Genomic DNA, 57,378 nt, shown 5'->3' with positions numbered 1-57,378 from the left:
GGTCGAATCAGTCGCGACGCACCAGCAGGACCCCACATTCGCAGTGGTGGGTCCAGGGAAACTGGTCGAAGAGCGCGAAGCGCCGAATCTCGTGGGTGCGGGTCAGCGTCTCGAGATTCTCGGCCAGGGTCTCGGGGTTGCATGAAATATAGACGATACGCGCATAGTCGCTGAGCTGCTGGCAGCTCTCCTCGTCGAGGCCGGCCCGCGGCGGGTCCACCAGCACCGTGGAGAAGGCGTAGTCGTCGAGGGCCATCTCGCTCACCCGGCGACCGCCCTTCTCGCCTTTCAGGGCCTGGGAGAACTCCTCGGCGGACATGCGCCCCACCTCGGCGTTGTCGATGCCGTTGGCCTCGAGGTTGATCCGCGCACTGGCCACCGAGGTCCGCGAGATCTCTGTGGCCAGCACCCGTCGGAAGTTGCCGGCAAGCGCCACGGTGAAGTTGCCGTTGCCGCAGTAGAGCTCCACCAGGTCGCCGTCCTGGCTGCCCTGGGTGACGTCCCGCGCCCAGGACAGCATCGAGCGGCAGATCTCGGCGTTGGGCTGGGTGAAGCTGTTCTCCACCTGCTGGTAGACCAGTGACTCGCCGTCCACCGCCAGGCGCTCCCAGACGTGGTCGCGCTCCAGCACCAGGCGCTGCTTGCGGGCGCGGCCGATGATCATGATGCCCAGCGCCTGCTGCAGGGCACGCGCCTCGGCCTCCCAGGCCTCATCGAGACGACGATGGTAGATCAGCGTCACCAGCGCCTCGCCGGTCAGGGTGGTGAGGAACTCGACCTGGAACAGGCGGCGGCGCAGCAGGTCGTTGTCGCGGATCGCGTCGAGCAGGCGAGGCATGAGGTCGTTGATCTGCCGGCCGGCCACCGGATAGTCATCCAGGCGAACCACCGTCTTCTTCTTGGGATCCTCGGGATCGACCTCGAACATGGCGTAGAAGAGATCGTCGCCCTCGTGCCAGAGACGGAACTCGCAGCGCTGGCGGTAGTGGCTCGGCGGCGAGGGAAAGACTTCCAGCGACGGCGGCGCGAAGCGCGCGAAGTCGCGGATGATGCGCTCGCGCTTGGCCTCGAGCTGCTGGTCATAGCGGGCGGGGTCGACGACGGGAATGGCCACGGCGGCTCCTGTGGTAAAGGTCAGTGATGAATAGGGGGGGAGAATACGGCGAACGCGGGTCATTCAACCCGGATGCAGCGACCGCGGCGGAGCAAAGCCGAAGGCGGCAAGCCCTCTGCCCAGACGCTCGTCGGGGGCCGTGACGAAGCTCGGCCCGGCGGCTTGGCAGCGATCGGGGGCCGTCACCACCTGGGCCACGCGGCGCGCGATGGCCTCCCCGGAGTCGATCCAGGCCACCTCGCGAGGGGCCGCCTCGGCAAGCCAGCGGCGCAGCAGCGGGAAGTGGGTGCAGCCCAGCACGACGGTATCCAGGGCCGGCTCAGCGGCCGACGACACGTCCCAGAGCGGCGCGAGGGCTCGCCCGATCGCCGCGCGGTCCGGCACCTGCCCGACCACCAGGCGCTCCGCCTCGCCCACCAGGGCATCGGCGGCAACCCGGGTGACGCGGCAGTCGGCCGCGAAGTCCTGGATCAGCCGCAGGGTATAGGGGCGTGACACGGTGGCGCTGGTCGCCAGCAGGCCGATATGGCGCGTCCGGCTCACGGCGGCGGCCGGCTTGATGGCCGGCACCGTGCCGATCACGGGCACAGTCAGGCACTTGCGCAGGGCATCCAGCGCCAGGGTACTGGCCGTGTTGCAGGCCACCACCAGCGCCCGAGCGCCGCTGGCCGCCACCGCCGCCTGGCAGACGGCCTGGATTCGCTGCACCAGCCAGGCATCCTCGCGTCGCCCGTAGGGCAGCATGGCGTTATCGCAGGCGTAGGCCAGGGCGACACCGGGCAGCCGGTGGCGCAGCGCCTGCACCACCGACAGGCCGCCCACGCCTGAATCGAAGACCAGGATCGGGGCCACCATCAACCGAGCGTCCCTGCCAGGGGCGACGTCAGCGACGAAAGGAACAGCGATGGGACGTGCGCGAGACAAAGAGGCATGGTTGGGGAGTGACCGCGGGCGATGCCGGCCATTCTACCCCAGAGTCGTGGCCGAGCCGAAATGGCGAGGCTTCCTTGCACGAGACAAAGCCATTCTATCCGCAGCCGCACTATCTATCGCCGCACCATCTATCGCCGTACAACCTAATAGCCGTACAACCTAATAGCCGTACAACCTAATAGCCGTACAACCTAATAGCCGTACAGGTGAGTGGTCGGGAGAACGACAACGGGGCCCCGGCCATGGAGGCCCCGAGTAGATGGTTGGACTCAGGTCTGAGGGACGGGGGCGTCGCGCAGCTCGTGATAGAGCTCGGGATAGGCCTCTTCCAGGCGCGCGACATGATCCTGGGCACCCTCCGGCAGAGCGTCTTCCAGTGCCTTCAAGTCCTCGTCGCTGAAGTTCTCGCGAATCAGCGGGAAGAGCTGTTCACGCTCTTCCCTGAGGTAGGCGCGGTGGCTCTCCAGGTAGGACTTGAGGTCCTCGGCGAACCGATCCATCGGCACGACCGAATCCATGAGAATCATGTCGAGGTCGTTGGAGAGACGGTTCAGCCGGGCCTTCAGCGAGCGATAGTCCTTGGCGAGCTGCTCGGTGACCTCGGCGGTCGACGGATCCAGCTCCTTGAGCCGCTCGCTGCAGACCTTTTCGAGGGGCCGGGTGAAACCTTCCTGATAGTCGAGGATGTAGTCCACGACCTCTCTGACCAGCTGGAAGTTGGGGCGCTCCCCCTGGGCCAAGGTCTTCTGCTTGAGCTGCAGAACGTGCAACATGCGCGCCATGTTGGCATGATCCTGACGCAACTGGTTCAGCTTGGGCATGTCGGCGATCTCCTCCAGGGCGATATGGGACACAAGCGGTGGATCAGGGGGCGACGGTGCTGACAATGATGGTTCGGACCTCCACCAGCATTGGATTCGCCACGGCACGTCAGGTTCACCGGGCGATAGCGTGCACCAACGAGACGACCCGCCTCAGGCTAGTCTCCCGGGGCGAATCTTGCCTGTCATCCAAGGTCGTATTGCCTGCGACGACACATCCACTCTAGCAGCCACGCGCCAAGGAGTCAGACATGGATCTCTTCCAGCGCCACGCCCCAGACGATGCGGCCCCCCTGGCCTTTCGCATGCGTCCGCGCCGCCTCGAGGACTACGTGGGCCAGCAGGCGCTGGTGGGTCCCGGCAAGCCGTTGGCGCGCATGGCCGAAAGCGGGGTGGTGCGCTCGATGATCCTCTGGGGGCCTCCCGGCACCGGCAAGACCACCCTGGCCGAGATCCTCGCCGAGGTCTCCGGCGCCCACCTGGAACACCTCTCGGCGGTGATGGCCGGGGTCAAGGAGATCCGCGCCGCGGTCGATCGCGCCCGCGACTTCCAGGCCAGGGAGCGCCCCACCCTGCTGTTTCTCGACGAGATCCACCGTCTCAACAAGAGCCAGCAGGACGCCCTGTTGCCCCATGTGGAATCGGGGCTGCTGACGCTGATCGGCGCCACCACCGAGAACCCCTCCTTCGAGGTCAACTCGGCGCTGCTCTCCCGGGCCCGGGTCCACGTCCTCAAGTCGCTCACCGAGGCCGAGCTCGTGGAGGTCATGCAGCGGGCACTGAATGATGAGGTGCGTGGCCTGGGCGCCCGGCGGATCCAGGTGGACGAGGAGGTGCTGGCGATGCTGGGCCGCGCCGCCGCCGGCGATGCCCGCCGGGCGCTGGGCCTGCTGGAGACCGCCTGCGACTTCACGCTGGCCGAGGGAGACGACGAACGCCTGCCCCGGGAGGCGCTGGAGGATGTGATCGGCCACACCGCCAGCGCCTTCGACAAGCAGGGCGATCATTACTACGACCTGCTCTCGGCGATCCACAAGTCGATCCGCTCCTCGCGCCCCGACGCCGCCCTGCTCTACATCGCCCGCTTCATGCAGGGCGGCGGCGACCCGCTGGACGTGATCCGTCGCCTGACGGCGATCGCCTCGGAGGACGTCGGCAACGCCGACCCGCGCGCCCTGCCGCTCGTCATGGCGGCCTGGGATGCCTACCTGCGCCTGGGCGACTACGAGGGCCAGCGCGCCATCGCCCATGCCGCCATCCATCTGGCGGTGGCCCCGAAGAGCAACGCCATCGACCGCGCCTGGAAGCAGGCCAAGGAGCTTGCGGCCTCGCAGCCGCGGCTCGAAGTACCCACCTACCTGCGCAACGCCCCGACCAAGCTGATGGAGTCGCTGGGCCACGGCGAGGGCTATCGCTACGCGCACAGTGAGCCCGACGGCTATCCGGCCGGCAGCGCCCACGACTGTTGGCCCGACGAGGTGCCCCACCGCCCGCTCTATCAGCCCACCCCCCACGGCCAGGAGAAGCGCTACGCCCAGATGATGGCCTGGCGGGCGCAGCGGGACGGCGAGGCGGACGGCGGCGCATAGCGCCAGGCGGCCAGGCAGGATGACCTGACACCAAAAAGAACCCCCGCCGGATCTGACATCCGACGGGGGCACTCATTCATTTCCTCAACGCTGGCACCCGCCACCGAACCACTTGGCGGCTTGGCGCTTTAGGCTCGGCGCGCTACTGCGTCGAGCGGATCACATCGGTGCCCGCAGGGATATCGAAGGTGAAGCGGCCGGGGTCCATCCCTTCGTTCATGCGTACGTTATCGAAGCCGATGGCGGTGCGCTGCCCGGTGCTGTCGGTCATCTGCAGCATGGCCAGCGCCTCGCCGCGGAAGGTCATCTTCAGCTCCTCGAACAGGGTGTCGGGATCCTTCGGCACCAGGATGAAGGTCTCGCTGGCCCCCTGCTGCTGACGGGTGACCTCGTAGCTGTCGGTCAGCTCGTCGGCGCTGCCGGAGAGCAGCAGGGCCGGGGTGTGGGTCACGCGCTGATCGAGCGGCTGCACCGTGGCCTGCTCGAGGTCGGGATCGTAGAGGATGACCTCCTCGCCACCGGAGACCACCAGCTGCTCGTAGGGCGCTTCCACCTCCCAGCGGAACTTGCCGGGACGCGACAGCCACATGCGGCCGCTCGCCTCCTGCAGGCGCTGGCCGCTGCCGTCGAGGATCTGCTGTTCGAAGTCGGCCGCGTAGGTCCGCAGCGGCTCGAGAATCGCCGCCAGGCGATCGGCGCCTTCGCTGGCCAGGGCCGACATCGGCACGGCCAGCGTCATGGTCAGCGCGGCGAGGGTCTTCTTCATGCTCATCGTCTCTGTCTCCCTGGACGGGTCCATCATGGCATCCTGACACTCGGACCGGACAAGCCCCGACGGGTTGCACGCCCGTCGCAGGCTTTCATCATTGCTGCATGATTGCGGCGCATCAGTCGCTCACCGGGGGCGGCGCCAGCACCTCGCGGGCGCCGTTGGTGCCCATGGTGGAGACCACGCCGGCCATCTCCATCGATTCGACCAGGCGCGCCGCCCGGTTATAGCCGATCTTGAAGCGCCGCTGGACGGCCGAGATGGAGGCCCGCCGCGACTCCGTCACGAACTGCACCGCCTCGTCGTAGAGCGCGTCCTGCTCGGCATCGCCGTCGCCACCACCGCCCTCGGCCTCGAGCCCGGCCAGGGCCTCGGCGGAGACGCCGCCGGAGAGGATCTCGTCGATGTACTCCGGCTCCCCGCGACGCTTCCAGTCCTCGACTACCCGATGTACCTCGTCGTCGTCGACGAAGGCGCCGTGCACGCGGGTCGGCATACCGGAGCCGGCGGGCAGATAGAGCATGTCACCGTGACCCAGCAGGTTCTCGGCGCCGCCCTGATCGAGGATGGTGCGCGAATCGACCCGCGAGGAGACCTGGAAGGCCATGCGGGTGGGGATGTTGGCCTTGATCAGACCGGTCACCACGTCCACCGAGGGGCGCTGGGTGGCAAGAATCAGGTGGATGCCGGCGGCACGGGCCTTCTGCGCCAGGCGCGCGATCAGCTCCTCGACCTTCTTGCCGACGATCATGAACATGTCGGCGAACTCGTCGATCACCACCACGATGTAGGGCAGCTTCTCGAGCACCGGCGGGGCCTGGTGCATCTCCCAGGGCTGCGGCTCCCACAGCGGGTCGGCCACCTGGGCGCCGGCCCGCTCGGCCTCGTCGAGCTTGGCGTTGAAGCCGGCGATGTTGCGCACGCCCATGGCGGCCATCAGCTTGTAGCGCCGCTCCATCTCGGCGACGCACCAGCGCAGGGCGTTGGCCGCCTCCTTCATGTCGGTGACCACCGGCGCCAGCAGGTGCGGGATGCCGTCGTAGACCGACAGCTCCAGCATCTTGGGGTCGACCATGATCATGCGCACCTCGTCGGGCGTCGCCTTGAGCAGCATGGAGATCAGCATGGCGTTGACGCCCACCGACTTGCCCGAGCCGGTGGTGCCGGCCACCAGCAGGTGGGGCATCTTGCCGAGGTTGGCCACCACCGGGCCGCCGCCGATGTCCTGACCGAGCGCCAGGGTCAGCGCCGAGGCCTCGTGCTGGTAGCGGTCGGAATCGATCACCTCGCGCAGGCGGATCATCGCCCGGTGCGGGTTGGGGATCTCGATGCCCACGGTGGGCCGACCCGGGATCACCTCGACCACCCGCACGCTCTTCACCATCAGCGAGCGCGCCAGGTCCTTGGCCAGGTTGCTGATCTTGGAGACCTTCACCCCGGCCGCCGGCTTGATCTCGAAGCGCGTGATCACCGGCCCCGGCCAGGTGTCGACCACCTCGGCCCGGACGCCGTACTCGCGCAGCCGCGTCTCGAGCAGCTCGGCCATCTCGGCCAGCTGCTGCTCGGAATAGTTGCGCTGCTGAGGCTCCGGCGGCGTCAGCAGGCGCATGCTCGGCAGCTCGCCATCGGGCTCCGGCAGGTCGTCGAACATCGGTCGCTGACTCTGCAGGTGCTCCACGGTCCACAGCGCCGGTCCGTCCGGTTCGTCGGCGGCCTCGCGCGCCTGCTCGGCGCTCGCCACCCGGGGCGCGTCGTCATCCGTGACAGGCATAACGTCGTCCACGACCGGCTCATCCTCCTCCTCGGCGGGATCGGGAGGCGCCACGCCAGGATCACGCCGCTCCGGCGTCCCGGCGGAATCGTGCACATCCTCGCGGCCTGCGCGAGAGGTGTCGCGTGTCGCCTCGGGGGCTTCACGAACCCTATGCGAGGAGAGGTACGGCTCCGAGGCCTCCTCGTCGAACTCAGCGTCATCGCCCTGCCAGTCGGCGAGCCGTGGCTCGTGTCGCCGGGAGTCGCGGGCAGGCGAGTGCGGCGAGGCTCCCGAGGAGGCGCGCGCCACGGGCGGCGCGTCGAGGTCGTCGGCGTCCTCCTGGGTATCGCTGCGCGAGGCGTCATGAGCGTCGACGGACGAGTCGAGCGGGCCATCCAGGCGCTCATCATCACGATGCGCCCGCAGGGCCGGCCCCTGCCAGGCCGGCATCACCTCATCGTCATCGGGCAGCACCGGCTCGGGAATCGTCTCCGGCCGGCGCCGCTCGCCTGGCGCCTCGGCGTCATGGCCTCGCGTATCGAGGCGTTCATCACGCGTCCGAGGCGCGGCGGGCGAGCGCGTCGCCTCGGCAGTGGGCTCGGCTCGCGGCGCACGGGCACGCTCGGGCGCGTCGACCTCGGTGGAGACGCGCGCGGGCGGCGCCTCGCGGCGCGGTGCCTCGGGAGGGGTGACGTCGACCCGCGGCTCCTGCGCCATGCGCGCCGTGTAGGCGGCCTCGGGGCGCTTGGCCGAGGGCGTACGCGCGGGCACATCCCAGGGGATATCGGTCTCACCGTCATCGCCGAAGCCGGGGTCGGTCGCCAGGGTCGGCGCGTCATCGCGGCGCCGGCCGCCGCCCAGCCGCCGCCACCAGGAAGGCCGCTCGTCGACCTCTTCGGAGCTTGCGGACGGCGCCTCGGCGGCCCTGGTCTCGCGCTCCTGCTGGTCGAGGTCGCGGCGTTCGACGCGTCGCTCCCGTGCCAGCCCGAACCGGTCGACCACCCAGCGCCACCCCAGCAGGCTTCGACGTCCCAGCTCGTCCATCACCGTCAACCAGGAGAGGCCGGTGAACAGGGGAAAGCCACAGAGCATGGCCGCCACGGAGAGCAGGCCGGTGCCGCCCGCGCCCACCAGGGGCAGCAGCGCACCGACCAGTCCCTCACCGAGGATGCCGCCCGTCGAGTAGGGCAAGGGACCATCGGGACGATAGAAGTGCAGTGCTCCCAGGGTGGTCGTGCCCAGCAACAGCAGCACCAGCCCCCCGCAGCGCACCGCCAGGGCGGTGGGATCCCACTCGAAGCGCACCTGCCGCGAGCGGATCAGCCACCAGGCGGCGAACCCCAGCATGCCGGGCCACCACAGGGCGCTGACGCCGAACAGCGAGTAGAGCACATCGGCGAGCCAGGCGCCGATGGCGCCCATCCAGTTGGCGACCTCGGTCTCCGGGCCGCTGCTCGACCAGCCGGGGTCGTCCCCACGGAAGCTGTAGAGCGCCAGCAGCAGGAACACGCAGGCGGCCAGCAGGATGATCACCACACCCTCGCGGGTCGCCCCCTGCAGCCGCAGGCCGACGCGCTTGGCCGTTTCCCTGGCATTCTCCGCCGTCGCCCGACGCGACGAGGACCTTTTCTTGACACTCAAGCGGCCACCTCCCTTGCGCCCACATGGCGTATTGCGGATGTCATGGGCATCAATCATACCGAGCAAGCGCTCACCATCACAGGGGCCGGCATGCCTTGAGCCCTGCCCCACGGCGCGGCAGACTGGGCGAGCCGCTAACGAGGAAGAGGCCCATGCTGCCCTGGCTACCCGCCCACGCCGTCCATTTCCCCCCCGTCGAGTCCGCGCTGCGCGATCCCGACGGCCTGCTGGCCGCGGGCGGCGCGCTGACCCCGGCCTGGCTGCTGGCCGCCTATCGCCACGGCATCTTCCCCTGGTTCGGCGACGATCAGCCAATCCTCTGGTGGAGCCCGGACCCCCGAATGGTACTGGTGCCCGGCGAGGTCCGCGTGCGAAGAAGCCTCGCCAAGCGGCTGCGCAACGCCGGATTCACGGTTACCGCCGACCGCGCCTTCGAGGCGGTGATGGCGGCCTGCGCGGCCCCGCGCGACGGCCAACCGGGCACCTGGATCACCGACGAGATGCGCACGGCCTATGGCCAACTGCACGCGCTGGGGGCGGCCCACTCCGTGGAGGTATGGCGCGACGATGCCCTGGTCGGCGGCCTCTACGGTATCGCGCTGGGACCGGTGTTCTTCGGCGAATCGATGTTCTCCCGCGTACCCGACGCCTCCAAGGTCGCCCTGGTGCAGCTGGCCCGGGCCATGGCCGCCGGCGACGGCCGGCTGATCGACTGTCAGATGCACACCGGCCACCTGGCGAGCCTCGGCGCCCGGGATATCGCCCGCCGCGAGTTCATCGACTATCTTGATCAGTGGCTGGGTGAACCCGCGCATGGCGGCCGGGAAGCAGCCGTGAGCATGCCGGCACCCACCTGGTCCTTCGCCACGATCGGCACCGCAGGATGACCGGGCCGGGGATTCCCGGGAGTATGATGCAGAGGAGATGGCAGCCTTGAGCAGCAACGCCCCCCGACAGCCGGTCAGGGACCTGCGCTTCTTCCTGACCGTGCCCCACGCCTGCAGCTACCTGGCGGGCCGTGAGGCGACCACGCTGTTTCTCGACCCCCAGGAGGCGCCGGGCCAGGGCGTCTACGACGCCCTGGCGCTGCTCGGCTTTCGTCGCAGCGGCCGTCACCTCTATCGTCCGCACTGCGATGCCTGCAACGCCTGCATCTCCGTGCGCATCCCGGTAGAAGAGTTCTCACCGAGCCGAACCCAGCGCAAGCTGATGAACCGCAATGCCGATCTCAGCCTGCACGTGCGCCCCGCCCTCTTCGATGCCGAGCACTATGCGCTCTATGCGCACTACGTCAGGACCCGCCACGCCGATGGCGACATGTACCCGCCGAGCCACGAGCAGTACCGCACCTTCCTGACCCTCGACCAGCCCTATGCCCGGCTGCTGGAGTTTCGCCTCGACGGGCGACTGGTGGCCGTCTCGGCCTTCGATCAGCTCGAGCACGGCCTCTCGGCCATCTACACCTTCTTCGATCCCGCACCCGAGCTGGAGCGCCGCTCCCTGGGCACCCTGGCCGTGCTGTGGCTGGTGCGTCGCGCCCTCGATCAGGGGCTCCCGCATGTCTATCTCGGCTACTGGATCCGCGAGTGTCGCAAGATGACCTACAAGCAGGCCTTCCAGCCGCTGGAGATGCTCGACGGTCGCCACTGGCGACGCCTGATCACGACGCGATAGGCACAGGCGAGCCAGGGTTCCTTTGCCATGACGGGCGGCATGCGGCACAATATCGCGCTATCCTGTCGGCACGGGTGGCCCAGCCGTGACATCGCGCCGCCTGTTTTTTGTCATCATCAGCGAGGAACCGCCTATATGGCACGTGAAGACCATATCGAAATGGAAGGCGTCGTCGTCGATACCCTTCCCAACACTACGTTCCGCGTCGAACTCGAGAACGGCCACGTGGTGACCGCCCATATCTCCGGCAAGATGCGCAAGCACTATATCCGCATCCTTACCGGCGACAAGGTCAAGGTCGAACTGACCCCCTACGACCTGTCCAAGGGCCGCATCGTCTACCGCGCCCGCTGAGCGTCGATCGGGCCATCAGGCCCGGACGCCGCTCGAGTGTCGGCCGCCTTCGCGTCCGCCACCTCCTCCCGCATCACGCCCGAGCGAACAACGCCCCGTCCGAAGACAGGGCGCTGTGATGGATTAGCCGACCGAGTTCCCGTCAGGGCGCGTCGGCCAGCTCCGACTCCGTGGCCAGGTGCAGCTCGCCGGCTTCCACGCTGACGTGCACCACGCCGCCGTGTTCGGCGAGCTCGCCGAACAGGATCAGCTCGGCTAGCGGCTTCTTGAGCTGCTCCTGAATCAGGCGAGCCATCGGGCGTGCCCCCATGTCGGGGTCGTAGCCCTTCTCGGCCAGCCACTCCCGCGCCGCATCGTCCACGTCCAGCTGAACCCGCTTTTCGTCGAGTTGCGCCTGCAGCTCCACCAGGAACTTGTCCACCACGTTGCGCACCACCGAAGTGGGCAGGGCGTGGAACTGGATGATGCCGTCCAGGCGGTTGCGGAACTCCGGCGAGAAGGTCTTGCGGATCACCTCCATCGCATCGGTGGAATGGTCCTGGCTCTGGAAGCCGATGGAGCGCCGCGTGGCCTGCTCGACCCCGGCATTGGAGGTCATGATCAGGATCACGTGACGGAAGTCCGCCTCGCGACCGTTGTTGTCGGTCAGGCGACCGTGATCCATGACCTGCAGCAGCAGGTTGAAGACCTCGGGGTGCGCCTTCTCGATCTCGTCGAGCAGCAGCACGCAGTGAGGCTGCTTGGTGATCGCCTCGGTGAGCAGCCCGCCCTGGTCATAGCCGACGTAGCCGGGAGGCGCACCGATCAGCCGCGACACGGTGTGGCGCTCCATGTACTCGGACATGTCGAAGCGCACCAGCTCGATGCCCATGATGTGCGAGAGCTGGCGGGCCACCTCGGTCTTGCCCACCCCGGTCGGACCGGCGAACAGGAAGCTGCCCACCGGCTTGTCCGGGGACTTGAGGCCGGCCCGCGACAGCTTGATCGCCGCGGCGAGACTGTCGATGGCTTCGTCCTGGCCGAACACCAGCATCTTGAGATCGCGATCGATATTGGCCAGCAGCTTGCGATCGGAGCTCGAGACGCTTTTCGGCGGAATCCGCGCGATGGAGGCCACCACCGCCTCGACCTGATCCACGTCGATGGTGTCGACGCGCACCTCCGGCGGCAGCAGGCGCTGATGGGCGCCGGCCTCGTCGATCACGTCGATGGCCTTGTCGGGCAGGTGACGGTCGTTGATGTAGCGATCCGACAGCCGTGACGCGCTCTCCAGGGCCGCATCGGTGTACTTCAGCTGGTGATGCTCCTCGAAGCGCGAGCGCAGGCCCTTGAGAATCCGGGTGGTGTCCTCCACCGAGGGCGCCATCACGTCGACCTTCTGGAAGCGCCGAGCCAGGGCGCGGTCCTTCTCGAAGATGCCGCGATACTCCTGGAAGGTGGTGGAGCCGATGCAGCGCAGCTCGCCCGAGGAGAGCAGCGGCTTGAGCAGGTTGGAGGCATCCATCACTCCGCCGGAGGCGGCGCCCGCGCCGATCACCGTGTGGATCTCGTCGATGAACAGGATGGCGTTGGGCTGCTTGCGCAGCTCAGCCAGCAGGTTCTTCAGGCGCTTCTCGAAGTCGCCGCGGTACTTGGTGCCGGCCAGCAGCGCGCCCATGTCCAGCGAATAGACCACGGCGTCGCTGATCACCTCGGGCACGTCCTCCTCGACGACGCGCTTGGCCAGCCCCTCGGCGATGGCGGTCTTGCCGACCCCGGCCTCGCCCACCAGCAGCGGGTTGTTCTTGCGGCGCCGCGCCAGGATCTGCACCACGCGCTCGAGTTCATGGTCACGACCGATCAGCGGATCGATCTTGCCCATCCTCGCCTGTTCGTTGAGGTTGGTGGCGTAGCTGGTCAAGGGGTTGGAGCCTGTCTCGTTCCCGCCCTCCTCGGCATCCTCGGCCTCGGGCGAGGGCGAAGACGGGCTCTGGCCGTGGCCGGCCACCTTGGAGATGCCGTGGGCGATGTAGTTGACGGCATCGACCCGCGCCACGTTCTGCTGCTTGAGGAAGTAGACCGCCTGGCTCTCCTGTTCGGAGAAGATCGCCACCAGCACGTTGGCGCCGGTAACCTCGCTCTTGCCGGACGACTGGACATGGAAGACCGCGCGCTGCAACACACGCTGGAAACCCAGGGTCGGCTGCGTCTCGCGGTCGGACTGATCCTCTGGAATCAGCGGCGTGGTGGAATTGATGAAATCCTGCAGGTCGGACCGCAGCTTATCGAGATTGGCCCCGCAGGCGCGCAGCACATCCGCCGCCGAGGCATTGTCGAGAAGCGCCAGCAGCAGGTGCTCCACGGTCATGAACTCGTGGCGCTTGGAGCGAGCCACGGTGAAGGCCGTGTTCAGGGTCAGTTCAAGTTCTTTACTCAGCATGGCAGTCCCCTTCTCGCCGCTCAGGGCTTCGCGTCGGATCGTTCATGGTCCGGCATCATCAACATTCGGGTACAAACGGTGGCGTTGCAAGTCCCGCCTCAACGCTGACCGTCGTACTCCCTCCTCGACCATGCCGCTCAGTCCGCCGCCTCGATGTCGCACAGCAGCGGATGCTGACACTCTCTTGCATATTGATTGACCTGATGGCTTTTGGTTTCCGCGATGTCGTGAGTAAAGACGCCACAGGTCGCCTTGCCGCGGGTGTGAACGGTCAACATGACCTGCACCGCCGTCTCGCTGTCCATATGAAAGAAGGTCTGCAGCACCTCGACCACGAACTCCATGGGCGTGAAGTCGTCGTTGTGCAGCACCACCTTGTACATGGAAGGGCGTGCAACCTCCGGGTCGGCGTGCTGCACCGCCAGGTCGCCATCCCCTTCCTCGGCCCCTCCGGGACCACGGGGGCCGGGCGTTTCCGGGCCCGGCGGTCGCGTCATGCCTCCCGTCGGGAAGGCCTGCCACGTTCGCCATATCACCTCATCGTCTCTACTGAACATAAGAGCCACTATCCATCTCGACAAGCCGCGCGCCGCCGATCATCTCAACCGTGATTGGACGCCGCCGCGCCGGCAGGGTTCATCGCCATCATTGGTTATCGGGCTATCCGAACGCAAAGGGCCCCCGTTCGCCTGACGGCGGACGGGGGCCCCGTGTTCAGCGTCGCGACTTACATCTTACATGTTGTCGGCGACGGCCTGGCCGAACTCGGAGCACTTAAGCAGCTTGGCATCGTCCATCTGGCGATGGAAGTCATAGGTGACCTCGCCCTTGGAGATGGCCTTCTCCATGCCCTTGAGCACCAGGTCGGCGGCCTCGGTCCAGCCCATGTGACGCAGCATCATCTCGGCGGAGAGGATCAGCGAGCCCGGGTTGACCTTGTCCTGGCCGGCGTACTTCGGTGCGGTGCCGTGGGTGGCCTCGAACATGGCCACGGCGTCGGAGAGGTTAGCGCCCGGCGCGATGCCGATGCCGCCCACTTCCGCCGCCAGGGCGTCGGAGATGTAGTCGCCGTTCAGGTTCAGGGTGGCGATGACGTCGTACTCGGCCGGACGCAGCAGGATCTGCTGCAGCATCGCGTCGGCGATGACGTCCTTGATGACGATCTCCTTGCCGTTGTTCGGGTTCTTCATGGTCATCCACGGACCGCCGTCGAGGAGTTCGGCACCGAACTCCTCCTTGGCGAGCTCGTAGCCCCAGTCCTTGAAGGCCCCCTCGGTGAACTTCATGATATTGCCCTTGTGCACCAGGGTCAGCGACTCACGGTCGTTGTCGATGGTGTATTGCAGGGCCTGACGCACCAGACGCTTGGTGCCCTCGACGGAGACCGGCTTGACGCCGATGCCGCAGTTCTCGGGGAAACGGATGTTCTGGACCCCCATCTCCTCGCGCAGGAACTTGATGACCTTGTCGGCTTCCGGGCTGCCGGCCTTCCACTCGATACCGGCGTAGATGTCCTCGGAGTTCTCGCGGAAGATCACCATGTCCACGTCGGCCGGCTTCTTGACCGGGCTCGGCACGCCCTCGAACCAGCGCACGGGACGCTGGCAGACGTAGAGGTCGAGCTTCTGGCGCAGCGCGACGTTCAGGGAGCGGATACCACCGCCCACCGGCGTGGTCAGCGGGCCCTTGATGGAGACGACAAAATCCTTGACGGCTTCCAGGGTCTCTTCCGGCAGCCAGGTGTCGGGATCGTAGACCTGAGTGGCCTTCTCGCCGGCATAGACCTCCATCCAGTGGATCTTGCGCTCGCCGTTATAGGCATGCTGCACGGCAGCGTCGATGGCGATCTTCATGGCCGGCGTCACGTCGATACCGATGCCGTCACCCTCGATGAACGGAATGATCGGCTCGTTCGGCACGTTCAGGGTGTTGTCGGCGTTGACCGTGATCTTGTTGCCGCCTTCGGGGACGACGATTTTCTGGAACCCCATGGAGAACTCCCCTGTCTGGTCTGTTCGATAATGGACGCAGCATATCATCGGCCCTCGCCCCGGATTAAGCTACGGTACTTTTGTCGACAATCTTGTTACACTCGTTTCCCGCTCGCCGGGGCGCTCTGCGCGCACCCGCTCCACGCCCACGAAGTGACCAGAGAGATCAACGTCCCATGTCCCAGACGCCGAAGATTATCTACACGTTCACCGACGAAGCGCCTGCGCTGGCGACCCACTCGCTGCTGCCGATCATCGACGCCTTCACCGACGCTGCCGGTATCGACGTGGAAACTCGCGACATCTCCCTGGCGGCACGGATTCTCTCGCTGTTTCCCGACTACCTGGCCGAGGATCAGCGCGTCGAGGATCACCTGGCCGAACTGGGCGCCCTGGCCAAGACGCCGGAAGCCAACATCATCAAGCTGCCCAACATCAGCGCCTCCATGCCGCAGCTTCACGAGGCGATCAAGGAGCTGCAGGGACAGGGCTATCCGCTGCCGGACTACCCGTACGAGCCGAAGAACGACGAAGAGCGAGACATCCAGGCGCGCTACGGCAAGGTCAAGGGGAGTGCCGTCAACCCGGTGCTGCGTGAAGGCAACTCCGATCGCCGTGCGCCGAAGGCCGTCAAGGCCTATGCCCGCAAGTACCCGCATCACATGGGCGAGTGGAGCCAGGCCTCGCGCAGCCACGTCTCCCACATGCACGGCGGCGACTTCTACCACGGCGAGAAGTCGATGACCCTGGATCGCCCGCGCAAGGTGAAGATGGAGCTGATCAACGACAGCGGCCAGGCGCACGTGCTCAAGCCCGAGATCTCGCTGCAGGAAGGCGAGGTCATCGACAGCATGTTCATGAGCAAGAAGGCGCTGCTCGAGTTCTACGAGCGGGAGATCGAGGATGCGCGCCAGACCGGCGTGATGTTCTCCCTGCACGTCAAGGCGACGATGATGAAGGTCTCGCACCCCATCGTGTTCGGCCACTGCGTGAAGATCTTCTACAAGGACGCCTTCGAGAAGCACGGCGAGCTGTTCGAGGAGCTGGGCGTCGACGTCAACAACGGCATCGCGAACCTCTACGAGAAGATCGACACTCTGCCCGAGACCCAGCGCGAGGAGGTCATCCGCGACCTGCACGCCTGTCACGACCAGCGGCCGGAACTGGCGATGGTCGACTCGGCCCGCGGCATCACCAACTTCCACTCGCCCAGCGATGTGATCGTGGACGCCTCGATGCCGGCCATGATTCGTGCCGGCGGCAAGATGTACGGCGCCGACGGCCGCCTCAAGGACGTCAAGGCGGTAATGCCGGAGTCGACCTTCGCGCGCATCTATCAGGAGATGATCAACTTCTGCAAGTGGAATGGCGCTTTCGACCCGGCCACCATGGGCACCGTGCCCAACGTCGGCCTGATGGCCCAGAAGGCCGAGGAGTACGGCTCTCACGACAAGACCTTCGAGGCCCCGGAGAACGGTGTCGCCAACATCACCGACCTGGAGACCGGCGAAGTGCTGCTCTCCCAGACCGTCGAAGAGGGCGATATCTGGCGGATGTGCCAGGTCAAGGATGCGCCGATCCGCGACTGGGTGAAGCTCGCCGTGGAGCGCTGCCGCGACTCCGGCATGCCGGCCGTGTTCTGGCTCGACCCCTACCGTCCGCACGAGAATGAGCTGATCAAGAAGGTCAGGACCTACCTCGCCGAGCACGACACCGAGGGTCTCGACATCCAGATCATGTCCCAGGTCAGGGCCATGCGCTACACCCTCGAGCGCGTCGTGCGCGGCCTCGACACCATCTCGGTGACCGGCAACATCCTGCGCGACTACCTCACCGACCTGTTCCCGATCCTGGAGCTGGGCACCAGCGCCAAGATGCTCTCCATCGTGCCGCTGATGGCCGGCGGCGGCATGTTCGAGACCGGCGCCGGCGGCTCGGCGCCCAAGCACGTGCAGCAGCTCCTCGAGGAGAACCACCTGCGCTGGGACAGCCTCGGCGAGTTCCTCGCCATGGGCGCCTCCCTGGAGCATCTCGCCAAGCAGTTCGGCAATCCGCGTGCGACCCTGCTGGCCGAGGCGCTGGACAAGGCCACCGGCGAGTTCCTCGAGCACAACAAGTCGCCCTCCCGCAAGGCGGGCGAGCTGGACAACCGCGGCAGCCACTTCTATCTGGCCCTCTACTGGGCCCAGGCCCTGGCGGCCCAGGACGAGGACGCGGACCTCAAGGCACTCTTCGCCCGCCTGGCCGAGACGCTGACGGCCAACGAGGCGACCATCCTCGAGGAGCTCAACGGCGTGCAGGGACAACCCGTGGACATCAAGGGCTACTACCATGCCGACGCCGAGCTGGCGCGTGCCGTCATGCGCCCGAGCAAGACCCTGAACGAGGCCCTGGCGCTGGTCGCCCAGGACTGAAGGTAGCACCCCGAGGCAACCCGCCGCCCCTTGCGGGCGGCCCCTCCGGCTCCCCTCCGCCCCTTGGCGGAGGGGAGCCGTTGCGTTGTAGCATCAGACATTGCTCAGCGTCAGGCGCTCGGTATAGTGGAAAGAGACGATGAACCTTTACCTGTTGAACAAGCCCTACCGCATGCTCTCCCAGTTCACCGACCGCCGTGTCGATGGAGAGGAGCGTCGCGCCACCCTGGCCGATGTCATCTCGGTGCCGGACATCTACGCCGCCGGGCGACTGGACTTCGATTCTGAGGGGCTCTTGCTGCTCAGCGACGATGGCGCACTGATCCACCGCATCAGCGACCCCCGGCACAAGCAGCCCAAGACCTACCGCGTGCAGGTGGAGGGCACCCCCGACGATGCCGCCCTGAAGGCGCTGCGCGACGGTGTCACCCTCAAGGATGGCCGGACTCGGCCGGCGAAGGTCAGGCAGCTCGCCTCGAGCGAGCTGCCCGAGCGCACCCCGCCCCTGGATCCCAGACGCCATCCCGTCACCACTTGGCTGGAGCTGACCATCACCGAGGGACGCAACCGCCAGGTACGGCGCATGACCGCCCACGTCGGCCACCCGACCCTGCGCCTGGTGCGCGTGGCCATCGGCCCCTGGCGGCTCGACGGCCTGGCGCCCGGAGAGTGGCGCCGCGAGACCCTGCATGCCCCCAAACCGCCGGCCCAGCGCCGCCGCCCGCCGAGGAGACGCCCATGAGCCGCTGGCACCCCTTCATCACCGTAGCCACCGTGGTGGAGCGCGCCGGCCGTTTCCTCATCGTCGAGGAGGACCGCGGCGGGCCCGAGACCCTGTTCAACCAGCCCGCCGGCCACCTGGAACCCGACGAGCGCATTCGCGACGCCGCCCTGCGTGAGCTGCGCGAGGAGACCGCCTGGCAGGTCGGCATCACCGACTACCTCGGCATGTACGTCTACCACACGCCCGACGGCCTGACCTTTCACAGCCACGGCTTCTTCGGCATGGCGCTGGCACACCTCGGCAACGAGCTGGACCCGGCCATCCATGCGGTGCACTGGCTGACCCTGGAGGAGCTCGAGGCGCTGGAGCGCGAGGGCCGCCTGAGAAGCCCCCTGGTGATGCGGCGCATCCGCGATGCGCTGGCGAGCCGCTTCTACCCCATGGACGTGATCCACGAGCGATAAGCGGCGAGCTACAAGCGCCGAATACGAGAGATAAAGTGCTGAGCTAAAAATGCCGAGACCCGAGCGGCGCCGGGGATAGGTCGAAGCGGGGGTCCTTTTCCATGGAAGGAAAAGGTAGCGCACAGGGAGGTATTCACAGCGCCCCAGCGATGGTCCGGCACACCGGGAGCTGTCGCCGGGAAAGCCGCGAAGTGCAAGCAACGAACCGTCATCCAGATCGCCTCTCGGCGCCTGACGCCCACATCATGTATAATCCCAGCCCATTTTGACACTCAATCCGAGAGCGCCCATGACCGCCACCACAGGCAAGGTGATCGTCGGCATGTCCGGCGGCGTCGACTCCTCCGTGTCCGCCCTGCTGCTGCTCGAGCAGGGGTACGAGGTCGAAGGCCTGTTCATGAAGAACTGGGACGAGGACGACGGCACGGAGTACTGCACCGCCAAGGAGGACCTGGCGGATGCCGAGGCCGTCTGCCAGAAGCTCGGCATCCCGCTGCACACCGCCAACTTCGCCGCCGAGTACTGGGACAACGTCTTCGAGCACTTCCTGGCCGAGTACCAGGCGGGCCGCACCCCGAACCCGGACATCCTCTGCAACCGCGAGATCAAGTTCAAGGTGTTCCTCGAGTACGCCGAGATGCTCGGTGCCGAGAAGATCGCCACCGGTCACTATGTCCGCGAGGCGGTGCGTGACGGTCATCCGCGCCTGCTCAAGGGGCTCGATCCCAACAAGGACCAGAGCTACTTCCTGCACGCCGTGCCGGAGGCCGCCATCGCCCGCACCCTCTTCCCGGTGGGCGAGCTCGAGAAGCCCGAGGTGCGCGCCATCGCCGAGCGCCACGGCCTGGTCACCGCGCGCAAGAAGGACTCGACCGGCATCTGCTTCATCGGCGAGCGCCGCTTCAGCGATTTCCTCAAGCAGTACCTGCCCGCCCAGCCGGGGGTGATCGAGACGCCCGAGGGCGAGGTGATCGGCGAGCACATGGGGCTGATGTACTACACCCTGGGCCAGCGCCAGGGGCTTGGCATCGGCGGGCTCACCGATCACCCGGACGCCCCCTGGTACGTGGCCGCCAAGGATCTCACGCGCAACGTGCTCGTCGCCGTGCAGGGCAAGCACCACCCGCTGCTCTATACCGACAGCCTGGCCACCGAGGCCATGGACTGGGTGGCCGGCGAGCCGCCCGCCGCCGAGGGTCGCCTTACCGCCAAGACCCGCTACCGCCAGGCCGACGTGCCCTGCACGTTCCACACGCGAGAGGATGGCGGCGTCGAGGTGCGCTTCGACGACCCCCAGCGCGCCGTGACGCCGGGGCAGTCGCTGGTCCTCTACGACGGCGATATCTGCCTCGGCGGCGGCGTGATCCGCACCACCTGGAACGCCACGGAGCCCGGCCAATGACCGCCTCGACCCCGATCCACCGCGCCCCGGAGACACCGGCCGCCCGCCAGGCCCTGGCGCTGGCCGGGGTCTTCCAGGCCGCCAGCCAGGTCGACGAGCTCGCCCGCACCGGGCAGACCGACCAGCGCGCGTGGGAGACCCTGATCCGCGCCACCCTGGACACCAACCCAGAGAGCTTCGAGGCGATCTACGGCGGCCACCCCAACAACCTGCGCCAGGGCCTCGAGGTGCTCGAGGGCGTGGTAGGCCGCAAGCAGGTCAATCCGGTAGTGCTGCGCTACGGTTTCTCGCTGCTGATGCTGATGAACCAGCTGCGCTCCAACGACGCCATGATGGACGATCTGGGGACGCGCCTGACGCGCATCCAGGGTCAGGCCGAGCACTTCGACGCCACCCATGAGAACGTCATCTCGAGTCTCGGCGAGGCCTACCAGCAGACGCTCTCGACGCTCAAGACGCGCATCGTCGTTCAGGGCGACCCCTCGCTGCTGCAGAGCCGCATGATGCCGGAGCGCGTGCGCGCCATCCTGCTCGCCGGCATCCGCTTCGCCCTGCTCTGGCATCAGCAGGGGGGCCGGCGCTGGAAGCTGGTCTTCCAACGCGGCGCCCTGAAGAAAGCCCTGGACCAGCTGGGCTGATCCGCCTTTTCATTACCCCCGTGACCACCCCTTGATCGGAATCCGACCCATGCAAGCCGCTCCCCTGCCCCTCTCCGCCCTCACCGCTCTCTCTCCCGTCGATGGCCGCTACGAGTCCAAGGCCGCCGCCCTGCGCGAGCACTTCAGCGAGTTCGGCCTGATCCGCGCCCGGGTCATCGTCGAGATCCGCTGGCTCGAGTGCCTCGCCGAGCACCCGCAGATCACCGAGGTGCCAAGGCTCTCCGCCGAGGCCACCGCGCACCTCGAAGCCCTGCTGCGCGACTTCTCCCTGGCCGATGCCGAGCGCATCAAGGAGATCGAGCGCACCACCAACCACGACGTCAAGGCGGTGGAGTACTTCATCAAGGAGAAGATCGCCGATCAGCCGGAGCTGCATGCGGTCACCGAGTTCGTGCACTTCGCCTGCACCAGCGAGGACATCAACAACCTCTCCCACGGCGTGATGCTGACCGACGGCCTGAAGGCGCTGCTGCCGATGATGCACCAGGTCGCCGACGAGGTCGCCCGCCTGGCCCAGGAGCACGCCGCCCAGCCGATGCTCTCGCGCACCCACGGCCAGACCGCAAGCCCCACCACGCTCGGCAAGGAGATGGCCAACGTCGCCTATCGCCTGCGTCGCCAGCTCAAGCAGATCGAGGCGGTCGAGATCTTCGGCAAGATCAACGGCGCGGTGGGCAACTACAACGCCCACCTCACCACCTACCCCGAGGTGGACTGGGAGGCCAATGCCCAGAGCTTCGTCGAGGGCCTGGGCCTGACCTTCAACCCCTACACCACCCAGATCGAGCCCCACGACTACATCGCCGAGCTGTTCGACGCGGTCTGTCGCTTCAACACCATCCTCATCGACTTCGACCGTGACGTCTGGGGCTACATCTCGCTGGGCTACTTCAAGCAGCGCACCGTGGCCGGCGAGATCGGTTCCTCGACCATGCCGCACAAGGTCAACCCGATCGACTTCGAGAACTCCGAGGGCAACCTGGGGCTTGCCAACGCGATCCTCGGCCACCTCGCCCAGAAGCTGCCAATCTCCCGCTGGCAGCGCGACCTCACCGACTCCACGGTGCTGCGCAACCTCGGCGTGGGCCTGGCCTACGGCATGATCGCCTACCAGGCCTCGCTGAAGGGCATCTCCAAGCTCGAGGCCAACCCGGTGCGCCTGGCCGAGGACCTCGACAACAGCTGGGAAGTGCTCGCCGAGCCGATCCAGACCGTGATGCGCCGCTACGGCATCGAGAAGCCCTACGAGAAGCTCAAGGAGCTGACCCGCGGCAAGCGCATCGACCAGACCGGCTTCGCCGCCTTCATCGACACCCTCGAACTGCCCGCCGAGGTCAAGAGCGAGCTCAAGGCGCTCAGCCCGGCCAGCTACATCGGCAACGCCGAGGCCCAGGCGCGCAGGCTGTAAGCGCCAAGCGCCATAAGGATAAGCGGCGCCGGGGACAGGCCTGAAGAGGGTCCGATTCCAGGGAGGGAATCGGTAGCGTACAGGGAAGTATTCACAGCGCCCTCGCACAGGCCTGTCGCCGGAACAGCCGCGTCGACGCCGAGCCAGACAGCGACATGCTAGTATCCCGACAGGCGCCCGACGGCGCCTGTCGCCGTTTCACCCCTTCGCGAGCGCGAGACCATGTCACCAGACGAATCCCTCACCCTGCTCGGCGGCCTCTCTGCCGACGACTTCCTGCGCGACCACTGGCAGCGCAAGCCGCTGCTGATCCGCGGCGCCTTCCCCGACTTCCAGTGCCCCCTCGCCCCGGATGAACTCGCCGGCCTAGCCTGCGAGGAGGGCATCGAGGCCCGCCTGGTCGAGGAGCATGGCCGCGATGCAAAGGGGAATGAACGCCCCTGGCAGGTCAGCCACGGCCCCTTCGATGAGGCCACCTTCGCCCGGCTGCCGGAGCGCGACTGGACCCTGCTGGTGCAGGCTGTGGACCACTACGTGCCCGAGGTCGCCGCGCTGCTCGAGCACTTCACCTTCCTGCCGCGCTGGCGCCTCGACGACGTCATGGTCAGCTACGCGCCGCCCGGCGGCAGCGTCGGCCCCCACGTCGATCAGTACGACGTCTTCCTGCTCCAGGGCCAGGGCACCCGGCGCTGGCAGCTCGGCGGCCAGGTCCCCGACGAGGCGCCGATACTCCAGGGCATCGACCTGCGCATCCTCGAGCACTTCGAGGTCGAGGCTGACCAGGACTGGGTCCTGGAGCCGGGCGACATGCTCTACCTGCCCCCCGCCTGGGCCCACCACGGCGTCAGCCAGTCCGACGACTGCCTGACGCTCTCGGTCGGCTTCCGTGCCCCCTCGGCGGACGAGGCCATCACCTCCTACGCCGACTACCTCGGCGAGCAGCTGCCGGCCTCGAAGCGCTATGGCGACACCGGCATGGCGCCTCCGGCGGATCCCGCCGAGCTCGACGATGCCGCCGTGGCCCGCATGCGCCAGCTGATCCTCGACACCCTTGACGACCCGGCCCAGCTGGCCCAGTGGTTCGGCCGGGTGATGACCCAACCCAAGTACGCCGACCAGTTGGTGCCCACCGACACGCCGACCGAGCCCGAAGCGCTTGTTGCCGCACTACAGGAGGGCGAGCAGCTGGTGCGCAGCCCCGGCTCGCGCTTCGCCTGGCGGGCCCTCGATGAGACGCGGGCGACGCTGTTCGCCGACGGCGATGGCGTCGTGTGCGCCCTGCCACTGGCCCGCACGCTGGCCTCCGAGGCGCCCCTGGACGCGGCGCTGCTGGCCTTCGACGAGGCGCCCGCGCTGCTCGCCGCCCTGCGCGACGCCGGGAGCCTCGCCTGGACCGATGAGTTCGAGGAGTAGGCGAGTGCGGATCACGACCCTGACAGGCCCTTTGCCAGGCCACCTGACACGCCATCTGGAGAGCGAGACGCGCCATGACTGACCGGCCCCTGGAGATTCGCGAGGGCGACTGGGCGGTACTCGGCCATGAGGCCACCGAGATCCGTCGCGTCGTCTTCATCGAGGAGCAATGCGTTCCCGTCGAGGAGGAGTGGGACGGGCGCGACAGCGCCTGTCGCCACTTCCTGGCCGTGCAGGACGGCCGCCCGATAGGCACCGCGCGGCTGCTGCCGGATGCCCACATCGGCCGGGTGGCGGTGCTCGCCGAGGCGCGCGGCCGCGGCATCGGGGTGGCCCTGATGCGGGCCGCCATCGAGGCCGCTCGTCGCGACGGCCACCTTCGGGTGGAGCTCGCCGCCCAGACCCATGCCCTGGCCTTCTACGAGCGGCTGGGCTTCGAGGCCGTCGGCGGCGAGTTCATGGACGCCGGCATTGCGCACCGCAACATGCACCTCCCGCTTCAGGAGTGAGCCGAGCCCCGCCCTGCCCTCCTCGGCATTCGACTACACAAAAGGCGGCGCCCGCCGCCTTCCTGTAGTCGAGTTACAACGCCCTCTGCACCCAAGGGGGAATGGTGAACGCCCGTCATGCGGGGCCATAGTGGAACCCATGGCGAGGGCAGAAGGGGTGGTAGCTCACCCGCCCCAGCGGCGCTGAACACCGCCCCTCCACTCCTCGCCAGGGTTCGACCAAGGCCGTAGAGACAACCTCTCGGCAGTGATGGAACCTGAACACACTTCGCAGGTGCAGCATAAGGCTTTCCGGATTACAGGCTTGGCCGAATGATGCAGTTGGCGACTTTGGCGACGCGCAGCGACGGATGGCTGCGATCGCGAGATTCCACTCCTGACCTGAAGGATGGCCCCATGACGACATTCAAAGACGAACTCAAGGCACTGGCTCAACTGCGTGAAGCCCAGAAAGGCAAGTGGGACAACGTCAACCCTGAGCACGCCGCCCGCATGCGGGTACAGAACCGCTTTCAGACCGGCCTGGACATCGCCCGCTACACTGCGAAGATCATGCGCGAGGACATGGCCGCCTACGACGCCGACAGCTCCCAGTACACCCAGTCGCTGGGCTGCTGGCACGGCTTCATCGGTCAGCAGAAGCTGATCTCCATCAAGAAGCACTTCAACACCACCAAGCGCTCCTACCTCTACCTTTCCGGCTGGATGGTCGCCGCGCTGCGCTCCGAGTTCGGCCCGCTGCCCGACCAGTCCATGCACGAGAAGACCAGCGTGCCGTCGCTGATCGAGGAGCTCTACACCTTCCTGCGCCAGGCGGACACCTGGGAGCTGAACCACCTGTTCCGCGACCTGGAAGAGGCGAACAAGGCCGGTGACCAGAAGAAGGCCGACGAGCTGATCGCCAAGATCGACGACCACGAGACCCACATCGTGCCGATCATCGCTGACATCGATGCCGGCTTCGGCAACGCCGAGGCGACCTACCTGCTGGCCAAGAAGATGATCGAGGCGGGCGCCTGCTGCATCCAGCTCGAGAACCAGGTCTCCGACGAGAAGCAGTGCGGCCACCAGGACGGCAAGGTCACCGTGCCCCACGAGGACTTCATCGCCAAGATCAACGCCGTGCGCTACGCCTTCCTGGAGCTCGGCGTCGAGGACGGCGTGATCGTCGCCCGCACCGACTCCCTGGGCGCCGGCCTGACCCAGAAGATCGCCGTGACCAACGAGCCGGGCGACCTGGGCGACCAGTACAACAGCTACCTGGACGGCGACGAGATCGCTAGCGCCTCCGACATCGACAACGGCGACGTGGTGATCAAGCAGGACGGCAAGCTGGTCAAGGTCAAGCGCCTGGCCTCCGGCCTCTACCAGTTCAAGCCGGGCACCGGCGAGGACCGCGTGGTGCTCGACTGCATCACCAGCCTGCAGAACGGCGCCGACCTGCTGTGGATCGAGACCGAGAAGCCCCACGTCGGCCAGATCGCCGGCATGGTCAACCGCATCCGCGAGGTCTGCCCGGACGCCAAGCTGGTCTACAACAACTCGCCGTCCTTCAACTGGACCCTGAACTTCCGCCAGCAGGTCTTCGACGCCTGGGAGCAGGAAGGCAAGGACGTCGCCGCCTACGAGCGCGCCGACCTGATGAACGCCAAGTACGACGAGACCGAGCTTGGGCAGCTGGCCGACGAGTGGACCCGCAACTTCCAGCGCGACAGCGCCCGCGAGGCGGGGATCTTCCACCACCTGATCACCCTGCCGACCTACCACACCGCGGCCCTGTCCACCGACAACCTGGCCAAGGGCTACTTCGGCGACGAGGGCATGCTGGCCTACGTGGCAGGCGTGCAGCGCAAGGAGATCCGCGAGGGCATCGCCACCGTCAGGCACCAGGACATGGCCGGCTCCAACATCGGCGACGACCACAAGGAGTTCTTCCACGGCGAGGCGGCCCTCAAGGCCGGCGGCAAGGACAACACCATGAACCAGTTCGGCTGATGCCGCGGCCCGATCGCCTAGGGGTAATCCGCCTGGGCGATCGCCGCCCCTCATCGCAGAACCCGGGGAGGCCTTCATGGCCTCCCTTTTTCATGCGAAGGGTTTTTTGCGGATGGTTTTCTGCTGATTGTTTCCCTACTGCTCGCCTCGGCCCGGCGCTAGACTTCCCATCATCACGGCCAGAACGCTGGCCAAGCCCCCTCGCGATGGGTAGACTCATTAGCGAACACTGTCCATTAACCTTTGGCCGTCCCTGCATGGCCGAGTGTTCCTCAAGGACATCAAGGAGATCTCCTCATGAAGCGCCTTCTTCCCATACTCGCCGTGGGCGTCCTGACGCTGGCCGGTTGCGCCAACACCTCGCCCTACTCCGGCAACGTCTACAGTGGCAACCAGGCCAAGGCGGCCCAGTCCGTCACCTTCGGCACCATCACCGCCCTGCGCCAGGTCCAGATCCAGGCCGACAGCCGTGCCGGCGGGCTGATCGGCACCGGCGGCGGCGCGGTGATCGGTGGCCTGCTGGGCAACCAGGTCGGCGGCGGCTCGGGCCGCACCCTCGCCACGGCGGCCGGGGTGATCGCCGGCAGCGTCGCCGGCTCCCGGCTCGAGGAGTCCAGCAACCTGATCCCGGCCTGGGAGATCGAGATCCGCCAGGACAATGCTCAGAGCGTGGTCATCGTCCAGAAGGCCGACCAGAACTTCCAGGTGGGCCAGCGCGTGCGCATCATCGGCAGCGGATCCAGCGCCAGCGTCGCCCCCTACTGAGGGCGATGATGTCGAAGGCGGCCTGACCGGCATCAACCTGACCGGCAAAACAAAAAAGCCCGCGGAGCGATCCGCGGGCTTTTTTCAATGCGCTGGCACTGGAGGGCTGGAGGGCGCGTCAGCGGGGGCGCCTCGCCCCTCGCGGCAGGCTCCCTCTGGTCTCAGTGCTGGACCTTGTTCATGGCCCAGCCGGCCAGCTTGGCGCCGATCAGTGCCAGCACGCCGATGACGATCAGGGTGAGCAGCAGGTCGACCGGCTGCACCACGGCGGTGGCAACCAGCACCGCCAGCGCCGGACACCAGACCCAGCGGTCGTCCTCGCTGCGCAGCACGGCGGGCAGCAGCCCATCGAGCCCGCGGTTGATCGAGGCGTCCCAGCGCTTGAGCAAGAGCGTCAGGATGACGGCGAAGGCGATCAGCCAGATCAGGATCGGGGTCATGGCATTCTCCAGGAAAGGGGCGAAGGAAAAGGGGGCAGAAATCTTGATCTGCAAGGGTATCCCTGCCCGATAGACCACGCAACACTCCGAAGGTCCCTCACCGGCGGATCGGCCGGCGCGTCAGGGTGAATGCCGCTCAGGCTCGCCCTGCGCATCCTGAATTTCCTCAATGCCCCTGACAGCCGCTTGACCGGCGCGTTACCATAGTTGGCCACATGCACTCACCGAAAGGTTCTTCAATGCAGATTGCGCAGAATTCCGTTGTCGCGTTCCACTACACCCTGACCAACGACGCAGGTGAAGTGCTGGACAGCTCGGAAGGCCGCGAGCCGCTGACCTACCTCCACGGCGCCGGCAACATCATCCCGGGCCTCGAGAAGCAACTGGAAGGTCGCGCGGCTGGCGACAAGCTCCAGGCACAGGTGGCCCCGGAGGAAGGCTATGGCGAGATTCAGCCCCAGCTGGTGCAGGAAGTGCCGCGCGATGCCTTCCAGGGCGTCGAGAGCGTCGAGCCCGGCATGCAGTTCCAGGCTCAGACTCAGGGCGGCCCGCTGATGGTCACCGTGACCCAGATCGAAGGCGACACCGTCACCGTCGACGGCAACCACCCGCTCGCCGGCCAGTCCCTGAACTTCGACGTGGAAATCGCCGAAGTCCGCGAGGCCAGCGAGGAAGAGGTTGAGCACGGCCACGTGCACGGTGAGGGCGGTCACGAGCACTGATCGCATCGCCAAGAGCATGCTCATCGCCTGACGGCGAAGCCGGCATGACACGACGCGAAGGGGCAGCCATTGGCTGCCCCTTCGTCGTTTCGGGTCGACCGGATACGGGTCGACCGGATGCGGTTCGCCCGGATGCGATGCACGCATGGCCGGCCGGTCCCGCTCTCGCGGCCTCAGCGAGCGGCCTCCTGCCGGACCCGCACCGCCTTCCCATCCTCCCTCTCGAAGGCCCGCAGGGTGCGGTGGCCGCCCCATAACCGGGTGGCGGTGGTGATCAGGCAGGCCACGGCGAACAGCGTGGCGAGCAGCGCGAAGTGGTCGGGAAACAGGCAGAACACCACGAAGGCCAGCACCGTCTCGGTGCCCTCGGTCAGCCCGTGCAGGTAGTAGAACGCCTTCTGCTGGAAGCGCGGCCGCTCCAGGCCGTGACGCGTAGCCATAATGGCGAAGGCCAGAAAAGAGGTGCCCGTGCCGATGAAGGCGAACAGCAGAAAGGCCGCCGCCAGGGCATGGGCGGCCGGATCGGCCAGCGCGAAGCCGAGCACCACCGCCCCGTAGAAGACGAAATCCAGGCCGATGTCGAGAAAGCCGCCGGCATCGCTGCCCTGGCCGGAAAGCCGGGCCAGCGCCCCATCGAGCCCGTCGCCCAGCCGATTGAGCAGGATCGCGGCCAGCGCCGGCAGGTACGCCTCCAGGGCAAGCAGGGGCAGCGCCAGCATGCCGACCAGGAAGGCCGCCACCGTCACCTGGTCGGGGCGCACTCCCCATCTCGCGAGGCCCCGCGCCAGGCGCGTCAGCGGCGCCTGGGTAAGGGGCATGGTCCAGCGATCGAGCATTATTGTCCCCCTTTCCCCGTCGCTCGGTCGGCCTCTTGACCGGCGGCCTGCCCGGCCGATGGCTCGACCGCGGCCTCGGCGGCTGCCTCACCGGCTGTCTCATCCCCCCGACCGCGTCGCCAGGCGAAGTAGCGCGACAGCCAGCCCAGCACGCGCTCCGGCTTGTGGGCATTCTTCCACACCCCCGCCGTCGCCTTGACCGCCTCGCTGTGGGTCGGATAGGGATGGATGGTGCCGAGCAGCTTGTTGAGCCCGATGCCATGGGTCATGGCCAGGGTGAACTCGGCCAGCATCTCGCCCGCGCCCGGGCCGACGATGGTCGCACCCAGCAGGCGGTCACGGCCGGGCACGGTCAGCACCTTGACGAAGCCGCGGGTGTTGCCCTCGGCGATAGCCCGGTCCAGCTCGCTCAGGGCATAGCGCGTGACCTCGACCGCCACGCCCTGCTTCTGGGCCTCGCGCTCGTTGAGACCGACACGGGCCACCTCGGGGTCGGTGAAGGTGACCGCCGGCAGGGCCCGATAGCTCACGCGAAAGCGCTTGAGCTCGCCGAACAGCGCATTCACCGTGGCATGCCAGGCCTGGTGGGCACTGGCATGGGTGAGCTGGTAGGGACCGGCCACGTCGCCACAGGCCCAGACGTTGGGCAGCACGCTCTGCAGTGTGTCGTCCACGGCGAGGGTGCCGTCGCCGCGGGTCTCGACGCCCAGCGCCTCGAGGCCCAGCCCCTCGACGTTGGCCTGGCGCCCCACCGCCACCAGCAGATGGCTGAAGGGCAGCCGCTCGAGGTGCGCCTCACCGTGCTCGTCGCTGTGCTCGACCTCCAGCACGTGGCCGCCGTGATCATCGGGCAACACGCGCCGCGCCCGCGTGGCGAGGCGCACCGACACGCCCTCCTCATCCAGCCGAGCCTCGACCTCGCCGGCCACGTCTCGATCCTCCCGGGGCAGCAGCTGCTCGCCCATCTCCACCAGCGACACCCGGCTGCCCAGCCGGGCGAAGCTTTGCCCGAGCTCGCAGCCGATGGGGCCGGCGCCCAGCACCACCAGCCGCTCGGGCAGCGTCTCGAGCTGCCAGAGGTTATCCGAGGTCAGCACCTCGATGGCCTCCAGGCCCGGCAGCGGCGGCACCCGCGGGCGCGCCCCGCTGGCGATGATCACGTGGCGGGTGGTGATCACCCGTTCCGCGTCGCCTTCGCGGATCCGCACCCGCCAGGGATCCTCGAGAACGGCGTCGCCTTCGATCACCTCCACGCCCAGCCCCTCGTAGCGTTCACGGCTGTCGTGGGGCTCCACCTCGCGGATGGCCCGGTGCACGTGGCCCATCACTGCGGTGAAATCCACCTCGGGCTCGCCGGCGGTGACGCCGAAGCGCGGCGCCTCGCGGATCTCGCGGGTGAGGCGCGCGGCGCGGATGAGGGCCTTGGAGGGCACGCAGCCGGTGTTGAGGCAGTCGCCGCCCAGCCGGTCGCGCTCGACCAGCGCCACCCGCGCCTTGACCGCCGAGGCGATGTAGCTCGCCACCAGCCCCGCCGAACCGCCGCCGATCACCACGATGTCCTGATCGAAGCGCGCCGGGCGCGCGAAGCGACGGGCCAGCTGGCGGCGCTTGCCGATGGCCACCAGACCACGCGCCAGCCAGGGGAAGAGGCCGATCAGCACGAAGGAGCCGATCAGGCCCGGCGAGAGGATGCCGGCCAGCGACTCCAGGTTGCCGAGCTCACGGCCGGCATTCACGTAGACCGCGGTGCCGGGCAGCATGCCCAGCTGGCTGACCCAGTAGAAGGTGGTGAGCCGCATGCGGGTCAGGCCCATCACCAGATTGATCACGAAGAAGGGGAACAGCGGGATCAGCCGCAGCGTGAAGAGATAGAAGGCGCCCTCGCGCTCGATGCCGGCGTTGATGCGCTCGAGCTGGGTGTCGAAACGCCGCTCCAGTGGCTCGCGCGCCAGGGTGCGGGCGATCAGCGCGGCGAGGGTCGCCCCCAGGCTGCTGGCGAAGGAGATGAGCAAGAGCCCCCAGCCGAGCCCGAACAGCGCCCCGCCGAGCAGCGTCAGCAGCGTGGCCCCGGGCAGCGAGACCGCGGTGATGACCACGTAGATCAGGAAGAAGCCGCCGGCGACGGTCAGGGGATCGGCGGCCAGCCAGGCCTGGAAGCGGTCCTGCTCGGTCTGCAGATTTTCAAGGGTCAGGACCTCGTGGGCGCCGGTGAGGAAATAGGCCGCCACCAGCAGGGCGATCAAGGCCGCGAGTATCAGGCGTCGTCGAGTCAAGGAGGGCTCCTGGTCATGAACGTGAGAGGGTTAGGTCGATAAACGCAGAGGAAACATGGCCACAGCGGCTACCCGGCATGAGAACGCCCCTCTGTCGCGACAGGGCGGGGTCCCTTACACTGCTTATATAATTGAACAGAGCTTGTACGGAACCCTGGGCAATCGATAGCCTCCAATCTAACACCTCTCACCAACGGAGCCACCCATGAATCTGCCCTCCTCCCCTACCCTGCGACACCTCTCGCTGCTGGCCCTGCCGGCCGCCATCCTGCTGGGGAGCCCCTCTCAAGCCAGCGCGGAGTCGGCCAGCGCGGTCTTCGCCGGCGGCTGTTTCTGGTGCATGGAAGAGGCCTACGACAAGGTCGACGGCGTGACCAATACCACCTCGGGGTTCACCGGCGGTCACACGGAGGATCCGACCTACGAGCAGGTCGTGGCCGGCGGCACGGGCCACGCCGAGGTGGTCAAGGTCGATTACGATCCCGAGCGGGTCGACTACGAGACCCTGCTGCACGTGTTCTGGCGCAACATCGATCCCTTCGCCGTGGATCGCCAGTTCTGTGACAAGGGCGCCTCCTACCGCAGCGCCATCTACCCCATGGACGCCGAGCAGCGCGCCCTGGCCGAGGCCAGCCGTGACGCCGTTGCCGAGCGCTTCGACCGGGAGATCGCCACCGAGATCAGCGACTTCGACGCCTTCTATCCGGCCGAGGATTACCACCAGAACTACTATGCCGAGAACCAGGTGCGCTATCGCTTCTACAAGTCGGCCTGCGGCCGCGTCGACCGGCTCGAAGAGATCTGGGGCGAGGAAGCCAGCGCCAGCACGGCACCCTGAGCCTCGCGACGCTCGCCGCGCCACAGCCAGGCGGCGAGCGCCAGGGTTCCCCCCAGCACCAGCCACGACGCCAGCGCCACCCCGGGCCAGCCGGCGGCCCGCCAGAACGGCTCGAGCCACAGGCCGCCAAGGCTCGCCCCGCAGTAGTAGAACACCAGGTAGAGCGCCGAGGCACTGCCCCGCGCACGACGGGCGTGGCGCCCCACCCAGCTCGAGGCCATGGAGTGAGCCAGGAAGAAGCCGAAGGCGTTGAGCGACAGCCCGACGATGATCCAGGCCAGCGAGCCTGAGAGGGTCACGGCGGTGCCGCCCGCAAGGATCAGGATCCCCAGCATCATGCACACCGGCTGCGACCAGCGCGCGGCCAGACGTCCCGAGAGCGACGAGCCCAGAGTCCCGCCCAGGTAGGTCAGGAAGATCAGCCCCAACAGCCGCGCCCCCAGCACGAAGGGCGCCTCCGCCAGGCGGAAGGTCAGGTAGCTGTACTGATTGATGAAGATCATGAAGTTGAGCCCGCCGAGCAGATAGGCGCCGAGCAGCCGCGGGGTCGCCAGGTGCGTGCCCAGATCGGCCAGGGCCCCGCCCAGCGCGAAGCGTCGCGGCGTGAAGGCCCGCGCCGGAGGCAACAGCTTCCAGAACAGCGCCAGCCCGACCAGCGTCATGGCCCCCACCGTCAGGAAGCTCGCCGAGGCGCCGCCGATCTCGGCCATCGCGCCACCGACCACCCGCCCGCCGATGCCGCCCAGCGAGTTGGCGCCGATATAGAGCCCCACCGCCGAGAGCAGCGCCGGGCGTTCGAACTCATCGCCCATCCAGGCTATGGCCACCGCCGGCAAGCCACCCAGCAAGAACCCCTGCAGCGCTCGCAGCGCCAGCAGGGCCTCGAAGGTCGGCGCCAGCGCCAGGACCAGCGAGAGCAGCCCGGACCCCAGCAGGGTCAGGCGCATGATGGCGCCTCGGCCGATGGCGTCCGACAGCGGGCCGAACACCAGCAGCGAGGCAGCGAGCGAGAGCGTGGCGGCGGACATCGTCAGGCTGATGGCCAGCGTCGAGACGTCGTAGGCCTCGCGCAGCGCCGGCAGCAGCGGCTGGGGGGCGTAGAGGTTGATGAAGACCAGGAAGGAGCCCAGGCAGAGCGCCAGGGTGGTGCGCCACCAGGCGGGGGTGCGCGCCGCGATCATGCCGCCCTCTCAGCCCTCGCCCATGGCGTCGAGGCGCCGAGCCAGCAGCACCGGCTCCAGGGTGCGGCGCGCCTGCCAGTAGTAGCGCTGCCAGTAGCGGTTGTCGAGATGGGAGATCATCACGCCCCGGGAGGTGGAGGCATGCAGGAAGCGGCCCTCGCCGACGTAGATGCCGACGTGGCGATAGGCGCCGGGAGGCCGGAAGAACACCAGATCGCCAGGGCGCAGGGCGTCACGCTCGACCTCGAGCCCCTCACGCACCTGCTCGCCGGTGGTGCGCGGCAGGTCGAAGCGGAAGGTATCGCTGAAGATGTTCTGGACCAGCGCCGAGCAGTCGATGCCTCGGGTGCCCTCCCCGCCCAGCCGATAGGGCGTGCCGACCCAGCGCTCGTGCTGTGCCAGCAGGGCGCGACGAATCAGCCGCGGGGGCGGATGGCGCAGGCCGCGGGCCTCGAGGATAGGATTGTTGACCGGCGACATGCGAGGGCCGCCGGGCAGGCCCGGCAGGTCGCGGGCGAAGTAGTCGCCGACCGGCGGCTGATCGCTTGGCCCCGGCGCGGCACAGCCCGCCAGCAGCAGCAAGGCGACTCCCAGGGTTCCCACACGACACGCGCGAGCGTCCAGCATCCTGCAACGACCTCGTTCCTGGAGCCGCATCTGCTCCTTCGATGCGGTGCGTTCCTCGGCTCCTGCGAATGGTCGCTGTGGCAGTGTTCCCTGACGCTCAGGGGGCATTGCCGCAGCGGCTTCTCGGCGGCTCACTGCGGGATGAAGGCCCCGCGGCGGCGCTGCCGCCGACTATAAACCAAAGCCGCATCAAACCAAAGCCGCATCGCGGGGCGAGCCCTCAGTGGAGGGTGCGATGATCGCCCGGCAGCGTATCGATGTGCAGCGGCGCCCAGTGGCGCGGTCGCGCCCCGGGGAAGTCGAGGCTGGCCCAGGCGCCAGCCAGGGGGGGCGCCCCGGAGAGCCAGGCCACCAGCGCCTGGCGGAAACCGGCCAGGAAGCTCTCGCGCTCGGGGGTCTCGCCCATGAAGAAGGAGAAACCGGCATGCAGGCCCCGGGCGTACTCCTCCCAACCCGCATAGTGCTCGCTGGCCAGGGCGTGCGTCCGCTCGAGCAGGCGCAGGAAGGCGGCCTGTCCGAGCCAGCCGAGCTGGCGGCCGGCGATGGCCAGGTCCACCGCCTGGGCGATGTCCCAGGCCGCCAGGTCGATGTCGTTGCAGCCATCCTCGTCGTCCCTGACCCGCTTCAGGCGCAGCAGGTGGGCGCTCTCCTCCTCGCTGCACTCGTCGCTCTCCAGAGTGGCGATCTCCGAGGCCAGCCGCCCCCGGTTGAGCGTGTAGGGGGCGTAGTTGATCTGATACTCCTGGCGATCGCCCGCCTCGATCAGGTATTCGAGGAACTCGGACAGCTCGGCCGCGCCATGCAGGGCGTAGTGGCCGTCGACCCACTCGCGGATGGCCGCGCACTCGCGCTCGCTCTCCGGCTGGGGCAGGCTCCAGGCCGGGCTGTTGAGCGGGCCGACCAGGGCCATGGCCGTGAAGTGGGCGAGCGTCGGCCGCGGGCCCGGCTCGCGCCACTCTCCGACTCGCCAGTCGAGCCAGTGGAAGAGACTGCCGGGATCCTCCAGGTGCCAGCGAATCTCGGCGACCATCGGCGGCTGCTCGGGCTCGGGAAGCAGGCTCTCCCACTGGGCCCAGGCCTTGAGCAGGCGCCGGGCATCGGGATAGAAGCGGCACAGCGAACCCTGCAGGGCACCCGCCAGCGCGGCCAGTCGAGTGGCATCGAAGGCGCCGCTGTCCATGGCCATCTGCAGGTGGAAGGCGAACTTCTCGGCCATGTGGATCGTCGCGGCGTGACGGCTGGCCTGCTTCAGGCCGTCGCGGTCGGCCAGTTCCTTGGGGATCGCATGGCCGAAGGGCGTCTCGGCCGCCGGCAGGGCCCCGTGGGCGGCGTCCGCGGCCAGCTGGTTGAGGTGATGGGCCTGGGCCGGCAGCCAGTAGCGGGAGAGCGCCTCGACGCCCTCGTCAGCATGCAGGTCGAGGGTCTCGGCGAGGTAGTGTCGCGCCTCTTCGCGCCGCGCCGCCGGCAGCACGGGCGGCGTGCCCTGGCGAGCGGCGAACTCGGGCTCGCGCACCGCCGCCAGCGCCAGCACCCAGTGGCGCGGATCGCGGCGCCAGGCGCGAAGGGCGTCCCGCGACGCCGCGATGAACTCGTCGGCGACCAGCCCCTGCAGGGGCGTCTTCCAGGGGCTGACCGGCGACTGCAGCAGCAGCGACCAGTCGGCCTCGAGCGCGGGCAGCAGATTGCGCCCCTCGAACAGGCTGCGGCCGCGCTGGTAGCCCCGCGCCAGAGCCGTCCAGTCGCTGTAGCGACGCAGCAGCAGGTCGGCCCCGTGGTGAGCGAAGTCATGGGCCTCCTGCGCGTCGAGCCAGCCCAGGCAGGCCCCGGCCCAGGCCAGGTCGACCAGGCGCAGCCAGTCCCAGGCGGCCCACTCCAGCGGCTCGCCGCGATCGAGGAAACCGAGCAGCACCCGGCCGTAGTCGCGCTCGCCTCCCTCCAGCGCGTCCTGCCACTGCCGGCGCGCCGCGCCATCGGCCTCGAGCAGGCGCGAAGCGTCCAGGTCCCAACCCAGACGATCGCCCTGGGCGGCCAGCCACAGCAGGCTGCGCAGCAGGTCGTCGCGATCCTGGATCTGCCACGCCTCGTCAAGCCAGGCCTCGAGGCGCTGCCAGTCGTGCGCGCCGGCCGGCAGCTCGAGCACCGGCGAGAAGGCGGCGCGCAGCCGCCAGACCTGATGCTCGGGGGCCGTCGGCCAGAGCGCCGCCTCCCGGGGGTGATGGGCGAGCCACTCCTGCAGCATCTCCCAGGTCACGCCGGCGCCGTCGTGTTCGAGAGCCGCCAGCGCCTCGCAGGCCTCATAGAAGCCGTCATCGCCGCGCACCCAGCCCTCGGCGCTGCGGGCATGCAACAGCGCCGACAGCCAGGCGTCGAGGCTCGAGTGGCGCGCGGTGATCTCCTCGGCCAGCCGCTGGGCCCAGCCTCGGGCGCGCGCCTCGGACAGCCAGCCGGCACCGCCGGCCAGGGCGATGAACTCCAGGCCGGCCAGCAGTCGAGCCGGGTCGACCTGGCCCTCGGTGCCGAGGGTTTCCAGCAGGCACCAGCCCAGTTCACCTCGATCGACGACCCCCAGCGCCGCGAGTCGCGCAACCGCCGTCTCGGCATCCACCGTCAGGGGATCGGGGGCGAAGGCCCAGTCACACAGCACCAGCTGCTGGGCCCACCAGGCATTAAGGGGATCGACCAAGGCTCACCTCGCCATCATCCGGAACAGGAACGTGCAGTGCTGCCAAGCGCAGCAAGTCGGCGGCATAGTGTACCGGAAAGCCGTGCCAGCGCCGATGGCCGTGGCGGACTCGCGCGAGAAAATCGCGCTGGACGTGGGCTTGGCGGCATGTTTTAAATAATGCACACTCGTCAAACAAGATGATCAAGACACGAGGAACCCCGATGTCCACCCAACCCGAGCTGCTGATCGACAAGGCCTACATCGCCGGCCAGTGGCGAGACGGCGAACGCCGCTTCGCCGTGACCGACCCCGCCACCGGCGAGCGCCTGGCCGAGGTCCCGGACCTCACCGGCGAGCAGGCCCGCGAGGCCGTCTCGGCCGCCGACGAGGCCTGGCCGGCCTGGCGTCGCAAGACCGCCAAGGAGCGCGCCGCCCTGCTGCGTGGCTGGTTCGATCGCATCATGGACCACCAGGAGGCACTCGCGCGGCTGATGACCCTCGAGCAGGGCAAGCCGCTGGCCGAGTCCCGCGGCGAGGTGGCCTATGGCGCCGCCTTCGTCGAGTACTACGCCGAGGAGGCCAAGCGCGTGGCCGGCGAGACCCTGCCCGGTCACGGCGCGGACAAGCGCATCCTGGTGTTCCGTGAGCCGATCGGCGTGGTGGCTGCCATCACCCCCTGGAACTTCCCGCTGGCGATGATCACCCGCAAGTGCGCACCGGCCCTGGCCGCCGGCTGCACGGTGGTGATCAAGCCGGCCGAGGCCACGCCGCTCACCGCCCTGGCGCTGGCCAAGCTCGCCGAGGAGGCCGGCTTCCCCGCCGGGGTGATCAACGTGGTCACCGCCTCCAGGCCCGCCGAGATCGGCGAGGTGCTGACCACCGACCCGCGGGTGCGCAAGATCTCCTTCACCGGCTCCACCCCGGTCGGCAAGAAGCTGCTCGCCCAGTGTGCCGGCACGGTGAAGAAGGCCTCCATGGAGCTCGGCGGCAACGCGCCCTTCATCGTCTTCGACGATGCCGACCTGGACGCCGCCGTCGAAGGCGCCGTGGCCTCCAAGTACCGCAACTCGGGCCAGACCTGCGTGTGCACCAACCGCCTGCTGGTCCAGGCCGGGGTCTATGACGCCTTCCTCGAGAAGCTCGCCGCGCGGGTCGCCGAGCTCCAGGTGGGCAACGGCCTCGAGGAGGGCGTGTTGCAGGGCCCGCTGATCAACGCCGCCGCCGTCGACAAGGTGCAGTCCCATATCGCCGATGCCCTCGACAAGGGCGGACGCCTGGTCTGCGGCGGCGCGCCCCACGCCCTGGGCGGCACCTTCTTCCAGCCGACGATCATCGCCGACGTCACCGACGCGATGCGCGTGGCGCGGGAAGAGACCTTCGGGCCGCTGGCCCCGGTGTTCCGCTTCGACACCGAGGACGAGGCCATCGCCATGGCCAACGCCACCGAATTCGGCCTCGCCGCCTATTTCTACGCCCGCGACTATCGCCGCATCTGGCATGTGATGGAGGGGCTCGAATATGGCATGGTGGCGGTTAACGAGGGCATTCTCTCCACCGAGCTTGCCCCCTTCGGCGGCGTGAAGGAATCGGGCCTGGGACGCGAAGGGTCGCGCCACGGCCTGGACGAGTACACTGAACTAAAATACGTCTGCGTCGGCGGCCTCTGATCGCCCGCAGCGTCTAACAAGGAGTCAGGACCCATGAACAACGCACAGCTCAACGACCTCAAGCAGCGTTACGTGGCCAGCGGTGCCGCGAGCCCGGCCACCCAGTTCGCCGATCGCGCCGAGAACGCCCTGATCTGGGATGCCGACGGCAATCGCATCATCGACTTCGCCGGCGGCATCGGCGTGCTCAACATCGGCCATCGCCATCCCAAGGTGGTCCAGGCGGTCAAGGACCAGCTCGACAAGGTGATGCACACCTGCCAGACCGTGATGCCCTACGAGGGCTACGTGAAGGTGGCCGAGAAGCTCAGCCAGGTCACCCCGGTCCGCGGTCACGCCAAGGTGATGCTCGCCAACTCCGGCGCCGAGGCGCTGGAGAACGCGGTCAAGGTCGCCCGCGCGGCCACCGGCAAGAACAACGTCATCTGCTTCGATGGCGGCTACCATGGCCGGACCTTCATGACCATGGCGATGAACGGCAAGGTCGCCCCCTACGCCACCGACTTCGGCAGCATGCCGGGCAACGTCTTCCGCGCCCCCTACCCGGTGCCCTACCACGGCGTCAGCGAGGACGAGGCCCTGCGTGGCCTGAAGATGGCGCTGAAGACCGATGCCAATCCCAAGGACACCGCGGCCATCGTGCTCGAGCCGGTGCTCGGCGAGGGCGGCTTCTACCCGGCGCCGGCGAGCTTCCTCAAGGCGATCCGCGAGATCTGCGACGAGCACGGCATCCTGATGATCGTCGACGAGGTGCAGTCCGGCTTCGGGCGGACCGGCAAGCTGTTTGCCATCGAGCATAGCGGCGTCGAGCCGGACATCATGACCATGGCCAAGAGCATGGCCGACGGCATGCCGATCTCCGCCGTGGTCGGCACCGACACGCACATGGACGCCTCCGGCCCCAACTCGCTGGGCGGCACCTACACCGGCAGCCCGGTCTCCTGCGCCGCGACCCTGGCGGTGCTCGAGGTGTTCGAGGAAGAGAACATCCTCGGCAAGAGCCAGGCGCTCGGTGACAAGCTGGCCAAGCGCTTCGCCCAGTGGGAGCAGGACTTCGAGTGTGTCGACTTCGGCCGCAACCTGGGCGCCATGGCCGCCTTCGACCTGGTCGCCGACAAGGCCAACCACACGCCGGACGCCGAGCTGGCCGGCGCGCTGTGCAAGAAGGCCCGCGAGAAGGGGCTGATCCTGCTCTCCTGCGGCCTCTACGGCAACACCATCCGCTTCCTGATGCCGGTCACCATCGAGGACGAGATCCTCGAGGAAGGCCTGGCCATCGTCGAGGAGTCCCTCAGGGAGCTGGTCGGCAGCAAGAGCGCCGCCACCGCCTGACGCGTCAACCCTAAAGGGGAACACCGCGCACCATCACCGCCCGGCTGGAGACAGCCGGGCGGCTTGCGTCAGGGCTTGCGCAGACGCCACCCTCGATGAAGCCAGCACGCCAATTCCCTGCTATGGTCGCCGCAGCGCGGCTCACGCCTTCGTCCTCTCGCTTGTCTATCGGTATGGCGCCATGATCTTTCGCACCCTCTCCCTGCTGCGCTCCCTGCAGGGGGCCCATCACACGGCCCAGGATGCCCGGGCCCGGATCCAGCAGGCCTGCGACTATCGCTGGCTGAAGGGGCAGCTGGCCCACGGCATGATCGGCGCCCGCGCGGCCAGGCTCAACGACGGCACGCCGGCCGTCTCGGTGATAGTGCCCTTCGTGGCCACCCCCGAACGGCGTCGCGGCGGCCGCTGGCCGGATGACCCCGCCGAGCGGGAAGGCTGCTTCGTGGAAGGCACCCACGCCTGTCGGGCCGCCGGCGCGCCGGGCTACCGCACCCTGGAGAGCCTTTCCCAGGGGCTGGTACAGGGCGGCATGGCCATACTGAAGGACGCGGCGCGCTTCCAGTACCTGGTCGAGCGAGAGGCCCTGCGGCTCACCTGGCGGCGCGCCGAGTCGCTGCCGCCGGACCTCGCCGGGCAGCTCGGCCGTCGCCTGGCCGCGGCCGGCAGTGAGCATCACGGCCTCTTCCTGCTCGAGATCCGGCTACCCGCCGCGGCCAGCGACGTCGCGCTGAACGGCGACTGGCTGGATCGCTGCCTGGACCGCTACCGGCGACTCCTGCCGACGCCCAAGGGCTGAGGCCCCGGCTCGCCGGCCGCCTGCCGAACGCGGTGGCGAGTGATGTCGTCGCGGACCTGCGGATCGGGGGCTTCCAGGGTATTCGCCGGGCAAAAAGACGCAGGTCCGGCATGGGGAAAAGGGACAGAGACCGGCCCAGGACGGGCGAGCGTCTCCTCAACGATCAGCGGTGAAAGCCCGCCATCCGCGCGGCATGGCGACGCTGAAGGCTCGCTGCGCGTTCGGTGGCACGGCGGCGGCGCGCCATTCGCTGCGCACGCAGGGTGAAGGAGTGGTTCCAGACAGGGGGCAAGGGCATGGCGGTCATTGGCGGTTCCCGGGCCGGACCGGCCCATCGGTGTTCGTTAATATTAATGGAAGTGTTTTCCATTATACCTCGATCCGGCCACTTTCCTACGACTTAGGCCGTAGATACCTAGGTCGTATATATTATCTACCCGTGACTCGACGACGGAAGATGCGCCGCTACGAGCAATCGGCGCCGGGGCGGGACACTCGCTGACGGCCTCGATCACGCCATTGTAGGCGACGGTTCACCAGACGCCTCCGGCCAGGGTAGGCGATTCCAGGCCCCCTTCACCTAGCCCGACCTAGCCCGCCGGCTCGGCCGCCAGGTGATCGGCCATCTCGTCGGGGGAGATCCGGCGCCCGGCGATATAGAAGACCTCGTCCCCCGCCGCCAGCAGGACGTCGTCGTCGGGGTTGAGCACCGGGTAGAGCGCCTCGCCCCGACGGATCGCGATCAGCGAGGCTCGGCAGCGGGCGCGCAGGCGACTCGCCACCCGCTCGACCGACACCTGCTCCGAGAGGCCCGCCAGGCGAGTCGAGTACTGTGTCTGCGCCTGGTCGGCATCGACGAGCAGGCGCATGACCTCCTCGCTGCCGGGATCGACGGCGGCCTTGACCAGCATCTTCTGGTGCAGGGAGGGAATCACGTTCACCGTGGGACAGTGGGTCTCGAGCAGGCGTCCCACCATCTGGTTCTTCACGTAGGCGGTGATCCGACAGCGCGCATCGACCAGCGCGGAGAGGTGCATGCAGACGAGATTCGTCTCGCTGTCGTCCTCGACGTCGACCACCACCAGGGAGGCATCCTTCACCGCGGCCCGCTCATAGAGCGACTCGTCCGACAGGGAAGCTGCGCGGAAGTACTCCACCCCCTGCTCCAGGAAGGGATTGCGGTCCGGGGCGCCGCCGCCGACGCAGAGCGCTACCACCTGCCCTGGCCGCGACTCCTCGCGCACCTGGTCGACCAGCGACGCGGTGTAGGCGTTGTAGCCGACGATGACGATATGGTCCTTCTGCACGATCGATTGCTCCCCGTTGAGGCGCCGGGTGAATTGCGAGATCACCAGGGCGGAGGCCTTGCCCAGCAGGGTGGCGAAGAGCCCGATCCCCACCGGAATGATGAAGAACACGACCATCAGCTGGCCGCCCCGCGTCACCGGGGAGGCGTCCCCGTAGCCGACGGTGGAGGTGGTGACGATCATGTAATAGAGGAAGGCGGTCGGCGAGGCGACCAGCGCCGTCTCACCGGCCAGCGCCAGGCCGATCCAGGCGAGCAGCAGATAGCCGAGCAGCAGCAGGCCGAGCACGCCCCAGCCCATATCGGCGATGCCGCGGATCAGCACGGCACCGAGTCGTTTCAGTACGTACATGCGGGTCCCTTGCGATGGCCCCGGCGCGCGGGGCCATGGAGATAGCCCCGCCAGGCGGGTCCCTCGAGCAGACCCGGCCAGGCGTGAAGGCGCGTCAGGCCTTCTTGACCTTGGCGATGACCCACAGCAGCACCACGGCGCCGACGATGGCGGTGACCAGCGAGCCGATGAAGCCCCCGGCATGCAGCCCCAGGAGGTTGAACAGTCCCCCGCCGACCACCGCGCCGACCACGCCGACGCCGATATTGCCGAGCAGGCCGAAGCCGCCGCCACGCATGATATGGCCGGCGATCCAGCCGGCCAGACCACCGATGATCAGCCAGGCGATGATACCCATGGGACACACTCCTTTTTGCTGGGTGACGATGCGGGTCTCGAGACACAGGGGGTCACAGGAGACCCAGAGTCACGAGACCGATGAGTCGCGAAGCCTCGATGGTGCCTCGGCGGCGCACGAGAGAAAAGCCCGACGTGCCCAGGCGGCGATCCCAGGCGAGCGAAACGCGCTAGCTAGAACGACGAGCCGGGCCGGTCGAGGAAGGCCCGCTCCGCGGGCGTCGAGTCGCGCCCGAGCGGGGCGTTGCGGTGGGGGTAGCGCCCGAAGCGCTTGAGCACGTCACGATGGCGCTGCTCGTGGCGCAGGTTCTCCTCGAGCCCCGGTTGGGCGAACAGTCGCAGCGCCTCGTCGTGGATCATCAGCGACTCGCTGTGCATGTAGGGCATGAACAAGAAGGCGCGCCAGGCCACGTCGAGCAGGCGGTCCGCCTGGTGGGCGACTGCCTCCTGGGCCAGCACCAGGGCCAGCGGGTCCCAGGCGAAGGCCAGCTTTGATCCGCGATGGATATGGCGCGGGAACTGGTCGAGCACGATCACCTCGGCCAGGCGCCCGCGGGCCGAGGCTCGCCATTGCCACAGCTCGCCTCGCCCGGCCGCCGTCAGCAGCGCCTCGAAGCGCCGCGTGATCTCGCCGTCCAGGCCGGCATCCTTGCGAAACCACTGGGCGGGCTTGAGCTCCCCGAACCAGAAGTCGATCACCGCCTCGGGCCGACGCTCTTCCATGGGGTCCTCCTCATGCACCGGGATGAAGCTGATACCATCAGAGCGTAGCCGTCCCCTTCCCCACCCACCACAAGGGAGCCTCATGACCACCTACGAACTGCTGCAGATGCTCGGTTATGTCTTCAACATCCTCGGCCTGCTGATCTGCATCGGGGGGCTGACCCTGGCGCGGCGCCCGGAGCGGCGAGTGCTCGGCCGCAGCCTGGCGGTGCTGGGGTTCGTGATTGCCGCCACCCCCCTGCTGCTGCAGCTGTTCGGGCTGGTCCAGCCGATCCCGGCGGGGGCCATGCCACCGCGCTAGTCGCGCCGCCGGCCGGCGCCTGAACCCGACCTTCCGCCGTGCCGGGAGAGGCGGCGGCGTTTCGTCACACCGTCCCTTGTCAGGCGCCGTCGCGACCCGCACATTAGAGCAACGAAAAACCGCCTGCCAGGATGCCCGATGCGCCCCTCCCTGCCCCGTGAACTCCATGACCTGCTCGAGCGCGGCCGCGACCGCCAGCTGCGCCTGGCAGTGACCGGCCTGTCGCGGGCGGGCAAGACGGCCTTTCTCACCTCGCTGGTCAACCAGCTGCGCCATGCCGGCCTGGAGGCGCGCCTCGACCTGCTGCCCGCCGCCCGCCAGGGACGCCTGCTCGGCGCCCGCCGGGTCCAGCAGCAGGACCTGGGCGTGCCGCGCTTCCCCTACGACCAGGCCATGGCGGCGCTGGATGCCCAGCCGCCGCGCTGGCCCGAGCCGACCCGCGGCATCAGCGAGCTGCGCCTGACCCTCCGCTATCGGCCCTCGCGCAGCGGCCTGTTCGGCGGCGAGACGCGCCAGTTGACCCTGGACCTGTTCGACTATCCCGGCGAGTGGCTGCTCGACCTGCCGCTGCTGGGCCACGACTACCTGAGCTGGAGCGAGACCCAGCGCCACGACGGCGGCAGCGAGCGCGCCGCCCTGTTCGCCGACTGGCAGGCGGCGGTGGGCGATCTCGATCCTGCCGAGGAGGTTGATGAAGCGCGCCTGGCCGAGATCGCCGAACGCTACGCGACCGGGCTTCGGGCCGCCCGGGAGGCCGGCTTCGCCGACCTGCAGCCGGGACGCTTCCTGTTGCCCGGCGAGCTCGAGGGCGCCCCGGTGCTGCAGTTCTTCCCGCTGCCCGGCATCGCCGAGGCCGACCGCGACACCCTCGCCGCGCTGCCGGCCGAGAGCCTCTACGCCACCCTGGCGCGACGCTTTCGCCACTACCAGCAGCACATCGTGCGGCCCTTCTACCGCGAGCACTTCCGGCGCTTCGATCGCCAGATCGTGCTGGTCGACGTGCTCGGCGCCCTCAACGCCGGGCCCGAGCGCTTCGAGGATCTCTCCCGGGCGCTGTCGCGCCTGATGCAGAGCTTCGACTACGGCAAGCGCAGCCTGCTGACGCGACTCTTCGCGCCGCGCATCGATCGCCTGGCCATCGCCGCCACCAAGGCCGATCACGTCACCCCCGAGCAGCATGGCCGCCTGGTCACCCTGCTCGAAGCGCTGCTGGCCGAGCCGCTCAAGGACCTGCGCTTCGCCGACGTGCCGGTGAGGGCGCTGTCGCTGGCGGCGATTCGGTCCACCGAGAGCCGCGAGGTGAACCAGCAGGGACGTCGCTCGCCGGCCCTGCGCGGCACGACGTTTGACGGCGAGTCCCGGCTGCTGTTTCCCGGCGAGGTGCCGGACCGCCTGCCTCGGGCCGACTTCTGGGCACGCCAGGGCTTCGCCTTCACCGCCTTTCGCCCCCTGCCCCGCGAACCCGGCACGCCCCTGCCGCACATCCGCATGGACGCCGCCCTGGACTGGCTGATCGGAGACAAGCTGCCATGATGCCTCCCCGCGAGACCGACCCGCGCCCGGGGGAGCACTTCCCCCTCGACGAGTCGCACGACGACGTGGCCCAGAAGGACCCGCAGCCCGGCCGGCAGTTCGATCATGAGGCGCAAAGTCGGCCCCCGGTCGAGATAGAGCGCCAGGGCCAGTGGGAGGCACAGGCGCTGGACGAGGGCCTGATGCGCCCGCGCAAGCGTCGCTGGGGGCTTGCCGCGCTGCTCGGCGGCAGCCTCGGCCTGGGCGCCCTGGAGGCCGGCCACACGCTCTATGCCGTGAGCCTCGGCGGCGACTGGCTGGCCGGCGCCTGGAGCCTGCTGCTGCTGCTGGCGCTCGGCCTCGGCGGCTCGGCGGTGCTGCGCGAACTCTGGCGCCTGCGTCGCCTGACGCGCCATGCGCGACTGCGCGAGCGCCTGGCCGCGCTGCCCGAGGCCACCCCGGCCCAGGCGCGGACGCTTGCCGAACGGCTTCGCCGCGACCTGGCCCTGGATGACGACCACCCCCACTGGCAGGCCTTCCTGGCGGCCAGGGAGCCCCACCACGACGGGCGCGACGTCCGCGCCCTGCTCGACCACCACCTGCTCGCGCCCCGGGATCGCGAGGCGAGCCGGCTGATCTCGCGGATGTCCGGCGAGACGGCGATCATGGTGGCAGTCAGCCCGCTGACCCTGGTGGACATGGGCCTGGTCGCCTGGCGCCACCTGGCGATGGTCGACCGGCTGTGTCGGCTCTACGGGCTGGAGCTCGGCTACGCGGCGCGCCTACGGCTGCTGCGCAGCGTGCTCTATCAGATGGCCTTCGCCGGCGCCAGCGAGATCGCCAGCGAAGCCAGCATGGAGATGCTGACGATGAACCTGGCCGGCAAGCTCTCGACCCGGGCCGCCCAGGGGCTCGGCATCGGGGTGCTGGGCGCCCGCCTGGGGCTGCGCACCCAGCGCCTGGCGCGGCCGCTGGCCTTCACCGCCGAGGAGTCGCCCCGCCTGGCCGACCTGCGCCGTGACCTATGGCGCCAGCTCAGGCGCCTGGAGACCAGCGAGCAGCGCACGCGGGAGAAGACCCGCCATCCTTGATCCGGATCATGACAGCGTCCAGTGAGATGACTAGGCTCATCGGTAGGAAGCCACCCCTCGTCTTCGCAAGGAGGACCGCGTCATGTTCCATTCCATCCTGGTGCCCATCGATGGTTCCGAACACGCCAAGAAGGCCCTCGCCGTGGCCTGCCAGCTGGCCCAGCAGGAGCAGGCGTCGCTGATCCTGCTGCACATTCCCGAGCAACTCGCCCAGGACACCCTGCTGGTCTGGGGCATCGGCGCCGTCGAGATGAAGGCCTCTGAGGAGGATCTCGAGGCGGCCGGGCGCCAGATCAGGGACCGGGCCACCGAGGCGGCCCGCGACGCTGGCGTGGAACATGTCGAGGCCATGATCGCCCAGGGCGACCCGACCCGCACCATCCTCGACGAGGCGCGGCGGCGCAACGTCGATGCCATCGTGATGGGCAGCCGGGGCCTGGGCGATCTGAAAGGGCTGGTGGTCGGCAGCGTCTCCCACAAGGTCAGCCACGCCGCCGACTGCACCGTGATCACCGTGCGCTGAGGGGGACTCGACGCAAGCGCTTGATTCGCCGTGGGGGCGGCCCACGGCGTTTGGCGGCAGGGTCGCGAATCCGTATAGTGGCCCCCCTACTCGCCAACCGATCGTGACCATGCTGCAGAACAATTCGGCGCTTGCTCAGCTCAAGCAACAGATCCGCGACAACACCCCTCGCGTAGAGGGCGTGATCAAGGCCACCGACCGGGGCTTCGGTTTCCTCGAGACCGACGACGGTGACTCCTACTTCGTGCCGCCCCCCGCCATGAAGCAGGTGCTGCATGGTGACCGCGTCGCGGCCGTCCTCCACGAGGAGGGCGACAAGAAGTCGGTGGAGCCCGATACCCTGATCGAGACCGGCATGGAGCGCTTCATCGCCCGCGTGCAGAAGCGCGACGGTCGCTTGGCGGTGATCCCCGATCATCCGACGATGAACACCCCGCTCAAGGCGCGCATCAAGCGCAGCCTCGACGAGGCGAGCATCAATGACGGCGACTGGGTGGTGGCCCGCCTGGTCCGCCACCCCCTCAAGCCCGACGATCGCGCCTTCTTCACCCAGATCGACGAGCTCGTCGCCAAGACCGATGATCCCGCCGTGCCGTGGCGCGTGACCCTGGCGCGCCACGCCCTCGAGCAGGAGTGCCCGGATGCCGGCGACGACTGGCCGCTGCGCGACGAGGGCCTCGAGCGCGAGGACCTGACCGCCGAGCCGTTCTTCACCATCGACGGCGAGAAGACCCGCGACATGGATGACGCCCTGCGCATCCGGACCCGCGAGGACGGCGGCTGGTCGCTGACCGTGGCCATCGCCGACCCCACCGCCTACGTGGAGGAGGGTCACGCCGCCGACCTGGAGGCCCGCACCCGGGCCTTCACCGTCTACCTGCCGGGCCAGAACGTCACCATGCTGCCCGAGCAGCTGGCCGACGACCTCTGCTCGCTGTGGCAGGATCAGGACCGCCCGGTGCTGGCCTGCACCCTGGAGATCGGCGCCGACGGCAGCCTCGGCGACTATCGCTTCTTCGCCGCCACCGCCCGCTCCCACGCCAAGCTCGCCTACGACCGGGTCTCCGACTGGCTCGAGGGCCAGGGCGACTGGGCGCCGGCCGAGACGATCGGCGAGCAGCTCAAGGCCCTGGCGGCGATGACCGAGGCGCGCAGCGCCTGGCGCGCGGCCCACGCCCTGGTGTTCAAGGATCGTCCCGACTTCGTCTTCGACCTGGACGACGCCGGCAACGTGCTGGACATCCGCACCGAGCATCGGCGCATCGCCAACCGCATGATCGAGGAGTCGATGATCGCCGCCAACGCCTGCTGCGCGCATCTGCTCGCCGAGCACGTCGGCCACGGCATCTTCAACGTGCATCGCGCTTTCGAGCCCGAGAAGGCCGAGGCCGCCCAGGAGTTCCTGGCCGACCAGGACATCCAGGTGGAGCGCGAGCAGCTCACCGAGCTGTCCCGCTACACCGAGCTCAAGCGCGAGCTCGAGGGCCGCGACGACGCCTGGCTCGACGCGCGCCTGCGCCGCTTCCAGGGCTTCACCAGCATGTCGGCCCAGCCCGGTCCGCACTTCGGCCTGGGCCTCGCCGCCTACGCCACCTGGACCTCGCCGATCCGCAAGTACGGCGACATGGTCAACCACCGCCTGATCAAGCGGGTACTCAAGGGCGAGCAGGCCCCGGCCGAGGCCAGCCAGGCGCTCACCGAGCAGCTCACCGAGCGTCGCCGGCTGAACCGCATGGCCGAGCGCGACGTCAAGGACTGGCTCTACGTGCGCTATCTGACGCCCGCCGCCAAGGCCGGCGAGACCTTCGAGGCCGAGATCATCGCGGTCAACCGCGGCGGCATGCGGGTGCGCCTGACCGCCAACGGCGCCACCGCCTTCATCCCGGCCCCGCTGATGCACAGCGACCGCAAGAAGGTGGCGATCGACGACAAGGACGGGCGCATCCACATCGAGGACGAGGAGCGCTTCAAGCTCGGCGACGTCATCCGCGTGACGCTGACCGAGGCCCGCGAGGAGACCCGCTCGCTGGTCGGCCGCCCCGCCGACTGAGCCCCAGCCGGCCAGTCGTGACCCTCCACGCGTAGATCAGGACGGCGACCCTCGGGTCGCCGTCCTGCGTTGGGGGCGATTAATGCCGTTCCGACGTCGCTGCTGTCCCGATATCGACGCCCGGTCGTTGACGCCGCTCGCAGCTCGCCGATAGCCGAGCACAAGAAAGGGCACCCGAGGGTGCCCTTTGTCGATGCTGAACGTCGCGCGGCTTACCAGCCGGTAGCGATCTTCAGGGCATCGCCGATCTCGGCCAGGGAGCGCACGGTCTTGACGCCCGCGGCTTCCAGGGCGCCGAACTTCTCGTCCGCGGTGCCCTTTCCGCCGGCGATGATCGCACCGGCGTGGCCCATGCGCTTGCCAGGAGGGGCGGTCACGCCGGCGATGTAGGACACGACCGGCTTGGAGACGTGCTCCTTGATGTAGGCCGCGGCCTCTTCCTCGGCGGTGCCGCCGATCTCGCCGATCATCACGATCGCCTCGGTCGCCGGGTCCTTCTCGAACATCTCGAGGATGTCGATGAAGTTGGAGCCCGGGATCGGGTCGCCGCCGATGCCCACACAGGTGGACTGGCCGAAGCCGTGGTCGGTGGTCTGCTTGACGGCTTCATAGGTCAGGGTGCCGGAACGCGACACGATACCGACCTTGCCGGGCTTGTGGATGTGGCCCGGCATGATGCCGATCTTGCACTCGCCCGGGGTGATCACACCGGGGCAGTTCGGGCCGATCAGGCGCACGCCCAGCTCGTTGCACTTCACCTTGACGTCGAGCATGTCCAGGGTCGGGATGCCCTCGGTGATGCAGACGATCAGCTTGATGCCGGCGTTGGCGGCTTCCAGGATGGAATCCTTGCAGAACGGGGCCGGCACGTAGATCACGCTGGCCTCGGCGCCGGTCTGCTCGACGGCTTCCTTGACGGTGTTGAACACCGGCAGGCCCAGGTGCTCCTGGCCGCCCTTGCCCGGGGTCACGCCGCCGACCATCTGGGTGCCGTAGGCGATCGCCTGCTCGGAATGGAAGGTCCCCTGTCCGCCGGTGAAGCCCTGGCAGATGACCTTGGTGTTCTTGTCGATCAGGATGCTCATTACTTGCCCTCCGCTGCCTTGACGACCTGCTGAGCCGCATCGGTCAGGCTGGTAGCAGCGATGATGTTCAGACCGCTGGACGCCAGTTTCTCGGCACCCAGCTCGGCGTTGTTACCTTCCAGACGCACCACCACCGGCACGTTGACACCGACCTGCTCGACGGCACCGATGATGCCCTCGGCGATCATGTCGCAACGCACGATGCCGCCGAAGATGTTGACCAGCACGGCCTTCACGGAATCGTCGGAGAGGATGAGCTTGAAGGCCTCGGCCACGCGTTCCTTGGTGGCACCGCCGCCCACGTCGAGGAAGTTGGCCGGCTGGCCGCCGTTGAGCTTGATGATGTCCATGGTGCCCATGGCCAGGCCGGCGCCGTTGACCATGCAGCCGATGTTGCCTTCCAGGGCCACGTAGTTCAGTTCCCAGGCGGCCGCCTCGGCCTCGCGCTCGTCTTCCTGAGACGGGTCGCGCATCGCCTGCAGGTCCGGATGGCGATAGAGGGCGTTGCCGTCCAGGCCGATCTTGGCGTCGAGGCAGTGGAGGTTACCCTCGTCGGTCACCACCAGCGGGTTGATCTCGAGCAGCGCCAGGTCCTTGTCATGGAACAGCTTGGACAGGCCCAGGAAGATCTTGGTGAACTGCTTCACCTGAGCGCCTTCGAGGCCCAGGGCGAAGGCCAGCTCACGCGCCTGGTAGGGCTGAGCGCCGACCAGCGGGTCAATCTCGGCCTTGAGGATCTTCTCGGGGGTCTCTTCCGCAACCTTCTCGATCTCCACGCCACCCTCGGTGGAGGCCATGAAGACCACGCGCTGGGTGCCGCGATCGACCACGGCGCCCAGGTAGAGCTCGTTGGCGATATCGGTGCAGGTCTCGACCAGGATCTTGGTGACCGGCTGACCCTTCTCGTCGGTCTGGAAGGTCACCAGGTTCTTGCCCAGCCAGGATTCGGCGAAGGTCTTGGCCTCTTCCGGATCCTTGATCAGCTTGACGCCACCGGCCTTGCCGCGGCCGCCGGCGTGGACCTGGGCCTTGACCACCCACATGTCGCCACCGATCTTCTTGCAGGCCTCGGCGGCCTCCTCGGGGGTGTCGACGGCGAAGCCCTTGGACACCGGCAGGCCGTAATCGGCAAACAGCTGCTTGCTCTGATACTCGTGAAGGTTCATCGATTCATGCCATTGGTTGCATGTGACTCGAACGGTGACACCACCCGTCGCCTCGGGGCGGCGGGTATCGTGTCACCACCGTTCGCTTCCGATACATGGTCGGAAGCGATGCGCCACCTGACGGTGGCGCTTGTTGTCCTTACTTCTTCTTCTTGCGGTTGGCCATGTGGATGGCATGGCCCTCGACGGCCAGCGCCGCCTCGTGCACCGCTTCCGACATGGTCGGGTGCGCGTAGCAGGTCAGCGCCAGGTCCTCGGCGCTGGAGCCGAACTCCAGCGCGATCACGCCCTGGGCGATCATCTCGCCGGCGTGCTGGCCGACGATGTGCACGCCCAGCACGCGATCCGTCTCGGCATCGGCGATGATGCGCGCCATGCCCTCGGTCGCGTTGTTGGCCATGGCACGGCCGCTGGCCGCGAACGGGAAGGCGCCGACCTTGACCTCGATGCCGGCCGCCTTGGCGTCCTGCTCGGTCATGCCGACCCACGCCACCTCCGGGAAGGTGTAGATGACGTTGGGGATGGCGTCGTAGTTCATCTCGGCCTTATGGCCGGCGATGATGTCAGCGACCATGATGCCCTCTTCGGAGGCCTTGTGCGCCAGCATCGGGCCGCGCACGCAGTCGCCGATGGCGTAGACACCCGGCACGCTGGTGCGGCACTGGTCGTCGACGTGGATGAAGCCACGCTCGTCGGTGTCGACGCCCACGCCGTCGGCGATCACGCCCTTGGTGTAGGGCTTGCGACCGACGCAGACGATCAGCTTGTCGAAGGTGATCTCCTGATCGCCGTCGGCGTCGGCGTACTTGACGACGACTTCCTCACCCTTGACCTCGGAGCCGGTCACCCGCGCGCCCAGCTTGATGTCCAGGCCCTGCTTCTTGAGCAGCTTCTGGGTCTCCTTGGCGACGGCCCCATCGACCATCGGCAGGAAGTCGTCCATGGCCTCGAGCACGGTCACCTCGGAGCCCAGGCGGTTCCACACGCTGCCGAGCTCCAGGCCGATGACACCGGCGCCGATCACGCCCAGGCGCTTCGGGGTCTCCTGGAATTCCAGGGCGCCGGTGGAGTCGACCACCAGGCCTTCTTCCAGCGGGGTCGGCGGGATCTCCACCGGCACGGAGCCCGCGGCCACGACGATGCTGTCGGCCTCATAGGTGGTCGCCTTGCCGTCCTGGTCGGTGACCTCGACCTGCTTGGCGGAGGCCACCTTGCCGGTGCCCTCAATGGCGGTGACGCCATTGGCCTTGAACAGACCGGAGATGCCGCCGGTCAGGTTCTTCACGATCTTGTCCTTGCGGGCCATCATCTTCTTGACGTCCATGCTGACGTCACCGGCCTGGATGCCCATATCGTCGAAGTCGTGCTTGGCCTCGACGAACTTGTGGGAAGCCTCGAGCAGCGCCTTGGACGGGATGCAGCCCACGTTGAGGCAGGTGCCGCCGTGCACGACCTTGCCTTCCTTGCCGATCCACTTCTCGACGCAGGCGGTCTTCAGGCCCATCTGGGCGGCACGAATGGCGGCCACGTAGCCGCCGGGGCCCGCGCCGATCACGATCACATCAAACTTGTCAGCCATGTTGGCTCCTTTGTGGCTTGTTGCTGGAAGACGTTGCCGGCTTCGCGAATCAGATGTCCAGCAGCAGGCGCGCCGGGTCTTCGAGCAGTTCCTTGATGGTCACCAGGAAGCGGACCGCGTCCTTGCCGTCGATCATGCGGTGGTCGTAGGAGACCGCCAGGTACATCATCGGGCGGATCTCGACCTTGCCATTCACCGCCATGGGGCGCTCCTGGATCTTGTGCATGCCCAGGATCGCGGTCTGCGGCGGGTTGAGGATCGGCGTGGACATCAGCGACCCGAAGGTGCCGCCGTTGGTGATGGTGAAGGTGCCGCCCTGCATCTCGTCGATGCCGAGCTTGCCGTCACGGGCCCGCTTGCCGAAGTCGACGATGCCCTTCTCGACGTCGGCGATCTTCATGCTGTCGGTGTCGCGCAGCACCGGGACGACCAGGCCGCGGTCGGTGGAGACCGCCACGCCGATGTCCTGGTAGCCGTGATAGACGATGTCGGTGCCGTCGATGGAGGCGTTGACGTCCGGGAAGCGCTTGAGGGCCTCGGAGGCGGCCTTGACGAAGAAGCCCATGAAGCCGAGCTTGACGTCGTGGGCCTTCAGGAAGGTCTCCTTGTACTGGCCGCGCAGCTCCATCACCGCGCTCATGTCCACCTCGTTGTAGGTGGTGAGCATGGCGGCGGTCTGCTGGGCCTGGACCAGGCGCTTGGCGATGGTCTGGCGCAGGCGGCTCATCGGCACGCGCTTCTCGGGACGCTCGCCTTCCACCACCGGGGCCGCCGCGGCGGCGGACTGGGCACCGCCGGCCGGCTTGGCCGCCTTCTTGGCGCTGCCGTCGTTCACCGCACGCTGCACGTCCTCCTTGAGGACCCGGCCACCCTTGCCGGTGCCCTCGATCTTCGCGACGTCGAGGTCGTGCTCGGCGACCAGCTTGCGGGCCGCCGGGGCGAGGATCTTGTCGCCGACCTTCTCGTCGCTGGCGCCGTCATCGGCGGAGGCCGCCGGCTTCTCGTCGGCACTGGAGGCCGGCTTGGACGCGCCGCCGGCACCCTCGGTGAAGACCGCCAGCACCTGCTCGGAGGTCACCTGGCTGCCCTCCTCGGCCTTGATCTCGGTCAGTGCACCGTCGGCCGGAGCGACGACCTCGAGGACCACCTTGTCGGTCTCGATCTCGGCCAGCACCTCGTCACGCTTGACGGCGTCGCCGACCTGCTTGCTCCAGCTGGCCACGGTGCCTTCCTGGATGGACTCGGGGAAGGTCGGGGCCTTGACCTCGTGGGCCTGGCCGCCGGCGGCCGGCGCCTCGGCCTCGCCCTTCGGCTCGTCCTGCTTCTCTTGCTTATTTTCGGCCGGTGCCTCGCCCTTGGCCTCGCCCGCGCCGAGGCGACCCAGCAGCTGCTCGGACTCCACGGTGTCACCCTCTTGTGCCAGCACCTCGGACAGGGTGCCGGCCTCGGGAGCCACGACCTCGAGCACCACCTTGTCGGTCTCGATCTCGACGATCAGCTCGTCACGCTCGACGCTGTCGCCGGGCTTCTTGTGCCAGGCGGCGACGCTGCCTTCGGCAACGGATTCCGGAAAGGTGGGTGCCTTGATATCGGTAGCCATGTCGTATCCCTTGTATGTTCTTTCTCGTCCCGGTGGGACGCCTTACAGATTGAAGGCGTCTTCCACCAGCTGGCGCTGCTGTTCGGTATGCACGGACATGTAGCCCGCCGCGGGAGCCGCCGATGCCGGGCGACCGGCGAACTTGAGCTTGCCGCCCAGGCCGTCGCGCAGCAGGTCGGCCACGGCCCGCATGTGGTGCTGGCTCGAGTACCAGGCGCCCTGGTTGAGCGGCTCTTCCTGGCACCAGACCACGTCCTCGACGTTGGTGTAGTCCTGGATCGCCTCGAGCAGCTCCTCCTTGGGGAAGGGGTAGAGCTGCTCCATGCGCAGGATAGCCACGTCGTCGCGGGCGTTCTCGTCGCGCCAGTTGGCCAGGTCGTAGTAGACCTTGCCGGCACACAGCACGATGCGCTCGACCTTCTGCGCCTCGAGGTTGCCCTGGTCGGGCAGCACCATCTGGAAGCTGCCCTCGGCCAGCTCTTCGAGGCTCGAGGTCGCCGACTTGTGGCGCAGCAGGCTCTTGGGCGTCATCACCACCAAGGGCTTTCTCAGCGGACGGATCACCTGGCGGCGCAGCAGATGGAAGATCTGCGCCGGGGTGGTCGGCACGCAGACCTGCATGTTGTGCTCGGCGCACATCTGCAGAAAGCGCTCCAGGCGCGCCGAGGAGTGCTCGGGACCCTGCCCCTCGTAGCCGTGGGGCAGCAGCATGGTCAGCCCGCAAAGGCGCTCCCACTTGGTCTCGCCGGAGGAGATGAACTGGTCCACCACCACCTGGGCGCCGTTGAAGAAGTCGCCGAACTGGGCCTCCCAGATCACCAGATCGTTGGGCGCGGTGGTCGAGTAGCCGTACTCGAACGCCAGCACCGCCTCCTCGGAGAGGAAGGAGTCGTGGATGGTGAAGCGCGGCTGGCCGTCGGCCATGTGCTGCAGCGGCACGTAGGCGCTGCCGTCCTGCTGGTTGTGCACCACCGCGTGGCGGTGGGAGAAGGTGCCGCGCCCCACGTCCTGGCCGGTGAGGCGCACCGGGTGGCCCTGATCGAGCAGCGTGGCGTAGGCCAGGGTCTCGGCGAAGCCCCAGTTGATGGCCATGGCGCCGGCCTGCATCTTGCGGCGATCCTCGTAGATCTTGGCCACCTGACGCTGCACGGTCACGCCGTCGGGCACCTCGCACATCTTGCCGGCGAGGCGCTGCAGGCGCTTCATCTCGACTCGGGTGTCGGCATGGCCGGTCCACTCGTGGCCCAGATAGGGCGTCCAGTCGACGAACAGCGACTTGTTGGGCTTCTGCACCAGGGCGTTGGCCACGTGGTTGCCGGCCAGCAGGTCGTCGCGGTACTTCTCCATCATCGCCTTGGCGTCGTCGTCGGAGATCAGGCCCTCCTTGACCAGGCGCTCGACGTAGCGGGTCCGCGAGGACGGGTGGTCCTTGATCTTGCTGTACATCATCGGCTGGGTGCCGGACGGCTCGTCGGCCTCGTTGTGGCCGCGGCGGCGATAGCAGACCAGGTCGATGACCACGTCGCGCTTGAACTGCTGACGGTAGTCCAGCGCCACCTGGGTGGCGTGCAGCACGGCATCGGGGTCGTCGCCGTTGACGTGGAAGATCGGCGCCTGAACCATCTTGGCGATGTCGGTGCAGTACTCGGTGGAGCGTGAGTCCAGCGGGTGCGAGGTGGTGAAGCCCACCTGGTTGTTGATCACGATGTGCAGGGTGCCGCCCGTGCTGTAGGCACGGGTCTGGGACATCTGGAAGGTCTCCATGACCACGCCCTGGCCGGCGAAGGCCGCATCGCCATGGACGTTGATCGGCAGCACCTTGTCGCCGACCGGGTCGTTGCGGCGATCCTGACGGGCCCGCACCGAGCCCACGACCACCGGCGCGACGATCTCCAGGTGGGAGGGGTTGAACGACAGCGCCAGATGGACCTCGCCCCCCGGGGTCATGACGTTCGAGCTGAAGCCCTGGTGGTACTTCACGTCACCGGAGCCGCGCTCGATAACCTTCTTGCCGTCGAACTCGTCGATCAGCTCGGAGGGATTCTTGCCGAGGATGTTGACCAGCATGTTGAGGCGCCCGCGGTGGGCCATGCCGATCACCACTTCCTTGGTGCCGTAGCTGCCGGCGCGCTGGATCAGCTCGTCCATCATCGGAATGAAGCTCTCGCCGCCCTCGAGACCGAAGCGCTTGGTGCCCGGGTACTTGGAGGCCAGGTAGCTCTCCAGGCCCTCGGCGGCCGTCAGCCGTTCGAGCACATGCTTGCGCACGTCGGGACTGAAGTTCGGGGCGCTGCGCACCGACTCGAAGCGCTGCTGGAGCCAGCGTTTCTCTTCGGTGTCGACGATGTGCATGACCTCGCAGCCGATGGAGCGGCAGTAGGTCTGCTCCAGCGCACCGACGATCTCCTTCAGCGGCGCCTTGTCCAGTCCCATGAAGAAGGAGCCGGTCTGGAACTCGGTGTCCAGATCCGCCTTGGAGAGCTGGTGGAAGGAGAGATCGAGGTCGGGAACCGGGGTCGGGCTGCGCAGACCGAGGGGGTCGATGTCGGCCTTCTGGTGCCCGCGGAAGCGGTAGGCGTTGATCAGCTGGAGTACCTTGACCTGCTTCTTGCCCTCCCCGCTATCGGCCGCGACATGCGCGGTACGACGCTGCTGGCCCAGCTGATAGAACTGGTCGCGAACCGGGGTGAGAGGAACATCCTGGCTGGCCCCGCCCTCGGGCCGCGGCAGCTGATCGAAGTACTGGCGCCATTCGTCGGGAACGGCGGAGGGATCATCGAGGTACTGCTCGTAGAGCGCTTCCACATAGTGGGCATTGCCGCCGCTCACATGGGAGGAGCGCCACATCAACTCCATTATGCCTTGTTGCATCTCTTGGTCACCCTGCACTGATGGGGTGGTATCGGCGCCGACACGACTCGACCGTATCGACATCGCTGATGCTCTGCCGGAGGAAGAGCATCCTGAATTCCATGGTCAAGAGCCGGTGCCCAGGGCACCGGCTCTTCACATCACGCTCCGCACCGGACTCGGCTGCGGCGCCTTGCCGCAGCCCGAGAGCGGAGCACATGATAACAAGCTGGACGCCACGATTTAAGTGGCATCGGCCAGCAGCATCTCGCGAATCTTGCCGATCGCGCGCGTCGGGTTCAGTCCCTTCGGGCAGACCGCGACGCAGTTCATGATCCCGCGGCAGCGGAACACGGAGAACGGATCCTCCAGCTCGGCCAGGCGCTCACGGGTCGCGCCATCACGCGAGTCGGCGAGGAAGCGGTAGGCCTGCAGCAGGCCGGCCGGGCCGACGAACTTGTCCGGGTTCCACCAGAACGACGGGCAGGAGGTCGAGCAGCAGGCGCACAGGATGCACTCGTAGAGGCCGTCGAGCTTGTCGCGCTCTTCCGGCGACTGCAGGCGCTCGATGGCCGGGGCCGGCTCGTCGTTCTGCAGGTACGGCTGGATGCGCTCGTACTGCTTGTAGAACAGCCCCATGTCGACCACCAGGTCACGGATGACCGGCAGGCCGGGCAGCGGACGCAGCACCAGCTTGTTGCCCTTGACCACCTCGG

The 57,378-nt window shown here is 68.0% G+C and carries 47 protein-coding genes (1 of these 47 cut by a window edge); 24 read left to right on the top strand and 23 right to left on the bottom strand.

Annotated features, from left to right (window positions below):
* Positions 1–7: 7 nt before the first annotated feature.
* The 3 genes from trmA to ABE957_RS04225 all read right to left on the bottom strand — a co-directional run bounded on the left by trmA (position 8) and on the right by ABE957_RS04225 (position 2,868).
* Complete coding sequence (gene trmA, locus ABE957_RS04235; RefSeq protein WP_349757439.1) at positions 8–1,114, bottom strand: tRNA (uridine(54)-C5)-methyltransferase TrmA; 1,107 nt, start codon at positions 1,112–1,114, stop codon at positions 8–10.
* A 63-nt stretch (positions 1,115–1,177) separates the two neighbouring features.
* Positions 1,178–1,969 carry a glutamate racemase gene (gene murI, locus ABE957_RS04230; RefSeq protein ID WP_349757438.1) on the bottom strand — a complete coding sequence of 264 codons (792 nt, stop codon included), beginning with the start codon at positions 1,967–1,969 and terminating at the stop codon, positions 1,178–1,180.
* Positions 1,970–2,316: 347 nt separating this feature from the next.
* Positions 2,317–2,868 carry a hemerythrin domain-containing protein gene (locus ABE957_RS04225; protein ID WP_349757437.1) on the bottom strand — a complete coding sequence of 184 codons (552 nt, stop codon included), beginning with the start codon at positions 2,866–2,868 and terminating at the stop codon, positions 2,317–2,319.
* Between the two features lie 251 nt (positions 2,869–3,119).
* On the opposite strand from ABE957_RS04225, the gene ABE957_RS04220 reads away from it, so the two are divergent.
* Positions 3,120–4,457 (top strand): replication-associated recombination protein A, encoded by a 1,338-nt coding sequence (locus ABE957_RS04220; RefSeq protein WP_349757436.1) that lies wholly within the window; start codon positions 3,120–3,122, stop codon positions 4,455–4,457.
* 142 nt (positions 4,458–4,599) lie between these two features.
* Here the strand turns inward: ABE957_RS04220 and lolA are convergent, their stop codons facing one another.
* Complete coding sequence (gene lolA, locus ABE957_RS04215) at positions 4,600–5,229, bottom strand: outer membrane lipoprotein periplasmic chaperone LolA (protein WP_349757435.1); 630 nt, start codon at positions 5,227–5,229, stop codon at positions 4,600–4,602.
* 115 nt (positions 5,230–5,344) lie between these two features.
* Positions 5,345–8,620 carry a DNA translocase FtsK gene (locus ABE957_RS04210; protein WP_349757434.1) on the bottom strand — a complete coding sequence of 1,092 codons (3,276 nt, stop codon included), beginning with the start codon at positions 8,618–8,620 and terminating at the stop codon, positions 5,345–5,347.
* 152 nt (positions 8,621–8,772) lie between these two features.
* On the opposite strand from ABE957_RS04210, the gene aat reads away from it, so the two are divergent.
* The 3 genes from aat (at position 8,773) to infA (ending at position 10,648) form a co-directional block, all read left to right on the top strand.
* Entirely contained in the window at positions 8,773–9,507 is a 735-nt protein-coding gene (aat, locus tag ABE957_RS04205; protein WP_349757433.1) for a leucyl/phenylalanyl-tRNA--protein transferase, read from the top strand.
* Between the two features lie 46 nt (positions 9,508–9,553).
* Positions 9,554–10,294 (top strand): arginyltransferase, encoded by a 741-nt coding sequence (locus tag ABE957_RS04200; RefSeq protein WP_349757432.1) that lies wholly within the window; start codon positions 9,554–9,556, stop codon positions 10,292–10,294.
* A 135-nt stretch (positions 10,295–10,429) separates the two neighbouring features.
* A complete protein-coding gene (gene infA / locus ABE957_RS04195) occupies positions 10,430–10,648 on the top strand; it encodes a translation initiation factor IF-1 (protein ID WP_089847867.1) in 219 nt (72 codons plus the stop codon).
* A gap of 142 nt (positions 10,649–10,790) precedes the next feature.
* Here the strand turns inward: infA and clpA are convergent, their stop codons facing one another.
* The 3 genes from clpA to icd form a co-directional block, all read right to left on the bottom strand.
* Positions 10,791–13,067, bottom strand: a complete 2,277-nt coding sequence (gene clpA / locus ABE957_RS04190; protein ID WP_349757431.1) for an ATP-dependent Clp protease ATP-binding subunit ClpA — start codon at positions 13,065–13,067, stop codon at positions 10,791–10,793.
* A 137-nt stretch (positions 13,068–13,204) separates the two neighbouring features.
* Positions 13,205–13,564, bottom strand: coding sequence for an ATP-dependent Clp protease adapter ClpS (gene clpS / locus ABE957_RS04185; protein WP_349757430.1), 360 nt, complete (start codon positions 13,562–13,564; stop codon positions 13,205–13,207).
* A 237-nt stretch (positions 13,565–13,801) separates the two neighbouring features.
* Positions 13,802–15,058: an NADP-dependent isocitrate dehydrogenase gene (gene icd, locus ABE957_RS04180; RefSeq protein ID WP_349757429.1), complete on the bottom strand. Its 1,257-nt coding sequence runs from the start codon at positions 15,056–15,058 to the stop codon at positions 13,802–13,804.
* 176 nt (positions 15,059–15,234) lie between these two features.
* Here icd and ABE957_RS04175 point away from each other — a divergent pair, with 176 nt between their 5' ends.
* The 10 genes from ABE957_RS04175 (at position 15,235) to ABE957_RS04130 (ending at position 26,811) form a co-directional block, all read left to right on the top strand.
* Positions 15,235–17,472 (top strand): NADP-dependent isocitrate dehydrogenase, encoded by a 2,238-nt coding sequence (locus tag ABE957_RS04175; protein WP_349757428.1) that lies wholly within the window; start codon positions 15,235–15,237, stop codon positions 17,470–17,472.
* A gap of 139 nt (positions 17,473–17,611) precedes the next feature.
* Positions 17,612–18,214 carry a pseudouridine synthase gene (locus ABE957_RS04170; protein ID WP_349757427.1) on the top strand — a complete coding sequence of 201 codons (603 nt, stop codon included), beginning with the start codon at positions 17,612–17,614 and terminating at the stop codon, positions 18,212–18,214.
* Entirely contained in the window at positions 18,211–18,660 is a 450-nt protein-coding gene (locus tag ABE957_RS04165; protein ID WP_349757426.1) for an NUDIX domain-containing protein, read from the top strand. Before ABE957_RS04170 ends, ABE957_RS04165 begins: the two co-directional genes overlap by 4 nt.
* A gap of 289 nt (positions 18,661–18,949) precedes the next feature.
* A complete protein-coding gene (gene mnmA / locus ABE957_RS04160; protein WP_349757425.1) occupies positions 18,950–20,062 on the top strand; it encodes a tRNA 2-thiouridine(34) synthase MnmA in 1,113 nt (370 codons plus the stop codon).
* Positions 20,059–20,700, top strand: coding sequence for a high frequency lysogenization protein HflD (hflD, locus tag ABE957_RS04155; RefSeq protein ID WP_349757424.1), 642 nt, complete (start codon positions 20,059–20,061; stop codon positions 20,698–20,700). Before mnmA ends, hflD begins: the two co-directional genes overlap by 4 nt.
* Before the next feature lie 64 nt (positions 20,701–20,764).
* Entirely contained in the window at positions 20,765–22,129 is a 1,365-nt protein-coding gene (purB, locus tag ABE957_RS04150; protein ID WP_349757573.1) for an adenylosuccinate lyase, read from the top strand.
* Positions 22,130–22,351: 222 nt separating this feature from the next.
* The gene (locus ABE957_RS04145; protein ID WP_349757423.1) at positions 22,352–23,542 is read left to right on the top strand and encodes a JmjC domain-containing protein; all 1,191 of its coding nucleotides are present in this window, start codon (positions 22,352–22,354) and stop codon (positions 23,540–23,542) included.
* Between the two features lie 74 nt (positions 23,543–23,616).
* Entirely contained in the window at positions 23,617–24,051 is a 435-nt protein-coding gene (locus ABE957_RS04140) for a GNAT family N-acetyltransferase (RefSeq protein ID WP_349757422.1), read from the top strand.
* A gap of 396 nt (positions 24,052–24,447) precedes the next feature.
* Positions 24,448–26,046, top strand: coding sequence for an isocitrate lyase (locus tag ABE957_RS04135; RefSeq protein ID WP_349757421.1), 1,599 nt, complete (start codon positions 24,448–24,450; stop codon positions 26,044–26,046).
* A gap of 297 nt (positions 26,047–26,343) precedes the next feature.
* Entirely contained in the window at positions 26,344–26,811 is a 468-nt protein-coding gene (locus ABE957_RS04130) for an outer membrane lipoprotein (RefSeq protein WP_349757420.1), read from the top strand.
* Between the two features lie 161 nt (positions 26,812–26,972).
* On the opposite strand, the gene ABE957_RS04125 is transcribed toward ABE957_RS04130, so the two are convergent.
* A complete protein-coding gene (locus tag ABE957_RS04125) occupies positions 26,973–27,251 on the bottom strand; it encodes a hypothetical protein (protein WP_349757419.1) in 279 nt (92 codons plus the stop codon).
* A 239-nt stretch (positions 27,252–27,490) separates the two neighbouring features.
* Here ABE957_RS04125 and ABE957_RS04120 point away from each other — a divergent pair, with 239 nt between their 5' ends.
* Complete coding sequence (locus ABE957_RS04120; RefSeq protein WP_349757418.1) at positions 27,491–27,973, top strand: FKBP-type peptidyl-prolyl cis-trans isomerase; 483 nt, start codon at positions 27,491–27,493, stop codon at positions 27,971–27,973.
* A gap of 173 nt (positions 27,974–28,146) precedes the next feature.
* On the opposite strand, the gene ABE957_RS04115 is transcribed toward ABE957_RS04120, so the two are convergent.
* Both ABE957_RS04115 and ABE957_RS04110 read right to left on the bottom strand, forming a co-directional pair.
* Positions 28,147–28,809: a CDP-alcohol phosphatidyltransferase family protein gene (locus ABE957_RS04115; protein WP_349757417.1), complete on the bottom strand. Its 663-nt coding sequence runs from the start codon at positions 28,807–28,809 to the stop codon at positions 28,147–28,149.
* The gene (locus ABE957_RS04110; RefSeq protein WP_349757416.1) at positions 28,809–31,082 is read right to left on the bottom strand and encodes a dihydrolipoyl dehydrogenase family protein; all 2,274 of its coding nucleotides are present in this window, start codon (positions 31,080–31,082) and stop codon (positions 28,809–28,811) included. The genes ABE957_RS04115 and ABE957_RS04110 overlap by 1 nt, the downstream gene beginning before the upstream one ends.
* A 205-nt stretch (positions 31,083–31,287) precedes the next feature.
* Between ABE957_RS04110 and msrA the strand changes: the two genes are divergently transcribed.
* Positions 31,288–31,920 (top strand): peptide-methionine (S)-S-oxide reductase MsrA, encoded by a 633-nt coding sequence (msrA, locus tag ABE957_RS04105; protein WP_349757415.1) that lies wholly within the window; start codon positions 31,288–31,290, stop codon positions 31,918–31,920.
* Here msrA and ABE957_RS04100 read toward each other — a convergent pair.
* From ABE957_RS04100 to ABE957_RS04090, 3 genes are all read right to left on the bottom strand, one after another.
* On the bottom strand, positions 31,842–33,101 hold the full coding sequence (locus ABE957_RS04100) for an MFS transporter (protein ID WP_349757414.1): 1,260 nt from the start codon (positions 33,099–33,101) through the stop codon (positions 31,842–31,844). The two genes, msrA and ABE957_RS04100, sit on opposite strands and share 79 nt — an antisense overlap.
* A 9-nt stretch (positions 33,102–33,110) precedes the next feature.
* Complete coding sequence (locus ABE957_RS04095) at positions 33,111–33,728, bottom strand: NlpC/P60 family protein (protein ID WP_349757413.1); 618 nt, start codon at positions 33,726–33,728, stop codon at positions 33,111–33,113.
* Positions 33,729–33,948: 220 nt separating this feature from the next.
* Positions 33,949–36,411, bottom strand: coding sequence for a DUF1266 domain-containing protein (locus tag ABE957_RS04090; protein ID WP_349757412.1), 2,463 nt, complete (start codon positions 36,409–36,411; stop codon positions 33,949–33,951).
* Between the two features lie 203 nt (positions 36,412–36,614).
* On the opposite strand from ABE957_RS04090, the gene ABE957_RS04085 reads away from it, so the two are divergent.
* From ABE957_RS04085 to ABE957_RS04075, 3 genes are all read left to right on the top strand, one after another.
* Complete coding sequence (locus ABE957_RS04085; RefSeq protein WP_349757411.1) at positions 36,615–38,060, top strand: NAD-dependent succinate-semialdehyde dehydrogenase; 1,446 nt, start codon at positions 36,615–36,617, stop codon at positions 38,058–38,060.
* Between the two features lie 33 nt (positions 38,061–38,093).
* A complete protein-coding gene (gene gabT / locus ABE957_RS04080; RefSeq protein WP_349757410.1) occupies positions 38,094–39,392 on the top strand; it encodes a 4-aminobutyrate--2-oxoglutarate transaminase in 1,299 nt (432 codons plus the stop codon).
* A 181-nt stretch (positions 39,393–39,573) separates the two neighbouring features.
* Complete coding sequence (locus ABE957_RS04075) at positions 39,574–40,188, top strand: hypothetical protein (protein WP_349757409.1); 615 nt, start codon at positions 39,574–39,576, stop codon at positions 40,186–40,188.
* 590 nt (positions 40,189–40,778) lie between these two features.
* Here the strand turns inward: ABE957_RS04075 and ABE957_RS04070 are convergent.
* The 3 genes from ABE957_RS04070 to ABE957_RS04060 all read right to left on the bottom strand — a co-directional run bounded on the left by ABE957_RS04070 (position 40,779) and on the right by ABE957_RS04060 (position 42,905).
* Positions 40,779–41,846, bottom strand: a complete 1,068-nt coding sequence (locus ABE957_RS04070) for an ion channel (protein ID WP_349757408.1) — start codon at positions 41,844–41,846, stop codon at positions 40,779–40,781.
* 94 nt (positions 41,847–41,940) lie between these two features.
* A complete protein-coding gene (locus ABE957_RS04065) occupies positions 41,941–42,183 on the bottom strand; it encodes a GlsB/YeaQ/YmgE family stress response membrane protein (protein WP_349757407.1) in 243 nt (80 codons plus the stop codon).
* Between the two features lie 173 nt (positions 42,184–42,356).
* Complete coding sequence (locus ABE957_RS04060) at positions 42,357–42,905, bottom strand: DUF924 family protein (protein ID WP_349757406.1); 549 nt, start codon at positions 42,903–42,905, stop codon at positions 42,357–42,359.
* An 82-nt stretch (positions 42,906–42,987) separates the two neighbouring features.
* Between ABE957_RS04060 and ABE957_RS04055 the strand changes: the two genes are divergently transcribed.
* The 5 genes from ABE957_RS04055 to ABE957_RS04035 all read left to right on the top strand — a co-directional run bounded on the left by ABE957_RS04055 (position 42,988) and on the right by ABE957_RS04035 (position 48,382).
* Complete coding sequence (locus ABE957_RS04055; RefSeq protein WP_349757405.1) at positions 42,988–43,206, top strand: hypothetical protein; 219 nt, start codon at positions 42,988–42,990, stop codon at positions 43,204–43,206.
* 138 nt (positions 43,207–43,344) lie between these two features.
* Complete coding sequence (locus ABE957_RS04050; RefSeq protein ID WP_349757404.1) at positions 43,345–44,739, top strand: YcjX family GTP-binding protein; 1,395 nt, start codon at positions 43,345–43,347, stop codon at positions 44,737–44,739.
* Positions 44,736–45,809, top strand: a complete 1,074-nt coding sequence (locus tag ABE957_RS04045) for a TIGR01620 family protein (RefSeq protein WP_349757403.1) — start codon at positions 44,736–44,738, stop codon at positions 45,807–45,809. Before ABE957_RS04050 ends, ABE957_RS04045 begins: the two co-directional genes overlap by 4 nt.
* 82 nt (positions 45,810–45,891) lie before the next feature.
* Entirely contained in the window at positions 45,892–46,332 is a 441-nt protein-coding gene (locus ABE957_RS04040; RefSeq protein ID WP_349757402.1) for a universal stress protein, read from the top strand.
* A 109-nt stretch (positions 46,333–46,441) separates the two neighbouring features.
* A complete protein-coding gene (locus ABE957_RS04035) occupies positions 46,442–48,382 on the top strand; it encodes an exoribonuclease II (protein WP_349757401.1) in 1,941 nt (646 codons plus the stop codon).
* Between the two features lie 212 nt (positions 48,383–48,594).
* Here ABE957_RS04035 and sucD read toward each other — a convergent pair whose 3' ends face one another.
* From sucD to ABE957_RS04005, 6 genes are all read right to left on the bottom strand, one after another.
* Positions 48,595–49,467, bottom strand: a complete 873-nt coding sequence (sucD, locus tag ABE957_RS04030; protein ID WP_349757400.1) for a succinate--CoA ligase subunit alpha — start codon at positions 49,465–49,467, stop codon at positions 48,595–48,597.
* Positions 49,467–50,633, bottom strand: coding sequence for an ADP-forming succinate--CoA ligase subunit beta (sucC, locus tag ABE957_RS04025; protein WP_349757399.1), 1,167 nt, complete (start codon positions 50,631–50,633; stop codon positions 49,467–49,469). Before sucC ends, sucD begins: the two co-directional genes overlap by 1 nt.
* A 139-nt stretch (positions 50,634–50,772) precedes the next feature.
* Entirely contained in the window at positions 50,773–52,212 is a 1,440-nt protein-coding gene (gene lpdA, locus ABE957_RS04020; protein WP_349757398.1) for a dihydrolipoyl dehydrogenase, read from the bottom strand.
* Between the two features lie 49 nt (positions 52,213–52,261).
* Entirely contained in the window at positions 52,262–53,812 is a 1,551-nt protein-coding gene (gene odhB, locus ABE957_RS04015) for a 2-oxoglutarate dehydrogenase complex dihydrolipoyllysine-residue succinyltransferase (protein ID WP_349757397.1), read from the bottom strand.
* Between the two features lie 42 nt (positions 53,813–53,854).
* Positions 53,855–56,683 (bottom strand): 2-oxoglutarate dehydrogenase E1 component, encoded by a 2,829-nt coding sequence (locus tag ABE957_RS04010; RefSeq protein ID WP_349757396.1) that lies wholly within the window; start codon positions 56,681–56,683, stop codon positions 53,855–53,857.
* Positions 56,684–56,905: 222 nt separating this feature from the next.
* On the bottom strand, positions 56,906–57,378 hold the 3' portion of the coding sequence (locus tag ABE957_RS04005) for a succinate dehydrogenase iron-sulfur subunit (protein ID WP_349757395.1). The gene runs 238 nt beyond the window's last position; 473 of the gene's 711 nt are visible here — the last part of the coding sequence; its start codon lies off the right edge, out of view; the stop codon is at positions 56,906–56,908.

Origin of the sequence: Halomonas pelophila (genome assembly GCF_040196315.1) — a bacterium.
GTDB classification, from domain to species: Bacteria; Pseudomonadota; Gammaproteobacteria; order Pseudomonadales; family Halomonadaceae; genus Halomonas; species Halomonas pelophila.
This window is presented reverse-complemented; position numbering and strand designations above follow the sequence as displayed.

What these genes read in the sequence shown, in the direction of transcription:
- sucC (WP_349757399.1), bottom strand. Translation starts at nt 50,633, where the DNA reads ATGAACCTTCACGAGTATCAGAGCAAGCAGCTGTTTGCCGATTACGGC.
- ABE957_RS04050 (WP_349757404.1), top strand. Translation starts at nt 43,345, where the DNA reads ATGCGCCCCTCCCTGCCCCGTGAACTCCATGACCTGCTCGAGCGCGGC.
- ABE957_RS04010 (WP_349757396.1), bottom strand. Translation starts at nt 56,683, where the DNA reads ATGCAACAAGGCATAATGGAGTTGATGTGGCGCTCCTCCCATGTGAGC.
- clpS (WP_349757430.1), bottom strand. Translation starts at nt 13,564, where the DNA reads ATGACGCGACCGCCGGGCCCGGAAACGCCCGGCCCCCGTGGTCCCGGA.
- ABE957_RS04145 (WP_349757423.1), top strand. Translation starts at nt 22,352, where the DNA reads ATGTCACCAGACGAATCCCTCACCCTGCTCGGCGGCCTCTCTGCCGAC.
- ABE957_RS04040 (WP_349757402.1), top strand. Translation starts at nt 45,892, where the DNA reads ATGTTCCATTCCATCCTGGTGCCCATCGATGGTTCCGAACACGCCAAG.
- ABE957_RS04135 (WP_349757421.1), top strand. Translation starts at nt 24,448, where the DNA reads ATGACGACATTCAAAGACGAACTCAAGGCACTGGCTCAACTGCGTGAA.
- ABE957_RS04075 (WP_349757409.1), top strand. Translation starts at nt 39,574, where the DNA reads ATGATCTTTCGCACCCTCTCCCTGCTGCGCTCCCTGCAGGGGGCCCAT.
- hflD (WP_349757424.1), top strand. Translation starts at nt 20,059, where the DNA reads ATGACCGCCTCGACCCCGATCCACCGCGCCCCGGAGACACCGGCCGCC.
- ABE957_RS04170 (WP_349757427.1), top strand. Translation starts at nt 17,612, where the DNA reads ATGAACCTTTACCTGTTGAACAAGCCCTACCGCATGCTCTCCCAGTTC.
- ABE957_RS04100 (WP_349757414.1), bottom strand. Translation starts at nt 33,101, where the DNA reads ATGATCGCGGCGCGCACCCCCGCCTGGTGGCGCACCACCCTGGCGCTC.
- clpA (WP_349757431.1), bottom strand. Translation starts at nt 13,067, where the DNA reads ATGCTGAGTAAAGAACTTGAACTGACCCTGAACACGGCCTTCACCGTG.
- ABE957_RS04140 (WP_349757422.1), top strand. Translation starts at nt 23,617, where the DNA reads ATGACTGACCGGCCCCTGGAGATTCGCGAGGGCGACTGGGCGGTACTC.
- gabT (WP_349757410.1), top strand. Translation starts at nt 38,094, where the DNA reads ATGAACAACGCACAGCTCAACGACCTCAAGCAGCGTTACGTGGCCAGC.
- ABE957_RS04085 (WP_349757411.1), top strand. Translation starts at nt 36,615, where the DNA reads ATGTCCACCCAACCCGAGCTGCTGATCGACAAGGCCTACATCGCCGGC.
- ABE957_RS04055 (WP_349757405.1), top strand. Translation starts at nt 42,988, where the DNA reads ATGACCACCTACGAACTGCTGCAGATGCTCGGTTATGTCTTCAACATC.
- infA (WP_089847867.1), top strand. Translation starts at nt 10,430, where the DNA reads ATGGCACGTGAAGACCATATCGAAATGGAAGGCGTCGTCGTCGATACC.
- ABE957_RS04070 (WP_349757408.1), bottom strand. Translation starts at nt 41,846, where the DNA reads ATGTACGTACTGAAACGACTCGGTGCCGTGCTGATCCGCGGCATCGCC.
- aat (WP_349757433.1), top strand. Translation starts at nt 8,773, where the DNA reads ATGCTGCCCTGGCTACCCGCCCACGCCGTCCATTTCCCCCCCGTCGAG.
- ABE957_RS04165 (WP_349757426.1), top strand. Translation starts at nt 18,211, where the DNA reads ATGAGCCGCTGGCACCCCTTCATCACCGTAGCCACCGTGGTGGAGCGC.
- ABE957_RS04115 (WP_349757417.1), bottom strand. Translation starts at nt 28,809, where the DNA reads ATGCTCGATCGCTGGACCATGCCCCTTACCCAGGCGCCGCTGACGCGC.
- msrA (WP_349757415.1), top strand. Translation starts at nt 31,288, where the DNA reads ATGAATCTGCCCTCCTCCCCTACCCTGCGACACCTCTCGCTGCTGGCC.
- ABE957_RS04065 (WP_349757407.1), bottom strand. Translation starts at nt 42,183, where the DNA reads ATGGGTATCATCGCCTGGCTGATCATCGGTGGTCTGGCCGGCTGGATC.
- lpdA (WP_349757398.1), bottom strand. Translation starts at nt 52,212, where the DNA reads ATGGCTGACAAGTTTGATGTGATCGTGATCGGCGCGGGCCCCGGCGGC.
- ABE957_RS04045 (WP_349757403.1), top strand. Translation starts at nt 44,736, where the DNA reads ATGATGCCTCCCCGCGAGACCGACCCGCGCCCGGGGGAGCACTTCCCC.
- mnmA (WP_349757425.1), top strand. Translation starts at nt 18,950, where the DNA reads ATGACCGCCACCACAGGCAAGGTGATCGTCGGCATGTCCGGCGGCGTC.
- sucD (WP_349757400.1), bottom strand. Translation starts at nt 49,467, where the DNA reads ATGAGCATCCTGATCGACAAGAACACCAAGGTCATCTGCCAGGGCTTC.
- icd (WP_349757429.1), bottom strand. Translation starts at nt 15,058, where the DNA reads ATGGGGTTCCAGAAAATCGTCGTCCCCGAAGGCGGCAACAAGATCACG.
- ABE957_RS04175 (WP_349757428.1), top strand. Translation starts at nt 15,235, where the DNA reads ATGTCCCAGACGCCGAAGATTATCTACACGTTCACCGACGAAGCGCCT.
- ABE957_RS04130 (WP_349757420.1), top strand. Translation starts at nt 26,344, where the DNA reads ATGAAGCGCCTTCTTCCCATACTCGCCGTGGGCGTCCTGACGCTGGCC.
- ABE957_RS04220 (WP_349757436.1), top strand. Translation starts at nt 3,120, where the DNA reads ATGGATCTCTTCCAGCGCCACGCCCCAGACGATGCGGCCCCCCTGGCC.
- ABE957_RS04225 (WP_349757437.1), bottom strand. Translation starts at nt 2,868, where the DNA reads ATGCCCAAGCTGAACCAGTTGCGTCAGGATCATGCCAACATGGCGCGC.
- ABE957_RS04125 (WP_349757419.1), bottom strand. Translation starts at nt 27,251, where the DNA reads ATGACCCCGATCCTGATCTGGCTGATCGCCTTCGCCGTCATCCTGACG.
- ABE957_RS04095 (WP_349757413.1), bottom strand. Translation starts at nt 33,728, where the DNA reads ATGCTGGACGCTCGCGCGTGTCGTGTGGGAACCCTGGGAGTCGCCTTG.
- odhB (WP_349757397.1), bottom strand. Translation starts at nt 53,812, where the DNA reads ATGGCTACCGATATCAAGGCACCCACCTTTCCGGAATCCGTTGCCGAA.
- lolA (WP_349757435.1), bottom strand. Translation starts at nt 5,229, where the DNA reads ATGAGCATGAAGAAGACCCTCGCCGCGCTGACCATGACGCTGGCCGTG.
- ABE957_RS04060 (WP_349757406.1), bottom strand. Translation starts at nt 42,905, where the DNA reads ATGGAAGAGCGTCGGCCCGAGGCGGTGATCGACTTCTGGTTCGGGGAG.
- ABE957_RS04120 (WP_349757418.1), top strand. Translation starts at nt 27,491, where the DNA reads ATGCAGATTGCGCAGAATTCCGTTGTCGCGTTCCACTACACCCTGACC.
- murI (WP_349757438.1), bottom strand. Translation starts at nt 1,969, where the DNA reads ATGGTGGCCCCGATCCTGGTCTTCGATTCAGGCGTGGGCGGCCTGTCG.
- ABE957_RS04035 (WP_349757401.1), top strand. Translation starts at nt 46,442, where the DNA reads ATGCTGCAGAACAATTCGGCGCTTGCTCAGCTCAAGCAACAGATCCGC.